General features: G+C 63.3%; 56 protein-coding genes (2 of these 56 only partly in view). 27 read left to right on the top strand and 29 right to left on the bottom strand.

All coding sequences use genetic code 11. The features are described 5' to 3' along the window. From HS961_RS07610 to serS, 3 genes are all read left to right on the top strand, one after another. A protein-coding gene (locus HS961_RS07610; RefSeq protein ID WP_238347829.1) for an FKBP-type peptidyl-prolyl cis-trans isomerase crosses the window boundary here: on the top strand, positions 1–240 show its 3' end. The gene continues 246 nt to the left of window position 1, outside the view; the window shows 240 of its 486 coding nt (coding positions 247–486); its start codon lies off the left edge, out of view; it ends in the stop codon at positions 238–240. Between the two features lie 2 nt (positions 241–242). After that, on the top strand, positions 243–1226 hold the full coding sequence (gene ispH / locus HS961_RS07615; protein WP_182327129.1) for a 4-hydroxy-3-methylbut-2-enyl diphosphate reductase: 984 nt from the start codon (positions 243–245) through the stop codon (positions 1224–1226). A 116-nt stretch (positions 1227–1342) separates the two neighbouring features. After that, positions 1343–2659: a serine--tRNA ligase gene (gene serS / locus HS961_RS07620; RefSeq protein WP_182327130.1), complete on the top strand. Its 1317-nt coding sequence runs from the start codon at positions 1343–1345 to the stop codon at positions 2657–2659. Positions 2660–2723: 64 nt separating this feature from the next. Here serS and HS961_RS07625 read toward each other — a convergent pair whose 3' ends face one another. Continuing rightward, complete coding sequence (locus tag HS961_RS07625; RefSeq protein ID WP_182327131.1) at positions 2724–3473, bottom strand: type 1 glutamine amidotransferase; 750 nt, start codon at positions 3471–3473, stop codon at positions 2724–2726. 263 nt (positions 3474–3736) lie between these two features. Here HS961_RS07625 and yghU point away from each other — a divergent pair, with 263 nt between their 5' ends. Continuing rightward, positions 3737–4573 (top strand): glutathione-dependent disulfide-bond oxidoreductase, encoded by an 837-nt coding sequence (yghU, locus tag HS961_RS07630; RefSeq protein WP_182327132.1) that lies wholly within the window; start codon positions 3737–3739, stop codon positions 4571–4573. A gap of 58 nt (positions 4574–4631) precedes the next feature. Here yghU and HS961_RS07635 read toward each other — a convergent pair whose 3' ends face one another. The 6 genes from HS961_RS07635 to HS961_RS07660 form a co-directional block, all read right to left on the bottom strand. Continuing rightward, positions 4632–5114, bottom strand: a complete 483-nt coding sequence (locus HS961_RS07635; protein ID WP_182327133.1) for a ribosomal protein L7/L12 — start codon at positions 5112–5114, stop codon at positions 4632–4634. A gap of 101 nt (positions 5115–5215) precedes the next feature. Further along, the gene (locus HS961_RS07640; protein WP_182327134.1) at positions 5216–6130 is read right to left on the bottom strand and encodes an NAD(P)-dependent oxidoreductase; all 915 of its coding nucleotides are present in this window, start codon (positions 6128–6130) and stop codon (positions 5216–5218) included. 70 nt (positions 6131–6200) lie between these two features. After that, a complete protein-coding gene (locus HS961_RS07645) occupies positions 6201–7094 on the bottom strand; it encodes a LysR family transcriptional regulator (RefSeq protein WP_182327135.1) in 894 nt (297 codons plus the stop codon). A 242-nt stretch (positions 7095–7336) separates the two neighbouring features. Beyond that, a complete protein-coding gene (locus HS961_RS07650) occupies positions 7337–8983 on the bottom strand; it encodes an ATP-binding cassette domain-containing protein (RefSeq protein ID WP_182327136.1) in 1647 nt (548 codons plus the stop codon). Between the two features lie 231 nt (positions 8984–9214). After that, a complete protein-coding gene (locus tag HS961_RS07655) occupies positions 9215–9829 on the bottom strand; it encodes a M17 family peptidase N-terminal domain-containing protein (RefSeq protein WP_182327137.1) in 615 nt (204 codons plus the stop codon). Positions 9830–9905: 76 nt separating this feature from the next. After that, complete coding sequence (locus tag HS961_RS07660) at positions 9906–10874, bottom strand: LysR family transcriptional regulator (protein ID WP_182327138.1); 969 nt, start codon at positions 10872–10874, stop codon at positions 9906–9908. Between the two features lie 81 nt (positions 10875–10955). Here HS961_RS07660 and HS961_RS07665 point away from each other — a divergent pair, with 81 nt between their 5' ends. The 14 genes from HS961_RS07665 (at position 10956) to HS961_RS07730 (ending at position 23528) form a co-directional block, all read left to right on the top strand. Continuing rightward, positions 10956–11591, top strand: coding sequence for a DsbA family protein (locus HS961_RS07665; protein WP_182327139.1), 636 nt, complete (start codon positions 10956–10958; stop codon positions 11589–11591). A 19-nt stretch (positions 11592–11610) separates the two neighbouring features. Next, positions 11611–12006, top strand: coding sequence for a nuclear transport factor 2 family protein (locus HS961_RS07670; RefSeq protein WP_182327140.1), 396 nt, complete (start codon positions 11611–11613; stop codon positions 12004–12006). 4 nt (positions 12007–12010) lie between these two features. Continuing rightward, entirely contained in the window at positions 12011–12304 is a 294-nt protein-coding gene (locus tag HS961_RS07675; RefSeq protein ID WP_182327141.1) for a hypothetical protein, read from the top strand. Between the two features lie 64 nt (positions 12305–12368). After that, positions 12369–13319: an MBL fold metallo-hydrolase gene (locus tag HS961_RS07680; RefSeq protein WP_182327142.1), complete on the top strand. Its 951-nt coding sequence runs from the start codon at positions 12369–12371 to the stop codon at positions 13317–13319. Positions 13320–13475: 156 nt separating this feature from the next. Then, a complete protein-coding gene (gene lepA, locus HS961_RS07685) occupies positions 13476–15284 on the top strand; it encodes a translation elongation factor 4 (RefSeq protein ID WP_182327143.1) in 1809 nt (602 codons plus the stop codon). 23 nt (positions 15285–15307) lie between these two features. Beyond that, complete coding sequence (lepB, locus tag HS961_RS07690; RefSeq protein WP_182327144.1) at positions 15308–16276, top strand: signal peptidase I; 969 nt, start codon at positions 15308–15310, stop codon at positions 16274–16276. Between the two features lie 25 nt (positions 16277–16301). Continuing rightward, the gene (locus tag HS961_RS07695) at positions 16302–16670 is read left to right on the top strand and encodes a DUF4845 domain-containing protein (protein ID WP_182327145.1); all 369 of its coding nucleotides are present in this window, start codon (positions 16302–16304) and stop codon (positions 16668–16670) included. After that, positions 16671–17354 carry a ribonuclease III gene (rnc, locus tag HS961_RS07700; protein WP_182327146.1) on the top strand — a complete coding sequence of 228 codons (684 nt, stop codon included), beginning with the start codon at positions 16671–16673 and terminating at the stop codon, positions 17352–17354. Positions 17355–17453: 99 nt separating this feature from the next. Then, positions 17454–18437, top strand: a complete 984-nt coding sequence (era, locus tag HS961_RS07705; RefSeq protein WP_182328172.1) for a GTPase Era — start codon at positions 17454–17456, stop codon at positions 18435–18437. A 151-nt stretch (positions 18438–18588) separates the two neighbouring features. Next, positions 18589–19350 (top strand): DNA repair protein RecO, encoded by a 762-nt coding sequence (gene recO / locus HS961_RS07710; RefSeq protein WP_182327147.1) that lies wholly within the window; start codon positions 18589–18591, stop codon positions 19348–19350. After that, complete coding sequence (locus tag HS961_RS07715; RefSeq protein WP_182327148.1) at positions 19347–20117, top strand: pyridoxine 5'-phosphate synthase; 771 nt, start codon at positions 19347–19349, stop codon at positions 20115–20117. The genes recO and HS961_RS07715 overlap by 4 nt, the downstream gene beginning before the upstream one ends. A gap of 24 nt (positions 20118–20141) precedes the next feature. After that, the gene (gene acpS, locus HS961_RS07720; protein WP_021026432.1) at positions 20142–20534 is read left to right on the top strand and encodes a holo-ACP synthase; all 393 of its coding nucleotides are present in this window, start codon (positions 20142–20144) and stop codon (positions 20532–20534) included. Between the two features lie 65 nt (positions 20535–20599). After that, positions 20600–21685, top strand: coding sequence for a beta-N-acetylhexosaminidase (gene nagZ, locus HS961_RS07725; RefSeq protein WP_182327149.1), 1086 nt, complete (start codon positions 20600–20602; stop codon positions 21683–21685). Positions 21686–21770: 85 nt separating this feature from the next. Further along, positions 21771–23528: an ABC transporter ATP-binding protein/permease gene (locus HS961_RS07730; RefSeq protein ID WP_182327150.1), complete on the top strand. Its 1758-nt coding sequence runs from the start codon at positions 21771–21773 to the stop codon at positions 23526–23528. Positions 23529–23598: 70 nt separating this feature from the next. Here the strand turns inward: HS961_RS07730 and HS961_RS07735 are convergent, their stop codons facing one another. The 4 genes from HS961_RS07735 to lysS all read right to left on the bottom strand — a co-directional run bounded on the left by HS961_RS07735 (position 23599) and on the right by lysS (position 27278). Next, positions 23599–23772 (bottom strand): DUF1328 domain-containing protein, encoded by a 174-nt coding sequence (locus HS961_RS07735; RefSeq protein ID WP_182327151.1) that lies wholly within the window; start codon positions 23770–23772, stop codon positions 23599–23601. Positions 23773–23898: 126 nt separating this feature from the next. Beyond that, positions 23899–24522 (bottom strand): mechanosensitive ion channel family protein, encoded by a 624-nt coding sequence (locus tag HS961_RS07740; RefSeq protein ID WP_182327152.1) that lies wholly within the window; start codon positions 24520–24522, stop codon positions 23899–23901. Between the two features lie 93 nt (positions 24523–24615). Then, the gene (locus HS961_RS07745; protein ID WP_182327153.1) at positions 24616–25629 is read right to left on the bottom strand and encodes a hypothetical protein; all 1014 of its coding nucleotides are present in this window, start codon (positions 25627–25629) and stop codon (positions 24616–24618) included. Positions 25630–25736: 107 nt separating this feature from the next. After that, positions 25737–27278, bottom strand: coding sequence for a lysine--tRNA ligase (gene lysS, locus HS961_RS07750; protein WP_182327154.1), 1542 nt, complete (start codon positions 27276–27278; stop codon positions 25737–25739). Positions 27279–27531: 253 nt separating this feature from the next. Here lysS and HS961_RS07755 point away from each other — a divergent pair, with 253 nt between their 5' ends. Continuing rightward, a complete protein-coding gene (locus HS961_RS07755) occupies positions 27532–28089 on the top strand; it encodes a YggT family protein (protein WP_182327155.1) in 558 nt (185 codons plus the stop codon). 96 nt (positions 28090–28185) lie between these two features. Here HS961_RS07755 and accD read toward each other — a convergent pair whose 3' ends face one another. From accD to HS961_RS07815, 12 genes are all read right to left on the bottom strand, one after another. Next, the gene (gene accD / locus HS961_RS07760) at positions 28186–29058 is read right to left on the bottom strand and encodes an acetyl-CoA carboxylase, carboxyltransferase subunit beta (RefSeq protein WP_182327156.1); all 873 of its coding nucleotides are present in this window, start codon (positions 29056–29058) and stop codon (positions 28186–28188) included. Positions 29059–29118: 60 nt separating this feature from the next. Beyond that, the gene (gene trpA / locus HS961_RS07765) at positions 29119–29928 is read right to left on the bottom strand and encodes a tryptophan synthase subunit alpha (RefSeq protein ID WP_182327157.1); all 810 of its coding nucleotides are present in this window, start codon (positions 29926–29928) and stop codon (positions 29119–29121) included. Continuing rightward, positions 29925–31193 carry a tryptophan synthase subunit beta gene (gene trpB, locus HS961_RS07770; protein WP_182327158.1) on the bottom strand — a complete coding sequence of 423 codons (1269 nt, stop codon included), beginning with the start codon at positions 31191–31193 and terminating at the stop codon, positions 29925–29927. Before trpB ends, trpA begins: the two co-directional genes overlap by 4 nt. Next, complete coding sequence (locus tag HS961_RS07775; RefSeq protein WP_238347830.1) at positions 31186–31917, bottom strand: phosphoribosylanthranilate isomerase; 732 nt, start codon at positions 31915–31917, stop codon at positions 31186–31188. The genes trpB and HS961_RS07775 overlap by 8 nt, the downstream gene beginning before the upstream one ends. Before the next feature lie 13 nt (positions 31918–31930). Beyond that, a complete protein-coding gene (truA, locus tag HS961_RS07780; protein ID WP_182327159.1) occupies positions 31931–32749 on the bottom strand; it encodes a tRNA pseudouridine(38-40) synthase TruA in 819 nt (272 codons plus the stop codon). Positions 32750–32830: 81 nt separating this feature from the next. Next, positions 32831–35602: a FimV/HubP family polar landmark protein gene (locus HS961_RS07785; protein WP_182327160.1), complete on the bottom strand. Its 2772-nt coding sequence runs from the start codon at positions 35600–35602 to the stop codon at positions 32831–32833. Between the two features lie 335 nt (positions 35603–35937). After that, positions 35938–37050 (bottom strand): aspartate-semialdehyde dehydrogenase, encoded by a 1113-nt coding sequence (gene asd, locus HS961_RS07790; protein WP_182327161.1) that lies wholly within the window; start codon positions 37048–37050, stop codon positions 35938–35940. Between the two features lie 485 nt (positions 37051–37535). Further along, complete coding sequence (leuB, locus tag HS961_RS07795; protein ID WP_182327162.1) at positions 37536–38603, bottom strand: 3-isopropylmalate dehydrogenase; 1068 nt, start codon at positions 38601–38603, stop codon at positions 37536–37538. A 72-nt stretch (positions 38604–38675) separates the two neighbouring features. Then, the gene (leuD, locus tag HS961_RS07800) at positions 38676–39338 is read right to left on the bottom strand and encodes a 3-isopropylmalate dehydratase small subunit (protein ID WP_182327163.1); all 663 of its coding nucleotides are present in this window, start codon (positions 39336–39338) and stop codon (positions 38676–38678) included. 65 nt (positions 39339–39403) lie between these two features. Continuing rightward, the gene (locus HS961_RS07805; protein WP_182327164.1) at positions 39404–39529 is read right to left on the bottom strand and encodes an entericidin A/B family lipoprotein; all 126 of its coding nucleotides are present in this window, start codon (positions 39527–39529) and stop codon (positions 39404–39406) included. Between the two features lie 16 nt (positions 39530–39545). After that, positions 39546–40970 carry a 3-isopropylmalate dehydratase large subunit gene (gene leuC, locus HS961_RS07810; protein ID WP_182327165.1) on the bottom strand — a complete coding sequence of 475 codons (1425 nt, stop codon included), beginning with the start codon at positions 40968–40970 and terminating at the stop codon, positions 39546–39548. 44 nt (positions 40971–41014) lie between these two features. After that, a complete protein-coding gene (locus tag HS961_RS07815; RefSeq protein WP_182327166.1) occupies positions 41015–42013 on the bottom strand; it encodes a LysR family transcriptional regulator in 999 nt (332 codons plus the stop codon). 243 nt (positions 42014–42256) lie between these two features. Here HS961_RS07815 and HS961_RS07820 point away from each other — a divergent pair, with 243 nt between their 5' ends. Next, positions 42257–43246, top strand: a complete 990-nt coding sequence (locus HS961_RS07820; protein ID WP_182327167.1) for a DUF4349 domain-containing protein — start codon at positions 42257–42259, stop codon at positions 43244–43246. Between the two features lie 88 nt (positions 43247–43334). Here the strand turns inward: HS961_RS07820 and dnaJ are convergent, their stop codons facing one another. The 4 genes from dnaJ to grpE all read right to left on the bottom strand — a co-directional run bounded on the left by dnaJ (position 43335) and on the right by grpE (position 47569). Further along, on the bottom strand, positions 43335–44465 hold the full coding sequence (gene dnaJ, locus HS961_RS07825) for a molecular chaperone DnaJ (RefSeq protein WP_182327168.1): 1131 nt from the start codon (positions 44463–44465) through the stop codon (positions 43335–43337). Positions 44466–44489: 24 nt separating this feature from the next. Further along, entirely contained in the window at positions 44490–44831 is a 342-nt protein-coding gene (locus tag HS961_RS07830) for a DUF7709 family protein (protein WP_182327169.1), read from the bottom strand. A 164-nt stretch (positions 44832–44995) separates the two neighbouring features. Continuing rightward, a complete protein-coding gene (gene dnaK, locus HS961_RS07835; protein ID WP_182327170.1) occupies positions 44996–46924 on the bottom strand; it encodes a molecular chaperone DnaK in 1929 nt (642 codons plus the stop codon). 108 nt (positions 46925–47032) lie between these two features. Further along, positions 47033–47569, bottom strand: coding sequence for a nucleotide exchange factor GrpE (gene grpE, locus HS961_RS07840; protein WP_182327171.1), 537 nt, complete (start codon positions 47567–47569; stop codon positions 47033–47035). Between the two features lie 247 nt (positions 47570–47816). On the opposite strand from grpE, the gene rpsF reads away from it, so the two are divergent. The 5 genes from rpsF to dnaB all read left to right on the top strand — a co-directional run bounded on the left by rpsF (position 47817) and on the right by dnaB (position 50833). Further along, the gene (rpsF, locus tag HS961_RS07845) at positions 47817–48191 is read left to right on the top strand and encodes a 30S ribosomal protein S6 (RefSeq protein ID WP_021028344.1); all 375 of its coding nucleotides are present in this window, start codon (positions 47817–47819) and stop codon (positions 48189–48191) included. Between the two features lie 11 nt (positions 48192–48202). After that, complete coding sequence (gene priB / locus HS961_RS07850) at positions 48203–48499, top strand: primosomal replication protein N (RefSeq protein ID WP_182327172.1); 297 nt, start codon at positions 48203–48205, stop codon at positions 48497–48499. An 11-nt stretch (positions 48500–48510) separates the two neighbouring features. Then, a complete protein-coding gene (gene rpsR / locus HS961_RS07855; RefSeq protein WP_021028346.1) occupies positions 48511–48792 on the top strand; it encodes a 30S ribosomal protein S18 in 282 nt (93 codons plus the stop codon). 11 nt (positions 48793–48803) lie between these two features. Further along, positions 48804–49256, top strand: a complete 453-nt coding sequence (gene rplI, locus HS961_RS07860) for a 50S ribosomal protein L9 (protein WP_182327173.1) — start codon at positions 48804–48806, stop codon at positions 49254–49256. A gap of 164 nt (positions 49257–49420) precedes the next feature. Next, positions 49421–50833 (top strand): replicative DNA helicase, encoded by a 1413-nt coding sequence (gene dnaB, locus HS961_RS07865; RefSeq protein WP_182327174.1) that lies wholly within the window; start codon positions 49421–49423, stop codon positions 50831–50833. Positions 50834–50854: 21 nt separating this feature from the next. On the opposite strand, the gene HS961_RS07870 is transcribed toward dnaB, so the two are convergent. Beyond that, positions 50855–51757 (bottom strand): LysR substrate-binding domain-containing protein, encoded by a 903-nt coding sequence (locus tag HS961_RS07870; protein ID WP_182327175.1) that lies wholly within the window; start codon positions 51755–51757, stop codon positions 50855–50857. Positions 51758–52017: 260 nt separating this feature from the next. Here HS961_RS07870 and HS961_RS07875 point away from each other — a divergent pair, with 260 nt between their 5' ends. Both HS961_RS07875 and HS961_RS07880 read left to right on the top strand, forming a co-directional pair. Further along, a complete protein-coding gene (locus HS961_RS07875) occupies positions 52018–53550 on the top strand; it encodes an aldehyde dehydrogenase family protein (RefSeq protein WP_182327176.1) in 1533 nt (510 codons plus the stop codon). A 362-nt stretch (positions 53551–53912) separates the two neighbouring features. Continuing rightward, positions 53913–55604, top strand: a complete 1692-nt coding sequence (locus HS961_RS07880) for a thiamine pyrophosphate-binding protein (protein ID WP_182327177.1) — start codon at positions 53913–53915, stop codon at positions 55602–55604. Positions 55605–55719: 115 nt separating this feature from the next. Here the strand turns inward: HS961_RS07880 and HS961_RS07885 are convergent, their stop codons facing one another. Next, positions 55720–56607: the 3' portion of a PhoH family protein gene (locus HS961_RS07885; RefSeq protein WP_182327178.1), read on the bottom strand. It continues 864 nt past the right edge of the window; only the last 888 of its 1752 coding nucleotides appear in the window; its start codon lies off the right edge, out of view; it ends in the stop codon at positions 55720–55722.

Here is a 56607-nt window from a genome sequence, read left to right on the forward strand (position 1 = left end):
GGCGAGCGGAACCCCGAGATGGTGCAGTGGGTGGCGCGCCGTTTGCTGAACGAGCTGGGCGATCCGCTGGAGCAGTACACGCTGGGCGATGTGGTGCAGTTTCCCACGCCTGATGGCAGCAATACCTATGCCGGCGTGGCGATGCAGGTGCGCGACGATGGCGCGGTGCAATTTGACTTCAACCACCCGCTGGCCAGCCAGCCGGTGACCTTTGAAGTCAAGCTGATCGGGGTGCTCTGAGCATGTTGCGGCCCCAGGAAATCGTCTTGGCCGAACCCCGTGGCTTTTGCGCGGGTGTGGACCGGGCCATCGAGATCGTCGAGCGGGCGATCGAGAAGTTTGGTGCACCAATCTATGTGCGCCATGAGATCGTGCACAACACCTATGTGGTCAACGACCTGAAGGCCAAGGGCGCGATCTTCATCGAAGAGCTGGACGATGTGCCGCCCGGCGCCACCTTGATCTTCTCGGCCCATGGCGTGAGCAAGGCCGTGCAGCGCGAGGCCGAGCGCCGTGGCTTCAGCATTTTTGATGCCACCTGCCCGCTGGTGACCAAGGTCCATGTGGAAGTGGCCAAGCTGGCCAAAGAGGGTTATGAGTTCATCATGATCGGTCACAAGGGACACCCCGAGGTCGAAGGCACGATGGGCCAGCTGTCCGAGGGCATCCACCTGGTCGAAGAGGTGGGCGATGTGGCCCATGTGAACCCCAGCCAGACGGAAAAACTGGCCGTGGTGACCCAGACCACGTTGAGCGTGGACGATGCCGCCGAGATCTCGGCCGCCGTCAAGCTGCGCTTTCCGCAGATCCGCGAGCCCAAGCAGCAAGACATTTGTTATGCGACGCAGAACCGCCAGGATGCCATCAAGGTGATGAGCCCCCAGGTGGATCTGGTGATCGTCGTGGGCAGCCCCACCAGCTCCAACAGCAACCGCCTGCGCGAGCTGGCCGTCAAGCTGGGTACGCCGGGCTATATGGTGGACAACGCCGATGAGCTGAAGCCCGAGTGGTTTGACGGCATCGCCCGCGTGGGCCTCACTGCCGGTGCCTCGGCCCCCGAGGTGCTGGTCAAACAGGTGATTGAGCGCATCAAGATGCTGGGCGCTACCTCGGTGCGCAAGATGGATGGCATCGAAGAGACCGTCAAGTTTCCGCTGCCCAAGGGCCTGAAAATCGATGTCGGCGGCCTGGAGATCTCTGCACGATCTCCGGAGACGGGTCGCTGAACAAGGCCTTGCGGCTGGCGGCCCGTCCCCTTTGCTGATCGCGGTGGGCAGGACCACCGCCTCCCCCAGATATTTTCGGCATCCCGCTGCGGATGCCCACCCCCAAGAGGTTATTCATGCTTGATATTTTGTTGCTTCGCAAAGACCTGGACTCGGTCATCGCCCGCCTGCAGACCCGCAAGAGCCCCCAGGCATTTCTGAATGTAGAAGCCTTCAAGGCGCTGGAAGCGGAACGCAAGACCATCCAGACCCGCACCGAAGAGCTGCAGAGCAAGCGCAACCAGCTGTCCAAGCAAATTGGCATGCTGATGGGCAAGGGCGAGAAAGACGCCGCCGAAGCCGCCAAGGGCGACGTGGCCGCGATGAAGACCGAGCTGGAGCAATCGGCCACCCGCTTGGACGAACTGCAGACCGAGCTGCATGCCATGCTGGTCGCCCTGCCCAACCTGCCGCACGAGAGCGTGCCGGTGGGCGAGGACGAGTCGGCCAATGTCGAAGTGCGCCGCTGGGGCACGGCCCGCAGCTTTGATTTCGAGATCAAGGACCATGTCGACGTCGGCACGCCCCTGGGCTTGGATTTTGAAGCTGGCGTCAAGCTGACGGGGTCGCGCTTCACCGTGATGAAGGGCCCTATCGCCCGCCTGCACCGCGCGCTGGCGCAGTTCATGATTGACCTGCAGACCGAGCAGCATGGCTACACCGAATGCTATGTGCCCTACATCGTCAACAGCGACTCGCTCAAGGGCACGGGCCAGCTGCCCAAGTTCGAAGGGGACCTGTTTGCCGCCAACAAGGGTGGCCAGGATGCCGAGCCGGTGCCCGACACCGCCGCGCTCTACCTGATCCCGACCTCGGAAGTGCCGCTGACCAACCTGGTGCGCGACGAGGTGCTGAGCGAAGACCAGCTGCCGATCAAGCTGACGGCGCACAGCCCTTGCTTCCGCTCGGAAGCGGGCTCGGCCGGCCGCGATACGCGCGGTCTGATCCGCCAGCATCAGTTCGACAAGGTCGAGATGGTGCAGGTGGTACACCCGGACAAGAGCTACGAAGCGCTGGAAGAGATGACCCGCCATGCCGAAGACGTGCTGCAACGCCTGGGCCTGCCGTACCGTGTGCTGTCGCTGTCGACCGGCGACATGGGCTTTGGCGCTGCCAAGACCTATGACCTGGAAGTCTGGCTGCCCGCGCAGAACACCTACCGCGAAATCAGCTCGGTCAGCAACTGCGAAGCCTTCCAGGCCCGCCGCATGCAGGCCCGCTTCAAGAATGCGCAAGGCAAGAACGAGCTGGTCCACACCTTGAACGGCTCGGGCCTGGCCGTGGGCCGCACCCTGGTCGCCGTGCTGGAGAACTACCAGAACGCCGATGGCACCGTGACCGTGCCTGATGCACTGCAGCCCTACATGGGTGGTGTGGCCGTGCTGAAAGTCTAAGCTTTCAGGCATGTATCTCCGCAAGCCGGTGCAGCGATGCACCGGCTTTTTTGTGGCTGCCGGCTCATGCCAGCGCCAGGCGCGCTTCTCCCCATACGGGCATGTAAAACAGTCGCGGGCGCGGCAACTGTGCCGTCCAGGCGCTGTAGGTGCGCGCGGCGATCTGGTGCAGCTGGCGGATGTACTGGGGCAACTGTGCCAGGATCTGCGCCTGGCTTTGCACGGCGGGGCCAGCGGCGCTGCGCAACTCGGGCGCGCCTTCCTCGCACCAGTCACGCACGCTCTGGGCGGTGACCTCCAGATGGCCTTGAAAAGCCCAGTGCGGCCCATGCACAAAGCCCTTGTTGAGGCAATGGGCGCCGTACATGCTGCGGCTGGCGCCTTGCGGAATCTCAAAGCTGTCGTAGTGCCAGTTGAAGAGGGTGGCCTCGGCGGGCAGGTCCATGCAGGCCTGCGCCTGCGGGGTGATCCAGACGCGGCTCCAGCCGATGTTGGCGCAGGGGTTGCGCCAGACGCGCGCGCCCATGGCCCGGGCCAGCATCTGCGCGCCAAAGCAGTGGCCGAGCACGGGCACCTCCGCAGCCAGGGCGTTTTGCAGCAGGCAGCGTTCCTGCTCGATCCAGCGCAGCTGCTCATTGGCGCAATGGTTGCTGCCAAGCACGACGATGCCTCGGTAATCACGCGCCCGCATCGCAGCGATGCCCTCGTCGCAGGGCGTGATCAAGGCATACGGGATGCCGTGCTGCTGCAAATGGTCGAGCAAGACGCCGGGGCCCTGCGAGTTTTCATGCTGGAGGATGGCGACAGGTTTCATAGAGGGTGGCTTGCGTTTCAAGCCCTGGGTGAAGAGGTCTCCACTGTAGAAAGCCTGGTGTTGAGCGCATATCTAGACTGGGCGGCCCGCCATCAAGATGGCATCAAGCTGCTGCGGCCTGCCTTGTGGTCTTTTTCGGCGCTGCTGCAGCGCGCCGGGCTCCTCTCTATGATCGGAAGCAGGTGGCCCCCAGCACTTGCGCCCGCACCCCCGCCCGGCCGCAGCGATGGGCCCCAGCCATGTACAGAAAGCTGAGGTTAAGCATGTCGGATCAACCCTACCAACCGCCCAAAGTCTGGACCTGGGACAAAGGCAACGGAGGCGCCTTCGCCCATATCAACCGCCCCGAAGCGGGTGCCACGCATGACAAGGTACTGCCCGTGGGCGAGCACCCCTTGCAGCTGTATTCGCTGGGAACGCCCAATGGCGTCAAGGTGACGATCCTGCTCGAAGAGCTGCTGGAGCTGGGCATTGCCGAGGCCGAGTACGACGCCTGGCTGATCAATATCGGCGAGGGCGATCAATTTGGCAGCGGCTTTGTCGAGGTCAATCCCAATTCCAAGATCCCCGCGCTGCTGGACCGCAGTGGCAGCACGCCTGTGCGGGTGTTCGAGTCAGGCTCCATCCTCATGCACCTGGCCGAAAAGTTTGGCCAGTTCCTGCCCAAGGAGGGCGCAGCCCGCACCGAGGTGCTGAACTGGCTGTTCTGGCAGGTCGGCAGTGCCGCCTTTTTGGGCGGTGGTTTTGGCCACTTCTATGCCTATGCGCCGGAGAAGATGGCCTACCCGATCAACCGCTATGCGATGGAGGTCAAGCGCCAGCTCGATGTGCTGAACCGCCAGCTGGCCGAGCAGCGCTTTATCGCCGGCAGCGACTACAGCATTGCCGACATGGCCGCATGGCCCTGGTATGGCGCGCTGATGAACAACGAGGTCTACAACGCGGCCGAGTTTTTGGATGTGGGCGCCTATGCGCATGTGCGCCGCTGGACCGATGAGATCGGGCAGCGTCCTGCCGTGCAACGCGGCCAGCGCGTGAACCGCATCCGGGGTGATGCACCGATGCCCGAGCGGCACAGCGCGGCGGACTTTGACCGCTAACGTTTAGGCGGTTGGGCTGCCAGGCGCTGACGTGTATGTCAGTCCGGCAGCGAGTCGATCAGGCGCGCAAGAAGTACCAGCCCGCCAGCACCAGTACCAGCACCACGACGAACGCTGCCGTCCAGGCGCCCGAGCTGCGCACCCGGCCGGGCTCGTGGCCGGGGGCCATCCAGGCAGCGGCGGCGGGTTCTGCTGGCGTGTTGGTGTTGGGCATGGCGGTGTTGGCCGGCACCAGCCACTGCTGCGGATCACCCGATTCGATGCGGTCCTTGGCTTCTTTCAGACCGATGCCGGTGGCATCCTTGAGCAGCTTGATGGCGACAATCTTGTCGCCCCGCGCCAGGGCGGCCTCGATGGCGGTACGCATGGCCTCACCATCGCGCGGCGGCTCCAGGCCATCGTCCCCATCGAGCTGCGATTCCAGCGCGTGCTTGGCCTCTGCCAGGCCCATGCCGCTTTCTTCGCGCAGCCGCTTGATGGCGGCAATCTTGTCGTTATTGCGCCAGAGGGAGGCGATATGGGCAGGGATGGGCGTGGACATGGCGGGTCTGTGGGGAAGGTGGAATAGCCGCCTTTGTACCCCTTTTGCGTCGCTGCGGCCATAGGACGGAGGCTGAGATCGCCGCCTCCTCGATCAGCCCCTTAACCCGGCGTCCAGCCCTTGGGCACGCGCGGCTTGTCGATGCCGGCCAGGCCGCAGAGCACATCGGCCATGCCCGAGAAATCGAGGCTACCATGATCGCTGGCGCGGGCCAGGCTGTAGGACTCGTGTACGGCAGCGGCCACCGGCATGGGCACCTTGCTGGCATGGGCGGCGGCGATGACCAACGACATGTCTTTGTGCGCCAGATCAATCGTGAAGCCGGGGCTGGTGTCGCCCAGCAGCACCTTGTTGGCAAAGTTCATGCGCAGCTGGCCATTGGTGGCCGAGGTGCCCAGCAGCACCTGCAAGGTCTTGGTGATGTCCAGGCCAAAGCGCTGCGACAGCGCCAGTGCCTCGGCATTCACCTGGGTGAGAGTGACGGCCAGGTAATTGTTGACCAGCTTGGTGCGGCCGCCCGTGCCCACTGGGCCGCAGTGGTGGGTAGTCGTGCCCATCGCGTTCAGCAAGGGCTGTACATGTGCCATGTCAGCATCGCTGGCACCCACCATAAAGAGCGATTCGCCCCGGTCCGCATGCTCGGCCAGGCGGCCAACGGGCGCATCCACCATCGTCAGGCCCTTGGCGGCGGCCTTTTGGGCCAAGCGGTCGGTCGCCAGCGGGTCGATGGTGCTCATGTCCATCAGGATGCTGCCGGGCTGGGCATGCGCAAAGATGCCGTTCTCGCCCAGCGCCGTCTGCTCCACCTCCACCGACGAGGGCAGCATGGTGACGATGATGCGGCAGTCGCGGGCCATGTCCGGCACGGAGGCGCTTTGCGCGCCCATCGCCACCAGGTCCTTGACTGCTGTCGGGTTCAGGTCATGGACGACCAGGCTAAACCCTTTTTTGACGAGGTTGGCGGCCATGGGCTTGCCCATCCGGCCCAGGCCGATAAAACCGATCTTGTCTGCCATGCATGTCTCCTGGTTGGTATCCATCCATGATGGCAGGCGCGGGGCCCCGGGCCCTGTCAACCACAGGACATCAGCGGGGCAGCGCAAAGGCGGCCAGCACCTCCAGCACCGCAGCAGCGGCCGGGTTGTGGCTGCCATCGCGGCGCTGGGCTACGGCCATCGGGCGCATCAGCCGGGGCCAGAGCTGGCGCACCTGCACGCCGGGCAGTTGCAGCTGGTCTTCGACCTCTTCCAGCGGCAGGATGACGGCGCTCTGGCTGGCAGCGGCCAGGCTTTTGAGCGCGCCTGGGTAGCTGAGCGTGAGAAACGGCCGGGGGTGGTGGCCCGCCTGGCCAAACCAGCCGGCAATCAGGCCATGCATCTGCGTGGCGGGTGCAAACGAGGCCCAGCGCTTGTCGGCCAGCCAGTCTGGCGTCACCCGCTTAGGCGCTTTCCAGGCGGCGGGTAGCAGCACCACCATCGGGTCATTGCGCCAGGGCGTCAGCACAATCTCGGCGCTGCTGGGCTGGGGGCTGGCCACAATCGCCACATCCAGCGAGCCCGCACGCAGGCGCTGCATCGCATCGGCCGAGCCCACCGCCTCGAGCTTGACCTCCACCCCCGGGCTGCGCTGGCTTAGTTGCTCCAGCATTATCGGCAGCAGCCGGGTGCTGACCCCTGCCGATACGCCCACCTTGACCAGGCCTTCGCGGCCGCTGGCGCGGCGCTGCACCAGGTCGATCAGCTCATCGCTGGCCTCGAGCAGCTTGCGGCCATGCGCTACCAGCACCTCGCCCGCCGCCGTGAGCACCGCCTGGCGCCGGCCGCGCAGCAGCAGGGCCGTGTCCATGCGCGTTTCCAGCTCTTTGATGTGCAGGCTGATCGCCGGTGGTGAGAGGTGCAGCGCCTGTGCAGCAGCGGCAAAGGTGCCCAGGTCGGCAATGGCGACCAAGGTTTGTACCTGGTCCAAGTTAAGGTTTCGCATCAGTTTTTCTGAAGTGAATGCATAGGAAATTCAACTTTACAGAAGTCTGGTCGGCGCCGAGCATCGGTGTCCATGCAAAACCCTCGACCACTCCCTGAATCCTTGCCGCATCCGCCCCCGACCACTCCGGTGGACACGCCGCCGCTTAGCTGGTTGGCCAGGCGCTGGCATGGGTGGCTTGCGCTCTGCCAGCGGGCTGAGCAGCGCATCACCGAGAGCTTTCGAGTGCCTCCGGGTGCGGGCTAAGTGGGTATATCGCTTCTCCAGGGGGCCAACTGCCAGCGGCCATCGTCCCACGCAAGCCGGTGCGTCAAGGCCAATGCATCGAGCAGCGCCTCGTCATGCGAGACGATGACCAGGCAACCCGGGTAGCTGCGCAGCATCTGCTCCAGCGCCTGCAGCGATGGGAGATCAAGGTGGTTGTCGGGCTCATCGAGCAGCAGCAATGGGGCGGGATCGTCGCGGTACAGCGCGCAGGCCATGGCGGCTTTGAGCCGCTCTCCTCCGCTCAGCTGGCCGCTGGGCTGCAGGGTATGCCGGGCGTCCAGCCCCAGCTGCGCCAGGCGCATGCGCAGCACGCCGTCTGGTGTCTGCGGGTTGTGCCGCTGCAGGTGGCTGAGTACGCTGCAGTCCGGCGGCAGCAGACTTTGCTGCTGGTCCAACATGGCGCAGCGCGCATGCACCTGCCGCTGTCCGGCGCTGGGGGCCAGTTGGCCGGCAAGGATCTGGAGCAGGCTGCTTTTGCCGCTGCCGTTGGGGCCCGTGATGGCCAGGCGCTGGCCGGCGCGCAGTTGCAGGTCCAGCGGTGCTGCGCCGGGCAGGCGGGGCGATTGCAGGGCTTGCAGCTCGGCGACGATGGCATCGTTGCTGCGCGCGGGTGCCAAAGCCGCTGGCGGCAGATGCCAGTGGATGGCGCTGGCTTGCCAGTCGATGGCCTGGGCGGCCTCGCTGACGCGCGCGTTCAGCGCTTGGCGGGCATCGGCATGCTGGGCCAGCAGCTTGCCGGTGGATGCCTCGGCGCGTTGCTTGGCGCGGCCCAGCAGAATCTTGGCTTGGTTGGCATGCTTGCCCTGCTTCTCGCCCCGGGCCTGTTTGCGTTCCTGGCGCTCTTGCTGGTCGCGCAGGGCGTGTTCGCTGCGCTTGCGCGCTTGCTTGCTGCGGGCCAGTTCATCCAGCGCCAGCTGTGCGCGCTGCTGCTGTGATTGTTGGTAGCCGCCGTAGGAGCCGCTGTACAGGCTCAGTCCATGGCTGCTCAGCTCAGCGATCACCTCCATCTGCGCGAGCAGGCGCCGGTCATGGCTGATCAGCAGCAGACCGCCAGGCCAGCACTGCAAGCGCTGCACCAGCGCGTGCCGGGCGGCGGCATCGAGGTGGTTGCTGGGCTCGTCCAGAATCAAAAAATCGGCCTGCGCCAACTCCGCGCCCAACAGCGCCACGCGCATGGCCTGGCCGCCGCTCAGTGTGTTGGCGGGGGTGTCGGCGGGAAGCGCAGGCAAACCGCTGTCTTGCAGCAGGGTCTGGAACTGCTGGCGCAGATCCCAGCGCTCAGCCAGCAAGGCAAAGTCCTGCGGGTCGATGCTGCCTTGCTCGATGCGCTGCAAGGCGGCCAGTGCCGGCGCCAGCCCGGCCAGCGCGGCAATGCTTTGTCCCGGCTGCTGCGCCAGCAAGTTCTGTGGCAGATAGTGGATGTGGCCCGCGCGGCTGATGCGGCCGCTGGTTGGTGCAAGCTGGCCAGCCAGCAGTCTGGCCAGCACGGTTTTGCCCACGCCATTGCGGCCCACCAGCGCGGTGTGCTGGCGGTCAAAGCGGGTGTGGAGATCTGAAAAGAGCGGCTGGCCTTGCGGCAGCGAATAGGAGACGCCGTGCAGCGTCAAATGCGTGTCTGTCATACCTGTGCGATGTCATGGATGCCGAACATCCCGCGCCATGGCTGGTACAAGCTTGCAGCATGGGCTGTCGGTGGACAGGGCATGGGCTGCGATCAAGGGGCGGGTGTGTGGCCGTCACTGAGACGGCGGCATCAATGGCGCATGGGTGTAAGACCTCGCAAAGGGAAGGAAGCGGCTTATTGTAGGCCGCGTGCAGCAGGCGTCAAGGCCTGGGCCGGCAGGCCTCCAGGGTCAGCGCATCATGGCGGCAAAGGCCTGCTGGTACTGCTGCAGCTTGTGCGGGAAGTGGGCGGCACCGGTGTCAAACACCCAGTGCTCGATCGCAGGCGCGGGCGCCAGCCCCAGGCTGTGCAACTGCTGCAAGGCATCGAGCTGGGTTTTAAAGCCATGCAGCATGGGGCCGTTGACGTCTTCATCGGAGTGGATGCCAGTGTCCAGAATGCTGGGCGCGATGGCGATGCTGCGGGCACCGCGCAGATGGCCCACGCGCAGCGCGCAGGCGACGGCTGCGGCACTGGTCGCTGGGCTCCAGTCTTCCGGGTGGCCCATGCCGATCACCAGGAGGGAGGGGGCTTGCGCGGCACCCGCAGGCGGGGTGATCAGCAAGGTCTCCAGTGGCTGGGCGCGGAAGGCGCCATCGCGCCGGGCCTGGGCCAGCTGGCCGCCCAGGGCTGCATCGAGGTTGGCCAGCCCGCCTGTCATGGGCTGGTGGTCCACTTCATGCGTGAACATACAGGCGCAGGACAGGTCCACCTGCGCGCCGGTGGCATCCACGGTCACCAGTTCCAGGCGCACACCACGGTACTGTCCGATATCGCCACGTTCTACTGCTACTGCTGCTGCCATTGGGGGGATCTCCTGTCAGAGGGGGTTGCGCTGCGGCGGGATGCTGCAGAGGGCTCGGCCTATGCTAACAAGCGCATCAACTGGGTGCTGTGGGAGGGCTTCCGACTTCCTCGCCTTGCTGCGCCAGCTGCTGTTGCAACAGCTCGACAAACGCCCGTACCTTGACGGGGCGAAAGCGCGCAGCCGGAAACACCGCATGGATGCCGCCGGACGGCAGCTTCCAGTCGGGCAGCACCTGGACCAGGCGGCCGCTGTGCAGGTCGTCGGCCACGGCGTAATCGGGCAGCACCGACAGCCCAGCGCCATGGCGCACTGCCTCGCGCACGGCCATCGTCGCATTGAGCGACAGCACCGAGGGCATGCTGACATTCTGGCGCTCCAGCGCATTGCGCGAAAAGCTCCAGTGCAGCGGATCGCGCAAGGCGGTGTTGGCGACAAAGGGCAGGACGCTCAGCTGCTGCGGTTCCTGCACATCCGCCAGTTGCGGGGACCAGCTGGGGGAGGCCACCAGCAACTGGCGAAAGCTGCCAATCTGACGGGCCTGCAGGTGCAGCTCGGTGAGCCAGCCTACACGTATGGCCAGCTCCACCTGGCCGTCCATCAGGTCAAGGGATTGGTCGCTGAGCGAGGCATCCACCTTGCACTGCGGGTAGCGGCGGCAGAAGGCGGTGATGGCGGGCACGATGGCGGCAATGCCATAGTCGAGCGGGGCGGTGAGCCGCAAGGTGCCCGATGGTGCCTGGGCCGACTGTGACAGCTCATCAAAGGCCTCTGCTGCCTCCTTCAGGATGAAGGCGCAGCGCTGGTAAAAGGCCTGGCCGGCTTCGGTAGGCACCACCTTGCGGGTGCTGCGGGTGAGCAGGCTGGTGCTGAAATCGGCCTCCAGCTTGGCCACCTGCTGGCTGACCACGGCCTTGGTGATGCCCAGGCGCTCGGCGGCTGCGGTAAAGCTGCCCGTCTCTACCACTGCACTGAAATAGGCCAGCCGCTTGAGGTGCGAGAAGTTGCCAAGGGCGGCCTCGTCAAGATTGTTTGCTTTTTGCATACGACATATCTATTTGATTGCTATTTATTTGTCAATCCATCTTGGCTACTATGGCGCCATTGCATCCGATATGGAATGAATATGAATCGTCTGTATTACCTCTTCGATCCCCTCTGCGGCTGGTGCTATGGCGCTGGGCCTGTCCTCGCGCTGCTGTCGCAACGCGGCGGCGACCAGCCGCAACTGCTGCCCAGCGGCCTGTTCGCGGGCGAAGGCGCAAGGCCCATGGACGACGCCTTTGCCGCCTACGCCTGGAGCAATGACCAGCGCATCGAGCGCTTGACGGGCCAGCCCTTCAGCGCGCTCTACCGCAGCCAGGTGCTGGACAACCACGAGCGCATGTTCGACAGTGGCCCTGCCACGGTCGCGCTGACCGCCGTGGCCTTGACGGCGCCGCAACGCGAGGCCGAGGCGCTCAAAGCCATCCAGCATGCGCGCTATGTCGATGGGCTGGACAACACCGCCATCCCGGTGCTGCTGGCCTTGCTGCGTGGCCTGGGGCTTGAAGAGGCCGCTGCCCGGCTGGCAGCCCCCGATGTGGCGCTGATGGAAGCCTACAGCGCAAGAACAGCCCAGGCCCAGCAGCTGATGCGCGCGCTGGGTGCGCAAGGTGTACCCAGCTTTGTGCTGGAGCACGATGGCCAGCGGCAGCTGCTGAATGCGAGCACGGCTTTTTCCAACCCCGAGGCCTTCGCCGACCAATGGCTGGCCGCCTGAATCAGCAAGGATTGACGGCATGACGACAAGCAACCTGGACACCATTCGCGCCACTTACGAAGGCAGCCCCGAGGACAACGCGCAGCACCTGATGGCGGCGCTGGCGCCTGACGCGCTGTGGATCGAGGCGGCAGGATCGCCCTATGCCGGCAGCTATGTGGGTGCTGCGCAAATCGTTGAAGGCGTGTTTGCGCGCCTGGGCAATGACTGGGCGACCTTTAGCGCCCAGGTACACAGCTACCTGGCCGATGGTGATCGGGTCGCTGTCTTTGGCCGTTACGCCGGCACTCACCGCGCCAGTGGCAAAGCGATGGAGGCGAGCTTTTCGCATCTCTACCAGCTGCGTGGTGGCCGGATCATTCGCATGGAGCAGGTGGTGGACAGCGCCCCCATGTTGCAGGCCATGCAGGCATAAGGCCATGTACAGCCCTGATGAACTGCGCCAGTTGCAGGCCCTGGTCGCCCAATGGCGAGCGGGCGACTGGCATGCCGCACACAACGGCGTGCAGCACTACCCCGGCCTGCTCGCGGCATGGCTGCACGGCATCCTGCATTTGCAGGAAGGCGATCTGGAAGATGCCGAGAACTGGTACGACCGCGCCGGCAAGCGTTTTCGCCAGCGCGAGACCTGGGAGCAGGAGCTGGCCCAGCTGGAAGAAGCCATGGCACAAGCCCTGGAACAAAGCACGGCAGCGGGCGCTGCCCATACCTAACACCCGGGGGCCGCAGGATGGCCTGCGCCCCTCTTTTTCTAACACTTTGAAAGCAAGCAAGACCATGAAGCAACGCTACTACACCCTGTCCGCCTGCGCGCTGGCCGCTGCCCTGTTGGTGGGCTGCGATCGCAACAGCACCGAATCGGCGCCTGCGGCACCTGCCGCCAGTGCCCCCGCAGCACCCGCACCAGCTGACACCCAGCAGGCGGCCTTGACCACCGAGGTCTTCAACCCAGGCGAGCAGGCGATCTTTGCGGTGTCCTCCGTGCTGGTGCAGGGCAAGACGGACGCGGTGCTGATCGATGCACAGTTCTCGGCGGAGCAGGCGCGCAAGCTGGCGGACAAGATCAAGGCCACGGGCAAGCGCCTGACGACGATCTACATCAGCCATGGCGACCCGGACTTCTACTTTGGCCTGGACACCCTGCAGGCGGCTTTCCCCGAGGCCAAGATTTTGGCCACGCCGCAGACCATTGCCCATATCAAGGAAACGAATGAAGCAAAGCTGAAGGTTTGGGGCCCCAAGCTGGGCGAGAACGCGCCCAAGCAGTTGGTGGTGCCTGAACCCCTGCAAGGCGACAGCCTGCAACTGGAGGGGCAGACCCTGCAGCTGATCGGCCTCGACAGCCCGGCGCCCGACCGCACGGTGCTGTGGATCCCATCGATCAAGACGGTGGCCGGCGGCATCCCGGTGATGGCCGGTGAGCATGTGTGGATGGCCGATACCCAGACGCCGCAGTCCCACACGGATTGGCTGGCGATGCTTGAGCGCATCAAGGCGCTGGGCCCCGAGGTGGTGATCCCCGGTCACTTTGTGGGCACCATGCCTGCAGGCACGGCGGCGGTGGACTTTACCGCCGATTACATCCGCGCTTTTGACGAAGAGACGGCCAAGGCCCAGGATGGCGCGGCGCTGGAAGCGGCGATGAAGCAGCGCTTCCCCAATCTGGGAGGGCTCGAAAGCCTGGCTCTGAGCGCCAAGGTGGCCAAGGGCGAGATGCAGTGGCATTGATCCAGCGCTGAGAAGGACCACGGCGCTGCACCCCCGCCGGGATCGGCCATCCCGGCGGGGGTGCATTGCTTTGTGCCTACAATGCGTGCTTTGGCTGGAATCTCCAGCCCCCTTGGCGTGCGCGCCAGATTCCAGGCCTTTATTCGTTGTTTGTTAATGCAGCACATTCGTAATTTTTCCATCATTGCCCATATTGACCATGGCAAATCGACCTTGGCAGACCGCCTGATCCAGTATTGCGGAGGTCTGGCCGATCGTGACATGGAGGCGCAGGTGCTGGACTCGATGGACATCGAGAAAGAGCGCGGCATCACCATCAAGGCACAAACCGCTGCTTTGAACTACAAGGCCAAGGATGGCAAGGTTTACAACCTCAACCTGATCGACACCCCCGGCCACGTGGACTTTTCCTATGAAGTCTCCCGCTCGCTGTCGGCCTGCGAAGGCGCGCTCCTGGTGGTGGATGCCTCGCAAGGCGTGGAAGCCCAGACGGTGGCCAACTGCTACACCGCGCTGGATTTGGGCGTCGAAGTGTTTGCCGTGCTCAACAAGATGGACCTGCCCAATGCAGATCCGGACAATGCCAAGGCTGAGATCGAGGATGTCATCGGCATCGATGCCACCGATGCGATTCCCTGCTCGGCCAAGACCGGCATGGGCATTGAAGAAATCCTGGAAGCCGTGGTGGCCAAGGTGCCGCCGCCCAAGGGCGATCCCGAGGCACCGCTGCGCGCGATGATCGTGGACAGCTGGTTCGACCCCTATGTGGGCGTCGTGATGCTGGTGCGCGTGGTCGATGGTCAGCTCAAGAAGAATGAGCGCTTCAAGATGATGGCCACCGGTGCCGCCTACGAAGCCAATACGCTGGGCGTTTTCACCCCCGCCAATGAACCGCGCAACAGCCTCAAGGCCGGCGAAGTGGGCTACATCATTGCCGGCATCAAGGAGCTGAAGGCGGCCAAGGTGGGTGACACCATCACCTTGGAAAAGAAGCTGCCCAACAACCTGGGCCCTGCCGCCGAGCCGCTGCCCGGCTTCAAGGAAGTCAAATCCCAGGTGTTTGCCGGGCTGTACCCGACCGAAGCCTCGGAGTATGACCAGCTGCGCGATGCGCTGGAAAAACTGCAGCTCAATGATGCGGCGCTGCAGTACGAGCCTGAAGTGTCGCAAGCGCTGGGCTTTGGCTTCCGCTGCGGCTTCCTGGGCCTGCTGCACATGGAGATCGTGCAAGAGCGCCTGGAGCGCGAGTTTGACCAGGACCTGATCACCACCGCCCCCAGCGTGGTCTACCAGGTGCTCAAGGCCGATGGCGAGATCATCGACGTCGAGAACCCGTCCAAGATGCCCGATGCCGGCCGTCTGGAAGAAGTGCGGGAACCGATCGTGACGGTGCACCTCTATATGCCACAGGAATACGTTGGCCCGGTGATGACCCTGGCCAACCAGAAGCGCGGTGTGCAGCTGGACATGGCCTACCACGGTCGCCAGGTGATGCTCACCTACGAGATGCCTCTGGGCGAAATCGTGCTGGACTTCTTTGACAAGCTCAAATCGGTCTCGCGCGGTTACGCGTCGATGGACTATGAATTCAAGGAGTACCGCCCCTCAGAGGTGGTCAAGGTTGATATCTTGCTGAATGGTGAAAAGGTGGACGCACTGTCCATCATCGTTCACCGCTCGCAGTCGGTGTACCGCGGCCGTGCCGTGGTGGCCAAGATGCGCGAGATCATCAGCCGCCAGATGTTCGATGTGGCGATCCAGGCGGCGATTGGCGCCAACATCATCGCCCGCGAAACCGTCAAGGCGATGCGCAAGAACGTGCTGGCCAAGTGCTATGGCGGCGACGTTTCGCGCAAGCGCAAGCTGCTGGAAAAACAGAAGGCCGGTAAGAAGCGCATGAAGCAGATCGGCTCGGTGGAAGTGCCACAAGAGGCCTTTCTGGCGATTTTGCAAGTGGACGATTAAGAAAAGCAGCCCAGAACAAAGTTATGCAAATCCTGACAACACTGATTCTGGCCGCCTTTGTGGCCTATATGGGCGCCTGGTACAGCGGCGCGATCGAGGGCAACTTTGCCCTGCTGCTGTTTTTGGCCACCGTCATCACCGGTGCCTACTGGCTGGCAGAGCGTTTTTACTTTTTCCCCCGCCGCAAGGCCGCTGCCGTTCAACTGGAGGCTTCGGCCCAAGAGCGCCGCCGGCAGCTCGATGCCCAAGGCATCCAGAAGGTCGATGGCGATGACCTGGAAGAGGGCAAGGCGCGCCTGCTGATGCAGCCCTGGTGGCTGGATTGGACCGCCGGTCTGTTCCCGGTGATCATCGTGGTCTTTATCCTGCGCTCTTTCCTGTTTGAGCCGTTCAAGATTCCGTCGGGCTCGATGATCCCGACCTTGCAGGTGGGCGACCTGATCTTGGTCAACAAGTTCACCTATGGCGTGCGCCTGCCGGTGATCAACAAGAAGATCAGCGATGGCACGCCGCCCAAGCGTGGCGATGTGATGGTGTTCCGCTATCCGCCGCAGCCCAGCATGGACTACATCAAGCGTGTGGTGGGCGTACCCGGTGACGAGGTGGCCTACATCAACAAGCGCCTGACCATCAATGGCCAGGCCGTGCCGACGACCAACCAGCCCGATTATTTCGAGCAGGATGCGATGCGCTACTTCAAGCAGATTGAAGAGCAGCTGGGCGACAAGCCCCACCGCTCGATCATCAACCCGGATGTGCCCAACTTTGTTCAGGGCGTGACCGACTTCAAGTACAAGGACAACTGCCGCTACAGCGTCGAAGGCGTGACCTGCAAGGTGCCCGAAGGCCACTACTTCATGATGGGCGACAACCGCGACAATTCGTTGGATTCCCGTTACTGGGGCTTTGTGCCGGATGCGAATATTGTGGGTCGGGCCTTCTTTGTCTGGATGAATTTCGGTAACATCAAGCGCATCGGACCATTTAACTAAAAAAGTTTTCTAAGAGGGATTGACTATGCAGGCTATGAAACAAGCACCCCGACACCGCCAACGCGGCATGTCGTTCATCGGTGTGGTGCTCTGGGGTTTCATCATTGTGGTTTTGGCCATTGTGGGCAGCAAAGCAGTCCCGATCGTGATCGAGAACATGAACATCAAGAAGGCAGCCGTCAAGGCTGCCCGCCAGGGCTCGACGGTGCAGGAAGTGCGCACCATCTATGAACGCTCGCAGGCGATTGATGACATGACATCGGTGAATGCCAAGGATTTGGAAGTGACCAAGGATACGGACGGCAAGATTGTGGTGTCGTACAGCTATGAGCGGGACATCCCCTTGTACGGACCGGCTTTCTTGGTCTTCCGTTTTAACGATAGTGTGAAGTAGGTGGAACCAGAACTCAGTCGATTGCAGGAACGCCTGCAGTATTCTTTTGCGAACGGTGCGTTGCTGCAGCGAGCGGTAACGCACCGTAGTTTTTGTGCGGATCACAATGAGCGCCTGGAGTTTCTCGGCGACTCGGTGTTGGGCCTGGCGGTATCGACGATGCTGTTCCAGCAGCTCAAGGGCACCCCGGAAGGTGAGCTCTCGCGCATGCGGGCCAACCTGGTCAAGCAAGACACCTTGCACCAGATTGCGCTGCGCCTGCAGCTGGCCAAGGTGCTGCGCCTGGGAGAGGGCGAGTCCAAATCGGGCGGACGCGAACGTCCCTCGATCCTCGCTGACGCGGTCGAGGCGATTATCGGAGCGGTTTACTTGGATGCTGGTTATACGCAGGCCGAGGCCATCGTGCATCATCTGTACGAGCGCGTAGAGATCTCGCAGCACATGTCTGCGGCCTCCAAGGATGCCAAGACGGCGCTGCAGGAATGGCTGCAGGCACGCAAGAAATCGGTGCCGGAGTATGTGGTGACCGGTACCACCGGCGCTGCGCATGCGCAGACCTTCCATGTCGACTGTGTGGTGCCGGCCTTCCAGGCCCGCAGCGAAGGTGCCGGCGCATCGCGCCGCGCAGCCGAGCAGGCGGCCGCCGCCATCATGTTGCAACAATTGCAGACCCAGCATCGCTAAGCTTTTATGACCTCCAAAAAATCCAATCCTCCAGAAGCCGCTGGGCAAGATGCTGCTTCGCTGCTGCCTTCGGGCCAGTCCGTGTCCGATCTCGATGCCATGCTGGCCGCGGCCAAGCCCGGCACGCCGGTTGCCCGTGTCACGCCGGCCGATGCGGCCCCGGCTGACGCGCCCGCTGTGCCTACCGGTCCCCAACGCTGCGGTTTGATCGCCATTGTCGGCAAGCCCAATGTAGGCAAGTCCACGTTGATGAATGCGCTGGTCGGCCAGAAGATCTCGATCACCTCGCGCAAGGCGCAGACCACGCGCCACCGCATCACGGGCATCCGTACGCAGGACAACACACAGTTTGTGTTTGTCGATACGCCCGGTTTCCAGACCCGCCATTCGCGCGCGCTGAACAAGTCGCTCAACAAGACGGTGATGGGCGCCATTGGCGATGTGGACCTGATCCTGTTTGTCGTCGAAGCAGGCAGCTTCACCCTGGCCGACGCCAAGGTGCTGTCGCTGTTCAAGCCGGGCATTCCCACCTTGCTGATTGCTAACAAGCTCGACACCATCCATCGCCGCCATGAAATCGCGCCCTGGCTGCGTGATATGCAAGAGCGCCACCCGTTTGCCGAGTTCGTGCCGATGTCGGCCAAAAACAAGGGCGATATCGATCGGATGTTTGGCATCTGCGAGAAATACCTGCCCGAGCAAGCCTGGTTCTATGGCCCCGAAGAGCTGACCGACCGCAGCGAGAAGTTTCTGGCCTCCGAGACGGTGCGCGAGAAGCTGTTCCGCTTCACCGGCGATGAGCTGCCCTACACCTCGACCGTCATCATCGACAAGTTCGAGGAAGAGCCCAGCAAGGCACATGGCCGCTTCATGCGCATTGCCGCAACCATCGTGGTTGAGCGTGATGGGCACAAGGCCATGGTCATTGGCGAGAAGGGCGAAAAGCTCAAGCGCATCAGCACTGAGGCGCGCCAGGAGCTGGAAAAGCTGCTGAACGCCAAGGTGTTCCTGGAAGTCTGGGTCAAGGTCAAGTCCGGCTGGGCCGATGACGAGGCCCGCGTCAAGTCCTTCGGCTACGAATAAGCCCCGCAAGCCTGGCTATCTGCCCGGCTTGTAGGCAGCAGTCTCTTAGCGCTGCAGGGGCTTGCCAGCCGCTGCAGCAGCGCCTGGCCTGGTGGGCTACCCTGTGATACCCCGGTGATCTCTGCGATCACGTACTGCAACGACCCCCGCCATGGCTGTCAAGCGCGTCAACGAAGAACCTGCCTATATCCTGCACCGCTATGACTGGAGCGAATCCAGCCTGGTGCTGGAGTGCTTTACCCGGCATCGGGGGCGGGTCGCCCTGGTCGCCAAGGGCGTCAAAAAACCGACGTCCAGCTTTCGGCCGGTGCTGCTGGCGCTGCAGCCGCTGCGCCTGTCCTGGGGCATTGCCGGCGAGGCGGCTTCGGACATCCACACCCTCAAAAGCGCCGAGTGGGTCGGCGGCCACACCATGCCCGTGGGCGGCGGTCTGCTGTCAGGCCTCTACCTCAACGAGCTGCTGATGCGCCTGCTGGCGCGCGAAGACCCGTTTGCCAACCTCTTCGACATCTATGCCGGTGTGGTGCGGGTGCTGGCTACCGACCACGGGGATGTGCTGGAGCCTGTGTTGCGCGCCTTTGAATTGCTGCTGCTGCGCGAGCTGGGACTGCTGCCTTCGCTGGCGGAACAGACCCTGTCGCTGCAGCCGCTCAAGGCCCAGGGCCGCTACGTGCTGGTGCCGGATGCCGGCTTGCGCGAGGCCCATGGGCAGGACAGGGCGGGGCTCTCAGGTGCACAATGGGAGGCCCTGGAAGAAGCGCTGTTGGCGGCAAACCCCTATCCCGCCGTCCTCAGGGCTTGCGTGATGTGTGCAGGCGAGCTAAAAGTTCAGTTGCGTACGCTGTTGCAGCACCATTGTGGTCAGCCGGTACTGCGTACGCGCCAGTTGATGATGGATATCCAATCACTATGACTACCCCCGTGAAAACTGCCCTGTCTATCAACCTCAACAAGGTGGCACTGGTGCGCAACACCCGCCATCTGGATATCCCCAGCGTGACGCGTGCGGCACGTCTGTGCCTGGAAGCAGGCGCGCAGGGGATCACCGTGCATCCCCGACCGGATGAACGCCATATCCGCCCCGGCGATGTGGAAAAGCTGGCCGGCGTGATCGCCACCTGGCCGGTCAAGCGTGAGTTCAACATCGAGGGCAACCCTTTTCACAACCTGATGGACTATGTGCGCCAGTACCGCCCGCACCAGGTGACCTTTGTGCCGGACGGCCAGGACCAGTTCACCAGTGACCATGGCTGGAGCTTTCCGCAGGATGCCGAGCGCCTGCAGCCGCTGATTGCGGAATGCAAGGCGCTGGGCGTGCGCGTGAGTTTGTTCATGGACCCGATCCCTGAGCAAATGGCCGCTGCCAAGGCGGTGGGTGCCGACCGGGTAGAGCTGTACACCGAGCCCTATGCCGCTGCCTTTGGTACTCCTGAGCAAAGTGTGCAACTGGCGCGCTACGCAGCAGCGGCCAAGGCCGCGCAGGCAGCGGGCCTGGGCGTCAATGCGGGCCATGACCTGAGCCTGCGCAACCTGACCCCTTTTGTGGCCAACGTTCCCCAGGTACTGGAGGTGTCGATCGGCCATGCCTTTGTGACCGATGCGCTGGAGATGGGCTATGCCGAAGCCGTGCGTGCCTACCGCCGCTCGCTCGATGCCCGCGCCGATGGCGTGTTGCTGTAACTCAAGCAGAGGCGTTGTGACAGCATGATCTACGGCATTGGCACCGACATCTGCGATATCCGCCGCATTCGCGCGACCCTGGAACGCCAAGGCGAGCGCTTTGCCCACAAGGTGCTGGCCGAGGGCGAGCTGGCCGTCTGGCGCCGCCGCAGCGAGCGCTGGCCCGACCGGGGCGTGCGCTACATGGCCACCCGCTTTTCGGCCAAGGAGGCCTTCAGCAAGGCCGTGGGCCTGGGCATGCGCATGCCGATGACCTGGCGCAACTGCGAGGTCATCAACCTGCCCAGCGGCAAGCCTGGCATACGCCTGCATGGCGAGCTGGCCACCTGGTTTGAGGCGCAGGGCCTGACAGCCCATATCACCGTGACCGATGAGGTCGACTATGCGGCGAGCTTTTGCGTCGTCGAGAAGCTCTGACCTCCGTTCCTCCGGGCCCTCGCAGGGCCCGTTTTTGAATCTTCCGCGCCCTTGCGCTCCCTTCCATGCACGCTCCTCTGATCATTGATATCGCCGGCAAGGCCCTGACCGATGCCGACCGCGCCCGCCTGTCGCACCCGCTGGTGGGGGGCATCATCTTGTTCGCCCGCAACTGGGACAACCGCTCGGCGCTGGTGCAGCTGTGCGCGCAGATCAAGGCCGTCAAGCCCGATCTGCTGATTTGTGTGGACCATGAGGGTGGACGCGTGCAGCGCTTTCGCAGCGATGGTTTTACCCACATCCCTCCGATGCGCCACTTTGGCCAGATGTGGATGGACGACGGCCAGGGCAGCAAGCACCGCCCGGGTAGCGGCGCAATGCGGGCGATGAATGCAGCCACCGCTGCCGGCTATGTGCTGGGCGCCGAGCTGCGCGCCTGCGCGGTGGATTTCAGCTTCACCCCGGTCCTGGATCTGGACTATGGCGAAAGCTCGGTCATCGGCGACCGCAGCTTTCACCGCGACCCGCGCGTGGTCGCGATGCTGGCCAAGAGCCTCATGCACGGGCTGCTGCAAGCGGGCATGGGCAATTGCGGCAAGCACTTCCCTGGCCATGGCTTTGTCAAGGCAGATTCGCATGTTGCCATTCCGGTCGATGCGCGCAGCCTGAGCGCCATCCTGGCCGAGGATGCCGCACCTTACCCCTGGCTGAGCAGTGTGCTGACCGCCGTGATGCCCGCCCACGTCATCTACCCCAAGGTGGACAAGCGCCCGGCCGGATTTAGCGAGAAATGGCTCAAGGATGTGCTGCGTACCCGTCTGCGCTATGACGGCGCGATCTTCAGCGATGACCTGAGCATGGAAGGCGCACGCCGCATCAACGGCGAGGTGATCAGCTACACCGATGCGGCGCTGGCGGCTTTGGCGGCCGGCTGCGACATGGTGCTGCTGTGCAACCAGAGCCTGGGCCTGGGTGCCCATGTGGATGAGCTGCTCGACGGCATGGACGAGGCCCTGCGCAGCGGCCGTTGGCAGCCGGACGAGGATTCGGAATCGCGCCGCCTGGCATTGCTGCCCGAGACGGTACCCCAACCCTGGGATGAGCTGATGCGCCAGCCCGCCTACCAGGACGCGCTGGACCTGCTGGCCTGAGCGAGTTGCTGACGGTGGTGATCTTTTAAGCCCCGCCTCAGCCCCGTCCTCTAGATTGCTCTCATCCCCTAGATGGCTGAGAGCGATGCCCCTACACAACCCCTTGCGCCGTGTGGCGCTGGCCTGCCGCGAAACCTTGGCGCTCGCGCGGCCCTATTTTGTCTCCGAGGACAAGCGCCGCGCCTGGGGCCTGCTAGCGGCCATCGTGGCGCTCAACCTGGCCGCCGTGTTCATGCTGGTGCAGATCAACAGCTGGAACCGGGTGTTCTACGATGCGCTGCAGAACAAGCAGGCGGATGTGTTCTGGCACCAGCTCTGGCGCTTTTTGTGGCTGGCGCTGGTCTACATCGTCATTGCGGTCTACAAGTTCTACCTGACCCAGCTGCTGCAATGGCACTGGCGCCGCTGGCTGACCGCGCACCTGCAAGGCCGTTGGCTCGCCCACAAGGCGTTCTACCGCATGGAGCTGGGGCGCTATGGCGGCGGGCCCAAGGCGCCGGACAACCCTGACCAGCGGATCCAGGAAGACATCAACCTGTTCAGCAGCTACAGCGTGGCGCTCAGCATGGGCCTGTTGAATGCGCTGGTCACCTTTGTCAGCTTTGTCGGCATTCTCTGGGGCTTGAGCGCGGCGATGGACCTGAGCCTGCCCGCCGCGCTGGGCGGCGGCAGCCTGCATATTCCCGGCTTTATGGTCTGGATGGCCGTGCTGTACTGCCTCGTGGGCAGTGCCATATCGCTGTGGCTGGGCAAGCCGCAGGTGCGGCTCAACAACCAGCAGCAGCGCCTGGAGGCCAACTACCGCCACCACATGGTCCGCGTGCGCGAGCATGCCGAAGCCATTGCGATGGACAGCGGCGAGCAGGTCGAGGGCGAGCAACTGCGCCTGCGCTTTGGCGATGTGATGGCCAACTACCTGCAGCTGGTCAAGCAGCAAAAGCGCATGGCCTGGTTCAGCAATTTCTTTGGCCAGGCCGCCGTGGTGTTTCCGTTCATCATTGCCGCGCCGCGCTTTTTCAGCGGTGCCATCCAGCTGGGCCAGCTGATGCAGATTGCCTCGGCCTTTAACCAGGTGCAGGATTCGCTCAGCTGGATCGTCAACAACTACAGCGATATTGCAGCTTGGCGGGCCACCAGCCAGCGTCTGGCAAGCTTTGAGGCAGGCCTGCGGGCGCAGGCCCAGCCGCAAGGCGCTGCGCTGGCAGCGGGCGACCAGCTGCAAACCCAGGGCTTGCAGGTGAGTCTGCCCGATGGCCGGGTCGTCATCGATGCCGCAGACTTGCAGATTGACCCGGGCCAGCAGCTGCTGATCAGCGGTCGGTCTGGCAGCGGCAAATCCACCTTGCTGCGCAGCTTGGCCGGCATCTGGCCCTTTGCGCAGGGGCGGGTACAGCGGCCGATGGATGGCATGTTTATCGCGCAGCGCCCTTACTTCCCCGATGGCAGCCTGCGCCAGGCACTGGCCTATCCGCAGGCCGCTGCTACCTATACTGATGCGCAGTTGCAAGCGGCGTTGGCAGCGGCGCAGCTGCCGCTGTTGGTGGCGCGCCTGGACGAGGTGGCTGCCTGGAATGCCGTGCTGTCTGGCGGTGAGCAACAGCGCCTGGCCATTGCGCGCGTGCTGCTCAAGCGGCCTGCCTGGGTGTTTGCCGATGAAGCCACCAGTGCACTCGACCAGGACACTGAAGCCGCCATCTATGGCCAGTTGCAGCGGCTGGTGCGCGAGCGCGGCGGTGCACTGGTATCGGTGGCGCACCGCGACAGCGTGCAGGCTTTCCATGACCTGCGTTGGCAACTGGACCCCGAACAGCGTGCACTACTGCAAATCGCTCTCAAGCAGTGATCGGCGGGTTCCCGCGCACCCATAAAAAATGCCTGCACGAGGCAGGCATTGGCTGTATGTGGCGCAGCGCTTAGGCGACGGCGCCGACACCCAGCAGAGCGATCACCAGGAACACCACGGCGATAGCTACAAAGATGAAGAAAAGGATCTTGGCAATACCTGCTGCACCCGACGCAATGCCGGTAAAGCCGAAGACACCGGCCAGCAACGAGATCACCGCAAAAATAATGGCCCACTTAAGCATCGAACACCTCCTGTTGTCATGTGATGGTTGATCTTAAGCAGGGGGCCCGAGCAACGCCGTGGGCCGAAGATGTAAGTAGAGGTAGGCTGGCGCTGACAGTTGCGGATCGGTTGACTTGCCCCTTCGTTATGGGACCGATGGGGTCTGCGCGGGCTCCGCCGGGCTGGCCTCGGGTGGCTGCTGCGGTGGTGGGTCATCGGTCCAGCGGCGCACCACTTTTTGGAAGATGTGGGTATTGGGGATCTGCAGCACCACACTTTGGCTGCGGTCAGCGACAAAGTCCTCGATGGTGGTGTAGAGCATGTTGATATCGACCACCCGGCCCTTGGCGCCGGGCTTGTCCAAGCCGTCGAGCACTTCGATGTAGTCGCCCAGGCGGTAGGGCCGCACGGTGAAGATCAGTACGGCGCAGAAGAAGTTGGAGAGCACGCTCCAGGCAGCAAAAAAGGCCACAGCGCCCACGGCGGCGAAGCCCGAGAAGGCGGTCCACAACACGGTGGCGCTGACCCCTAAACGCTCCAGAATCAGCAGGCAGGTGCCGCCGATGATGAGCCAGCGCACGAGGCCCTTGATGGGCACGGCCAGCTCCAGCGGCCAGTGGTAGTGCTGGGCCATGCGGGTGATGAGCTTGCGGGTGGCGTAGTTGAGGCTGACGGCGAGCAGCAGGACCAAGGTGATCTGCATGGCAGGCACGATGATGTCCACCCATTCGGCGGCCCATTCAGGGATCAGGAGTTTGAGTCGGTTCATGGCGGGGAGCAGAGCGCGCAGCGGGCACCCAGGGCGCCCGTGTTAGAGGATGTGTTGATTATCAGCGATGAGAGGGCGGCAAGAAGGCGGCATTCAGGCCAGCGGCAGCTGGCTTTCCTGCGCGCGGCAGGCCTCGTCATGCCAATCGACCAGGGCCTGGATGTCCATGGCCATGCGGGCCTGGCCCAGTTGTGCGATGAACTGGCAGGCGCTGTACTGCGCGGCTTGCTTGTCGTAGACATGCGTCCAGTCTGCCCGGGCCGCCAGCTGGTTGGCAGCGGCCGGCCAGCGCCGCACTTGGGGGCTGGGACCGGACAGGCCCATGCGCCAGGGCTTGCCGGTGACGCGGGCGCGGAAGCACTGCTGCTGCAGGCACAGGCGCTGGTAGATGGGATCGACCTGCAAGGCGGAGAACAGCGTCTGCACGGCGCTGTCTGTGGGCAGCATGGTCTCGTGGGTCACGATGATGCGCAACCCTTTGGGCGTGCTGTACACGCGCAGGCCCCAGTCGGGGTGCTGCTGGCTGAAGGCGGTTACCCGCTCCAGCGCCACCTGCCGGGGATCGGCGCTGCCGGCCAGCTTTTGCCGCGCATTCAGCCAGCGCCGCAGCCACAGTGCCAGCACCACCGCTGCGCCGGTCAGCGCCAGCATGGCGGGCACCACGCCGCCCAGCGCAAACACCACAAAGCACGCGGCCAGCGCAAAGAAGGCAGCAATCAACATGGTTGCCGCGCTGGGCGCCGGTGGGCGGCGGGGGAAGTCCATGTCGGCGATGGCGACATCGGGGGTGTTGAGGCAGTGCGCGCCATAGCTGTTGCGCGTCATCACGGTGCGGCCACGTTGCGCGAGGATCTCTTCCCGGATGGGGGTGTGGTCGTTCAGCCCGTATTCGCCCAGCCGTTCCATGCGCTGGAAGCTGGCATCCAGATGGCGCATCTGCGGGGCGCTGAGTACCTGGTCGAGGGCAGTCTGCGCGCGTTGCTGGGCATGGGCCTGCGCGGCGTCCAGGCTCTGGTCGGACCAGCCCCAGCGTTGCACGGTGGCGCCATGGCGGCGGCCGGTTTCATGGCGCAGGCGCGCTTGCGCCCAGTAGCGGGGTATTTGCATGCAGGCCAGTATATCGGCGACAGGCGGGCATGAAAAAGCGGCATAGGCCCCTTGGGAGAGCCTATGCCGCCTGGCGCTGCTGGCAGGCCGAGGGCCTGTAGGGGGCGTTATTGCTCGCGGCGCAGGGCCGGGAACAGGATGATGTCGCGGATGCTGGCGCTGTCGGTCAGCAGCATCATGAAGCGGTCGATACCGATGCCGCAGCCGCCGGTGGGGGGCATGCCGTACTCCAACGCGCGCACAAAGTCGTGGTCGTAGTACATGGCTTCGTCATCGCCGCCATCCTTGGCAGCGACCTGGGCGTTGAAGCGGGCGGCCTGGTCTTCGGCGTCGTTCAGCTCGGAGAAGCCGTTGCCGAACTCGCGGCCGGTGATGTAGAGCTCAAAGCGCTCGGTCACTTCGGGGCGGTCATCGTTGGCGCGGGCCAGCGGGCTGATCTCGGTCGGGTGCTCCATGATGAAGGTGGGGTTCCAGAGCTTGTCTTCGACCAGCTCCTCAAAGTAGAGCACCTGCAGGCTGGCGAGGGTGCGGCCCGCCAGCTTGTCCTTCTCTTCCTTCATGCCCAGTTTCTTCAGCGCATTGGTGAGCCATTCGCGGTTGCCCACGTTCTCGCCGGCGTCGGTGTACTTGACGATGGCTTCGGTGATGGTCAGGCGCTCGAAAGGCTGGGTCAGGTCCACCGGCTTGCCGCCATAGGTCAGCTCCAAGGTGCCCACGGCCTTCATCGCGGCGTCGCGGATCAGCGCTTCGGTGTAGTCCATCAGGTCGCGGTAGTTCCAGTAGGCCGCGTAGAACTCCATCATCGTGAACTCAGGGTTGTGGCGCACCGACACCCCTTCGTTGCGGAAGTTGCGGTTGATCTCGAACACGCGCTCAAAGCCGCCAACGATCAGGCGCTTGAGGTAGAGCTCAGGCGCAATGCGCAGGTACATCTCCTGGTCCAGCGCATTATGGTGGGTGATGAAGGGCTTGGCATTGGCACCGCCGGGGATGGGGTGCAGCATGGGGGTTTCGACTTCGAGGAAGCCGTGCTCGACCATGAACTCACGGATGCCCGACACCGCCTTGGAGCGGGCCACAAAGCGCTTGCGCGCCTCTTCGTCGGTCATCAGGTCGACATAGCGCTGGCGCACCTTCTGCTCCAGATCGGCCATGCCATGGAACTTGTCAGGCATGGGGCGCAGGCTCTTGGTGAGCATGCGAATCTTGCTGACCTTGATCGACAGCTCGCCGGTCTTGGTCTTCATCAGCAGGCCTTCGGCGCCGATGATGTCGCCCAGGTCCCACTTCTTGAAGTCGGCATAGACCTCTTCACCGACGGTATCGCGGGTGACGTAGAGCTGGATGCGGCCGGTGGCGTCTTGCACGGTGGCAAAGCTGGCCTTGCCCATGACACGCTTGAGCATCATGCGGCCGCCCACGCTGACCGTGATGGCAGCGGCTTCCAGGTCGGTGGCGTCCTGGTCCGCATGGGCCGCAATCAGGGCGGCAGCGCGGTCGGCGGGCTTGAAGTCATTGGGGAAAGCCACACCTTTGCCTTGGCGCTGTGCTTCGCGCAGGGCTTTGAGTTTTTCGCGGCGCTCAGCAATCAGTTGGTTTTCGTCGTGCGCAACCGGCGCGGTCTCGGGAGTGGTGTGGTTTTCAGACATGAAGAGGCCAGCATTGCGCTGGTGAACGGCCAAAACCTGCCATTTTAAGATTTTTCGCAGGGCCTGTGCCCGCAAAAGCCGTAGTGTCCGACTGCTGCGCCGCTTTTCGTCCCTGGCGCGCCGGGGGATTTGCTGGTGCTAGCCAGGGCGGCGGCCCTAGAATAACAGCTTCAAGCCCTTAGCTATTGGCCTGCCAGCTTCATTTTTAATAGCAAATTCGCATTCTCGGGATGGCTCCCGACTGGAAACACCGATGCTTTTTCAAATCCTGTCCCTGCTGCTCAATATTGCAGGTGGTCTGCTGACCGGTGCCTGCCTGCTGCGCTGGTACATGCAGTACCAGCGCGTGTCCTTCAACAACCCCTTGGGCCAGCTGGTGCTGGCGCTGACGAGCTGGATGGTGCTGCCGCTGCGCAAGTTCACCAAGCGCGTGCCAGGGGGCGATTGGGCCAGCATCCTGGGCGCCTGGCTGGTGCAGCTGCTGCAGTTTGTGCTGCTGTGGCTGCTGTCGGGCGGCCTGGCATCGCTGCTGTCGGTGGTGGTGGTTGCGACCATTGGCGTGGCCAATATCGCCATCTCCACGATGGTGGTCATCACCCTGGTGCATGCGGTGCTGTCCTGGCTGGCGTCGGGCAATGCAGTGATGAACGCCGTGTTCTACCAGCTCACCGCGCCGCTGCTGCGCCCTTTGCGCAAGGTCATCCCCTTGGTCGGTGGCGTGGATCTGTCGCCCATCGTGCTGCTGGTGGGCTTGCAGATCATCTCCATCATGCTGGCGCACCTGCAGTCGCGCTTGCTGATGGCGGTGTGATGCCGTAGTGGGGCCTGGGCCTAGACCTAGACGCAAAAAAACCGCCATAGGCGGTTTTTTTGTGGGGGTTAGCGGCCTAGAAGGCCACCACGCCGATCAGGAGACAGCGTCAGCCGGCAGGCGTTGCAGCATGGCCAGGCTGCTGGCAATGCGGTCGCGCAGCTCGCGGCGGTCCACGATCATGTCCACGCCACCCTTTTGCTGCAGGAACTCGGCGCGCTGGAAGCCTTCGGGCAGCTTCACACGCACGGTGTTCTCGATCACGCGCGGGCCGGCAAAGCCGATCAGCGCCTTGGGTTCGGCCATGACGATATCGCCCATAAACGCAAAACCGGCAGACACGCCGCCCATGGTCGGATCGGTCAGCACGCTGATGTAGGGCAGGCCCTTCTTGGCAAAGCGGGTCAGCGCGGCATTGGTCTTGGCCATCTGCATCAGGCTGAGCAGGCCTTCCTGCATGCGGGCACCGCCGGTGGCGGTGAAGCACACAAACGGCACTTTTTGCTCGATGGCGGTTTCGACGCCGCGCACAAAGCGCTCGCCAACGACCGAGCCCATCGAGCCGCCCATGAATTCAAACTCAAAGCAGGCCACCACCAGGTTGACGCTCTTGACCGAGCCGCCCATCACCACCAGTGCATCGGTCTCGCCGGTGTTCTCCAGCGCTTCCTTGAGGCGCTCGGGGTACTTGCGGCTGTCCTTGAACTTCAGCGCATCGACGGGCAGCACTTCCTGGCCAATCTCGTAGCGGCCTTCGGCGTCGAGAAACTGGTTCAGGCGCGCGCGCGCTGACATGCGGTGGTGGTGGCTGCACTTGGGGCAGACATTGAAGTTGTGCTCCAGGTCGGCCTTGTACAGCACGGCTTCGCATGCAGGGCACTTGATCCACAGACCTTCGGGCATCTGGCGGCGCTCGGCCGGGTCCGTATGCTGGATCTTGGCGGGTAACAGTTTCTCTAGCCAGGACATGGTTCTTTTCCTTTGCTCTCGCACTCGTTGGGCTGCGCGCTGCGCAGCCCAGGAGGCGCATTATGCGTCAAGCGCCTTGCGGATGCCACGCAGAAAATCGGCCACCAGCGCCACAACTTTCTCGTGCGGCTGGTTTTCGATCAGCTGGATGATGCGGGTGCCGATCACGACAGCATCGGCGACTTTGCCGATGGCCTGTGCCGTCTGCGCATCACGAATGCCAAAGCCCACGCCCACAGGGATGTGTACATGCTGGCGGATCTGCGGCAGCATGGCCTCGACCGCTGCGGTGTCCAGCGTGCCGGCACCGGTCACGCCCTTGAGCGAGACATAGTACACATAGCCACTGGCCACACGCGCGACTTGCTGCATGCGCTCGGGGGTCGAGGTGGGCGCCAGCAGGAAGATGAGGTCCATGCCATGCGCACGCAGATCGGCCGCGAAGGCTTCGCATTCTTCGGGCGGGTAGTCTACCACCAGCAGGCCATCCACTCCGGCGGCGGCGGCATCGCGCACAAAGGCGCCCTTGCCGTTGACCTGGTCATAGCGCTCGACCGGGTTGGCATAACCCATCAGCACCACCGGGGTGCTGTTGTCCTTCAAGCGGAACTCGGCCACCATGGCCAGCACCTGCTTCATGCCAATGCCCAGCGCCAGCGCTTTCTCGCCGGCCTTCTGGATGACGATGCCGTCAGCCATGGGATCGGAAAAGGGCACGCCCAGCTCAATGACATCAGCACCGGCATCGACCATGCCGTGCATCAGCGCGGGCGTGATGTCGGCAAACGGGAAGCCAGCGGTGACATAGGGGATCAAGGCCTTGCGGCCGGCCAGCTTGAGCTGGTCGAAAGTAGCGGCAATACGGCTCATTTTGTATAGCTTCCCTTGACAGCCACACCGCGGCTGGAAGGTTGGGCGTAGAAATCAACGCCCGAGAGATCGGCCACGGTGCCGATGTCCTTGTCGCCACGGCCCGAGAGGCTGACGAGAATGGACTGGTCGGCGCGCATGGTTTTGGCCAGCTTCATCGCGTAGGCCACCGCATGGCTGGATTCCAGCGCCGGGATGATGCCTTCGGTATGGCAGAGGTAGTGGAAGGCGTCGAGCGCCTCCTGGTCGGTGATGCCAACATACTGGGCGCGGCCCAGCTCCTGCAACCAGGCATGCTCGGGGCCCACGCCGGGGTAGTCCAGGCCGGCGCTGATCGAGTGGGTTTCGGTGATCTGGCCGTTGTCGTCCTGCAGGATATAGGTGCGGTTGCCATGCAGCACACCCGAGGAGCCGCGCTGCAGTGAGGCCGAGTGCTTGCCACTGTCCAGGCCTTCGCCCGCCGCTTCGACGCCGATCAGGCGCGTGTTCTCGTAAGGGATGTAGGGGTAGAAAATCCCCATCGCATTGCTGCCGCCACCCACGCAGGCAATGACGGCGTCAGGTTGTTCGGCAGCCATGTTCTGTTCCTTGAACAGCGCAGGCATCTGGGTCAGGCATTCGTTGCCGATGACGCTTTGGAAGTCACGCACCATCATCGGGTAGGGATGGGGGCCGGCCACGGTGCCGATGATGTAGAAGGTGTTGTCCACATTGGCCACCCAGTCGCGCATGGCTTCATTGAGCGCATCCTTGAGCGTTTTGCTGCCCGAGTCGACGGGCACCACGGTGGCACCCAGCAGCTTCATGCGGTAGACATTCGGGCTTTGGCGGCGCACATCTTCGCTGCCCATGTAGACCACGCATTCGAGGCCATAGCGGGCGCAGATGGTGGCGGTGGCCACGCCGTGCTGGCCGGCGCCCGTCTCGGCAATGATGCGCGGCTTGCCCATGCGCTTGGCGAGCATGGCCTGGCCGATCACATTGTTGATCTTGTGGGCGCCGGTGTGGTTGAGGTCCTCGCGCTTGAGGTAGATCTGCGCGCCACCCATCTCGCGCGACATGCGCGCTGCATGGTAGACGGGCGATGGCCGTCCGACATAGTGGGCCAGCTCGTAGTGGAATTCGCGCATGAACTCCGGATCGTTCTGGTACTTGGCATAGGCCTCACGCAGCTCGACGAGGGCGTGGGTCAGGGTTTCGCTGGCAAAGCTGCCGCCATAGGGGCCGAAATGGCCCGCGAGATCGGGTTGTTGGTATTCAAACATGGAAGGGATTCTTGGCAAGTAGGGTGTCGGCGGCGCGTACGGCTGCGACAAACTGTTGGATTTTTTCGGCGTCCTTGGTGCCCTTGATGGCTTTGCCATCGGCACCCGTCATCTCAACGCCGGAGCTGACATCCACCGCGAGCGAGATGCAGCGCGGTCTGACTTGCACAATGCCATCGGTCACGTTTGCAGGCGTGAGTCCACCAGACAAAACGAGATGAGAGGCTACGTTTGTTGGAAGCAGTGACCAATTGAATGCTTTGCCGCCGCCGCCGAATCCCTCGACATGGGCGTCGAGCAAGATGGCCTTGGCGTGTGAATAACGATGGGCATATTCTACGAGGTCGAACTGCAGTGCAGCGTCGCCAAGGGGTATGCGCGCTGCGCGCAGAAAACTGCGCTCGCCGCCACCGGTGGAGGCCAGGCACTGCTCGGGCGTCTCGTCACCATGGAACTGCGCAATCGCGCCGGGCACCTGGGCGCAGGCCGCCATCACCTGGGCAGAGGGTTCATTGACAAACAGCAGCACCGGCGTCACAAAGGCCGGCAGACGGCGTGCCAGCTCGGCGGCCCGCTGCATGGTCACCGCGCGGGGGCTGGCGGGGTAGAGCACAAAGCCGATGGCATCGGCCCCGGCGGCCACGGCCGCGTCCACGTCTTGCTCGCGGGTCAGCCCGCAGATCTTGATGCGGGTGCGTCCCGCGGTGGCTTGGAGGGCGGTCAATGGAACTCCTTGTTCAGGCAAACCAGTCAAAAGAGATGGCCTCGGTGGGCAAGCCCCAGCGCGGATCGTATTGGGGGCCGAGGAAATAGAGGCCATCCGGTGAGAACGTGGGGGCCGCGACCTTGCGGCTGCGGGCATTGAGAACCTCCAGCATCCACTCAGGCGGTTGGGCTCCCTGGCCAATCACGACCAAGCACCCCATGATGTTGCGGATCATGTGGTGCAAGAAGGCGCTGCCCTGGAAATCAAAACGCCAGTAGCAGGATGGCATCCCATCGCGCGAGGCGCTGGGCCGTTGCGTACTCCTGGCAATGTGGATGGCATACAAGGTTTTGACCGGCGACTTGGCCTGGCAGCCTGCCGCACGGAACGACGAAAAATCATGCTCGCCCAGCAGGTACTGCACGGCGCGCTGCATGGGCTCTAGGTCCAACGGCTGGTACACCCAGCCGACACGGCCAGCCTCGACGCTAGGGCGCACCGGTGACTGCAGCAGCGCATAGCCATAGCGCCGCGATGTGGCGCAAGCGCGGCTGTGGAAGTCATCAGGTACCGTGCGCACCCACTGGACAGCGATGTCCTTGGGCAAAAAAGTGTTGGTGCCTCGCACCCAGGATGCCTCAGCGCGCGCAACAGGCGAGTCAAAATGCACCACCTGCATGAGGCCGTGTACACCGGCATCGGTGCGTCCAGCGCAGTTGGTGGAGATAGGGGAGGCGGCAAAGCGGCTCAACGCCGCTTCAAGATGGTCTTGGACAGTGATGCCGCTGAGCTGGCTTTGCCAGCCTTGGTAGGCCTGTCCGTTGTAGGTGATGCCCATGGCGATTCGCATGGCGCCATCATAAAGGCGCCATGCCACCCGGCCATAGAAAAAGCCCCGCAGAGCGGGGCTTGTGTGAGAAGTGCGTGCTGATCAGCGGCTTTGGTCCAGCAGGCGCTGGGCCTGGGCCTTGACGGTGGCGCTGGACGATTCGGCCATGACCTCTTCGGCCAGCGAGCGGGCACCTTCCTTGTCGCCGATGGCCAGGAATTCCTGGGCCAGGGTCAGCTTGGTGGCCAGCGGGTCGCTGTCATCGATCTCCAGGCCGGCCATGTCGTCGGCCAGGGTCACCGGATGGGTGTGGTCTGGCTCGCCGGTGCTGGGCAGGTCCAGCGACAGCGAAGTCATGTCAAAGTCCATGGTCGGCAGGCCCTTGTCGCTGATGGGCATCTGCGCCGTGCTTTGGTTGTCAAAATCGCTCAGTTGGAAGTCCAGCGAACCGGGCTGGGTTTCCAGGCTCTGGGCGGCTTCGTGGGAAGTGCTGGGGGCCAGCTCCGAAGGAATGCTCAGTGCCTCGGCCAGTTGGCGGTCAAAGTCTTCCATCGACATGGCGGGCTTGCCTGCGGCAGGCGCCAAGGCCTCAAAGGCCAAGCCTGGATCGACGGCAGCTGCCGCTGGCGCAGCGACGGGCGCTGCAGGTGCGGGCGCCTGGTAGCGCGCGCTGGCATCCGGGGTGTCGGTCAACTGGCTGCTCATCGCAAAATCCAGGCCGGTGGAGGGGCTGAATGCGCTGGCAGGGTCTGCCGCTGCCAGCGTGGTGGGCGGCAGCGTGTTCTCGAAGGGGATCGGCTCGGCGCGGGCGGCAGCAGCGGCGGCGGCCAGCGCGGCAGGTGTAGCGATTTCGGTCGCGGAAGGTACCGCAGCGGTGTTGTTCTGGTAGATCGGGTTGGCGGCGTCCAGCTCCTGGCCCAGCGCGGCAATGCGCAGCCAGTCAGGACCGGTACCACCGGTGAGCTGGCGAGCATCCTTGGCAATGCTCTCCAGCGCCAGGCGGTCCTTGCGCTTGGCGTAGATCTCGGCCAGCTTGGCATGCAGCGCGCTGCGGGTCGGGCTGGTGCGCAGCGCTTCCTTGAGGATTTCCTCGGCCTGCAGGTCACGGCCATAGGCCAGGTAGACGTCGGCTTCGGCAACAGGGTCGACATCGCCGGCATCGAGCTGGCTGGGGGTGTAGGCCAGCGAGGAGTTGCCGGTGGTCATCGCGCTCACCGAGGTATCGATGTGCTGACCGCCGCTGGCGCCAAAGAACGAGTCTTGCGCCAGGCTGCTTTCGAGCACCGAGTCAGTGGCGGCGTCCACGCCTTCCTTGCGCTTTTTGTTGCGGTACCAGAGGCCACCCAGCAGGGCCAGGATGGCCATGCCGCCAGCGGCTGGCAGCAGGGGGTTCTCCATCAGTTCATCGACAAAGCTGGGCTCTTCGACGGGTGCTGGAGCCGGTGCGGGCTTGGGTTTGGCTGCCGGAGCAGGTGCCGGGGTAGGTGCCGGGGTAGGCGCTGCCACAGGTGCTGCAGCATCGCCAGTGCTTGCTGCGGGTGCTGCAGCAGGTGCTACCGCCGCAGGCGTTGCAGCGGTCACTGCCGCTGTGGCGGGTGCTGTGGCTGGAGCGGCGGCGGGCGGAGTCGCAGGTGCTGCGGCCGCTGGCGCATTGCCTGCAGCCGGCACGGTGGCCGTGGCAGCAGGCTTGCCGTCTGCCGGAGCCGCAGCGGATGCCGCCGTGGCCGCAGTGCCTGCAGCGGCTTGCTTGAGCTTGTTCAGCTCTTCAATGTTCTTGTTCAGTTCCGAGGTGCGGTCCTGCGTGGCATTGGCCTGCTGGGCGCTGGCAACGCTGGCTTCTGCGGACTTGCCGCCCTTGGCGGCTTCCTTGCTCAGTTTGAGCTGGTCCGGTGCCACGCTCTGGGGCTTCTTGTCGTCGACGGAGGCTTCGACCTTGCCGCTGGCGGCACGCGTGTCGGTCGCGACCTGGGCCGGCGCTGCCTTGGCGGCGAGCTGGCTGCGGTAGCTGTTGAAGTCGCGGCTTTGCGCGGCCACCATCTGGCGTGCCTGGCGTGGCGTAACCGCACGCGCTTGCTCAGCCGTCGGCATGGTCAGCGCTACGCCCGCCTTCATGCGGTTGACATTGCCACCCACAAAGGCGTGCGGGTTGCTCTGCACCACGGCGACGAGCATCTGGTCCAGCGAGATATCGGCGGGCTTGTTCTGCGCGGCGATGCGGCCCAAGGTGTCGCCACGTTGGGTGCGCACGGTGTCGCCGCCAGAGTTGTTGCTGGCGGTGGCCGGAATATTGGCACGTGGTGCTGGCGCAGGGCGGGGCGCGGCAGCACTGCGGGTGGCGGGCGCTGGTGCCGGCGTGGCCGAGGCCAGCGGCTCCTCGATCACGCGCACAGGCGGTGCTGGTGGGCGGATGGCTGGGGCAGCGGCTGCGCTGAGCTGCGGCGCCACGGTGACGGCCGGTTCTGGCTTGCGCAGGTTGGGCGGGTCGAACAGCATGGTGTAGCTGCGCACGACCTGGCCGGAATTCCAGTTGGCGTCGATCACATAGTCGACAAAGGGGTCGTTGACTGCGCGCTGGGTGGTCAGCACGATCACCGCGGTGCCATTGGCGCGGCGCTGCAGCTGGGCGCGCACGCCGCTGGCCGTACCTGAGTAGTCCATGCCCTGGGTGCGAAACACCGCAGACGAGGCGGTCTTGACCTGCAGAGTGTCAGCTTCCGCGTCGGTGATTTGTGGAACTTCGATTTCCGCGCGCAGGGGCTCGCCCAGCGCGGATTTCACATTGATCTTGCCCAGCGCGAGCGCCGATGCTTCCCCTGTGTACAGGCCAAAGGCTGCCATGGCGGCGGCAAGCGCAGTGATTTTCCAGCGATGCATAGTGCTATTTGATTGAATAGTAGAAGCGTGCGGGGTTGTTTTTGTACCCATGAGAAAGCCCTCCCCCTAAGACGCGAAATCGGTAATTATCAGTAAAAAGAACCTTAACAGTAATGTGTTGGGGTGACAAGTTAAGGAGCGGGCATCTCTTTTGTTAGGGTGCTTGGGCTCGCTCAGGGCTGTCCGATTGTTGTTCCGGAACAACTTTTCAGAGGGCGGGCACCCAGCGGGGTCCAGTCAGAACCTTTACCGAACTCACGATAGAAAACACCTTCCGGCCGCCTGCTGCAGATCCGGAAGGTGTAGTGTTTTGGTACCCGTTGGTCAGGCGTGCATCAAGCGGCGAGCAGGATGCGCAGCATGCGGCGCAGTGGCTCGGCAGCGCCCCAAAGCAGCTGGTCGCCAATCACGAAGGCCGAGACATACTCAGGGCCCATGTTCAGCTTGCGCACACGGCCCACAGCGACTTCCAGGCCACCGGTCACGGCAGCGGGGGTCAGTTCCTTGACGGTCACGGCGCGCTCGTTGGGCACCCACTTGACCCAGTCGTTGCCGCCCTTGATCAAGGCTTCGATCTCGGCCAGTGGCAGGTCCTTGTTCAGCTTCAGGGTCAGCGCCAGGCTGTGGCAGCGCATCGCGCCAATGCGCACGCACAGGCCGTCGACGGGGATGGTGGCGTCCGTGCCCAGGATCTTGTTGACCTCGGCCTGGCCCTTCCATTCTTCCTTGGACTGGCCGTTGTCCAGCTGTGCATCGATCCAGGGGATCAGGCCGCCAGCCAGAGGTGCGCCAAAGAACTCGGTGGACACATCGCTGCGGATGGTTTGGGCCACCTTGCGGTCGATCTCCAGAATGGCGGAAGCGGGCGTGGCCAGCTCATCGGCCACGGCGGCATGCACCACGCCCATGCCCTTGAGCAGTTCGCGCATGTGGTTGGCGCCGCCACCGGATGCGGCCTGGTAGGTCATCGACGAGACCCAGTCGACTAGGCCGGCGTTGAACAGGCCCGACAGGCCCATCAGCAAGATGGAGTTGGTGCAGTTGCCGCCAATCCAGTTCTTGCCGCCAGCGGCCAGCTTGCGCTGGATCAGTGCGTCGTTGACGGGATCCAGCACGATGACAGCGTCGTCTTGCATGCGCAGCGACGATGCCGCATCGATCCAGTGGCCCTTCCAGCCGGCAGCGCGGATCTGGGGGAAGACTTCCTTGGTGTAGTCGCCGCCTTGGCAGGTGATGATGATGTCGCACTTGGACAGCTCGGCGATGTCATTGGCATCCTTGAGCTGGGTGTGCACGGTGGCCATCGCCGGGGCCTTGCCGCCTGCGTTGGAGGTCGAGAAGAACACCGGCTCGATCAGCGCGAAGTCACCCTCGGCCTGCATACGGTCCATCAACACCGAGCCGACCATGCCGCGCCAGCCCACCAAACCTACCAATTGCTTGCTCATAAAACGCCCTTGTGTACCGAAAAAAATACCACGGGGGGCTGGGGCCTGGCTCGTCGGCCAGTGGAGAGGCGCACGACGAACCAGGCTGGATCAGCCGGTAATCTTCGTGGTGGTTGTGAATGTGTATGCGCGCGCAGCCACACCCGCCTCAATGGGGGTGATGGTGTTCAGCCAAGAAATAGGGCAGTGCGCAGACATAGGGAGCTATTCTAGCGCCAAAATTGGAAAGCTGTGCAAGCGTTTTTAAAAATTTCAAGTGTTGGCGCATCGAAGCGCATGAAAATACGACGTTAAAAACTATTTTTCGTCCATTTATGGTTTTTTAATTCGTCGAAATGACTAAGGCGGCGGGTGTCCTTGGCTTGCGTCGTCGTTTTGGTGCTCAAATGTGGGGGTGCTTGCGCGGTAGAGGCGGTACATCCATCCGCAGACGAAAAAAAGCGACCCGCAGGTCGCTCTTGGAGAAGCATCGTGAAGACGGCTGTTTACAGTGCGGCTACCACGGCGTCGCCCATTTGCTGGGTGCCCACCTTGGTCGTGCCTTCGCTGTAGATGTCGGGCGTGCGCAGGCCTTGGGCCAGCACCTTTTGCACGGCGGCTTCGATCTTCTGGGCAGCGGCTTCCTGGCCCAGGCTGAAGCGCAGCATCATCGCGGCCGACAGGATGGTGGCCAGCGGGTTGGCGACGCCCTTGCCGGCGATGTCTGGTGCCGAGCCATGGCTGGGCTCGTACAGGCCTTGCTTTTTGTCGTTCAGGCTGGCCGAAGGCAGCATGCCGATCGAGCCGGTCAGCATCGAGGCTTCGTCGCTCAGGATGTCGCCGAACATATTGCCGGTGACGACCACGTCAAAACGCTTGGGTTCCTTGACCAGCTGCATTGCGGCGTTGTCCACATACATGTGGTCCAGCTGCACATCGGGGTACTGCTTGCCCACTTCGGTCATCACGTCCTTCCACAGTTGGAAGGTTTCCAGCACATTGGCCTTGTCCACGCTGGTCACGCGCTTGCTGCGCTTTTGCGCGGCCTGGAAGGCCACATGGCCGATGCGCTCGATCTCCGGGCGGCTGTAGCGCATGGTGTCAAAGGCTTCTTCGGCGCCGGGGAAGTGGCCATCTGGCGCAGTGCGTCGGCCACGGGGCTGGCCAAAGTAGATGTCGCCGGTCAGCTCGCGGATGATCAGGATATCGAGGCCGGACACCAGCTCAGGCTTGAGGCTGGAGGCGTGGGTCAGCTCTTTGTAGCAGATGGCAGGGCGGAAGTTGGCGAACAGGCCCAGGGCCTTGCGCAGACCCAGAATGGCTTGCTCGGGGCGCAGTGCGCGCTCCAGGGTGTCGTACTTCCAGTCGCCCACGGCGCCGAACAGGATGGCGTCCGAAGCCTGTGCCAGCTCCAGGGTAGCCGGTGGCAGTGGGTGGCCGGAGGCCTCATAGGCGGCGCCGCCCACAGGCGCGCTTTGCAGCTGCAGGTCCAGCTTCAAGGCATCAAGCACCTTGACAGCTTCTGCAACGATTTCTGGGCCAATGCCGTCTCCGGGCAACACTGCAATTTTCATGGTTTTTCTCACTGAGGGATAGCGGCCTGCGCCCGGGCAAGGCGCGCAGGAGGGGAAGGTGTCTGTCTAGGGTCAGGCCTTGGCTTGCACCAGGCTGTGCGCCAGCCAGGGCTTGGTGGCCAGGCGATTGGCTTCATAGGCCTGGATCTTGTCCTTGTGGCGCAGGGTCAGGCCGATGTCGTCAAAGCCATTGAGCAGGCAGTACTTGCGAAAGGCGATGACATCAAAGGGTATGGCCTCGCCACCGGGGCGCAGGATCACTTGCTGCTCCAGGTCGATGGTCAGGCTGTAGCCGGGGTTGACGGCGACTTCGTTGAACAGCAGGTCCATCGTGGCCTCGGGCAGCACGATGGGCAGCAGACCGTTCTTGAAGCAGTTGTTGAAGAAAATATCGGCAAAGCTAGGTGCCAGGATGGCGCGGAAGCCGAACTGGTCCAGCGCCCAGGGCGCATGCTCACGGCTGGAGCCGCAGCCAAAGTTCTTGCGTGCGATCAGGATGCTGGCGCCTTGGTAGCGCTGCTGGTTGAGCACAAAGTCCGGGTTGGGCTTGCGGGCCGATTCGGGCACGCCGGGCTGGCCGGGCTGGTCCAGGTAGCGCCATTCGTCGAAGGCGTTAACGCCAAAGCCGGTCTTCTTGATCGACTTCAGAAACTGCTTGGGAATGATCGCGTCGGTGTCGACGTTCTCGCGGTCCATGGGAGCGACCAAGCCCTGGTGGATGGTGAATTTTTGCATGTGCAAGCCTTTGGGGCTGCCAGCGTCCAGTGAGAGGATGCTGGCAGCGGAGTAGGTGAGGGGTATTAACGTGCTGCGCGGGAGATGGCGTTGCCCGCGCCCTGCACATCCTGGCCAATACCGTGGACGGTGTTGCAGCCAGACAGCAGCGCGGCGAGCGCGATGGTGAGGAAGGCGAAACGGGTTTTCATCGCATAGCTCCTGGGGTCAGACAAAACGGCGAATGTCGACAAAGTGGCCGTGCACCGCTGCCGCTGCCGCCATCGCGGGGCTGACGAGGTGGGTGCGGCCACCGGCGCCCTGACGGCCTTCAAAGTTGCGGTTGCTGGTCGATGCGCAGCGCTCGCCCGGCTCCAGGCGGTCGGCGTTCATCGCCAGGCACATCGAGCAACCGGGCTCACGCCACTCAAAACCGGCGGCGGTGAAGATCTGGTCCAGGCCCTCGGCCTCGGCCTGGGCCTTGACCAGGCCGGAGCCAGGAACCACCATCGCCAGCTTCACGTTCTTGGCCACTTTCTGGCCCAGCTTCTTGACGACGGCCGCAGCCTCGCGCATGTCTTCGATGCGGCTGTTGGTGCAGCTGCCGATGAACACCTTGTCAATGAAGATGTCATTGATCGGCTTGCCGGGCTCCAGGTTCATATAGGTCAGCGCACGCTCGATGGCACCGCGCTTGTTCGGGTCCTTTTCCTTGTCCGGATCGGGCACGGTCGCATCGACGCCCAGCACCATCTCGGGGCTGGTGCCCCAGGTGACTTGGGGGACGATGTCTTCGGCGCGCAAGGTGACCACGGTGTCGAACTTGGCATCCACATCGGAATGCAAGGTCTTCCAGTAGTTGGCGGCCTGCTCCCATTCCACGCCGGTAGGGGCCAGCGGGCGGCCCTTGACGTAGTCGATGGTCTTGCTGTCCACAGCGACTAGGCCTGCGCGGGCGCCGGCTTCAATGGCCATGTTGCAGACGGTCATGCGGCCTTCGATGGACAGGTCGCGGATGGCAGAGCCGGCAAACTCGATGGTGTAGCCGGTGCCGCCTGCCGTGCCAATGCGGCCGATGATGGCCAGCACGATGTCCTTGGCCGTCACGCCAGGTGCCACCTTGCCGTCCACCTTGATCAGCATGTTCTTGGCCTTTTTGGCCAGCAGGGTCTGGGTGGCCATCACGTGCTCGACTTCGGAAGTGCCGATGCCGTGTGCCAGTGCGCCAAAGGCACCATGGGTGCTGGTGTGGCTGTCGCCGCAGACCACCGTCATGCCCGGCAAGGTGGCGCCTTGCTCGGGGCCCATCACGTGGACGATGCCCTGGCCCTTGTCCATGAAGGGGAAGAAGGCGGCAGCGCCGAATTCGCCAATGTTGTCGTTCAGGGTGACGATCTGCTCTTTGCTGATCGGGTCTTCAATACCGTCATAGCCGCGTTCCCAGCCGGTGGTCGGCGTGTTGTGGTCGGCCGTGGCCACCACCGAGCTGACCCGCCACAGCTTGCGGCCCGCTACGCGCAGGCCTTCAAAGGCCTGCGGGCTGGTCACCTCGTGGACCAGATGGCGGTCGATGTACAAAACAGCGGTGCCATCCTCTTCGGTGTGGATGGTGTGCTCGTCAAAAATCTTGTCGTAGAGGGTGCGTCCGGTCATCGTGGTTCTCTGTGGGTCAAGGGTTTCGTCAAGGGGGCGAAATATCAAAGGTGGGCAAAGGTCTGCAGGTTGACTGACAGCGCGGTGTCTGGGTGCTCAGCGGCGGCCGCCTCTACGGCAGGCCGGGGACTGAGGTGCTCCACCAGCAGGCGCGCTGTCACCGGCAGCGCATCAAAATCGCGGGCCATCAGCCGCAGTTCGCGGTGGGCCCAGGCATCTTCCAGGCGAATGCCGCGCAGGTTGCCCACGCCATGCATCAGCGCAAAGGCGCGGTCCGGCAGCAGGCCAATGCCCAGGCCGTTGTCGATCATGCGGCACATGGCATCGAGGCTGGTGACCTGGATGCGCTGGCGCAGCGGCCGGCGCAGCTGGGCCGATGCGGTGCGCATGGCCTGGCTGATGCTGCTGCCCGATTGCAGGCCAACGATGTCCCATTCCAGCGCTTCTTCAAAGCTGATGCTGTTGCGCTGGGCCAGGTCATGGTCCAGCGGCACCACCAGCATCAGGTGGTCGCTGCGGTAGGGGCGCGATTGCAGGTCCAGCTCGGCGGTGTTGGCCAGCGCATCGGGGTTGCAGATGCCCAGGTCAGCCGTGCCTTCATGCACGGCCTGGATGACCTCGGCGCTCAAATGCTCTTGCAGGTCAATCTTGATCTGGTTGTGTGCGCGCGCAAAACTGCCCAGGTCCTCGGGCAGAAACTGCACGATCGCAGAAATATTGGCATGGATGCGCACATGGCCGCGCACGCCATCGGCGTACTCGCTCAGCTCGCCTTGCATGCGCTCCAGGCCAAACAGCACATTGCGGGCATGGTGCAGCAGGCTCTCTCCTGCGGGTGTGAGGGTGACGCCACGGCTGTGGCGGTAGAGCAGCTGCGTGTCTACCGCCGTTTCCAGATCGGACAGGCGCTTGCTGACGGCCGATGCCGCAATGAACTCTCGCTCCGCCGCCCGGCCAATGCTGCCCAGCTCGCACACCGCTACAAACAGCTGGAGCGAGGTCAGGTCAATGCGGCGCGCAAAACTGCGCTCTGAGCTTTTCATGGCGGGGAGGTATCGTATTTTTAGAAATCAGCAGCTATTTTATCTATAAATAACGTGCCTGGTATCGTGGATGACGATGGCTGATGTGTCATTTGCATGAAAACGTAGCGGGGTGCTCGGGCAAGGAGGTTTGTCCGTCGGCGTTGAATGTGTTCGTTTTTGTAAAGCCTTGACCCCATTCGCTGGGCTCACCGCGATTGAGCAGACATCGCAAGCAGCGATGCTCTAGAAACGGAATCATCCATGTCTTCTCGCTCCCCTTCCTTCGGCCTGTTCAGCGCGTGTCCTGGTGGCCTGGCGGCCATTGCCATCGCGGTGGCCGCCTTGCTGGCCGGCTGCTCGCCAGATGCCGGGCAGAGCGCGCCGCCCGCTGAAGCGCAAATGGCCGCCCCGGCCGCACCCGCACCGGTAGCGCCGATGGCTGCGCGCTCCATGGCCAAGATGGCGACGAAGGAGATGGCGCCCGCCGCCGATATGGCCATGGGGCAGGGCGGTGCGGCCGCACCCAGCGAGCGCTTTCTGGCGATCAGCCACCGCATCCAGGTGGAGACGCCGGCGGCCGAGCTGGCCGGGCTGTGGGAAGAAGTCAAGGCGCGCTGCGAGCGGCTGGACTGCTATGTCGAGGGCTCGCAGCTGCGGCGCGAAACCCTGCAGTCGGCGGCCGAGGCCATGCTGGCGATGCGGGTCAGCCCCCAGGACTTTGCCGCGCTGACCTCGTCGCTGGGCGCTGGCGCCCGGGTGCTCAACCACCAGACCACGACCGAGGACAAGACCTACGAGGTCGTGGATGTGGAGGCGCAAATCAAGAACCGCACCGAATACCGTGACAGCCTGCGTGCGCTGATGCTGGAGAAGAATGTCAAACGCACTCTGCAGGACCTGATGGCGATCCGCGACACGCTCTCCCAGGTCCAGGCCGAGATCGATGCGGCCAACACCCACCGCGCGCTGTTGCAGCGCGATACCGCCAAGCAGTTTGTGCAGATGCGGTTCCAGCCCACGCGCGCCATCGTCAGTGGCACCTACAGCCCCTGGCAGCAGACCTGGCAGCACAGCTGGGATGGCCTGACCCGCAGCATGCAGTCGCTGATTCTGACGGCGGCCCAGTCACTGCCGTGGTTGCTGGCGCTGGCCTTGGTGGTTCTGCTGCCGCTGCGCTTCGCCATCAAACGCTGGCTGCGCCGCAGCGCTGCCCGGGCGCAAGTGGCACACCAGGCAGATACCAAGAGCTGAGAAGCGCAGTGGCCATGAAAAAAGCACCAGCAATGCTGGTGCTTGGCAGAGGGGGCGCCGCATCGGGCAGATGCGGCGGTTCTCTTTATCAGGTGAACAGGTTTTTCAGGCGGTCGGTCCAGGACTGGTTATTGGGCGTGTGCTTGGCGCCGCCTTTTTTCAGCGAGTCATCGAGCTCCTTGAGCAGCTTGCGCTGGTGCTCGGTGAGCTTGACGGGGGTCTCGACGACGATGTGCACGTACAAATCGCCGGGATAGCTGGCGCGCACGCCCTTGATGCCCTTGCCGCGCAGGCGGAACTGCTTGCCGGTCTGGGTGCCTTCGGGGATGTCGATGGCGGCCTTGCCGCTCAGGGTGGGCACCTCGATCTCGCCGCCCAAGGCAGCGGTCACCATGCTGACCGGCACTTCGCAGTGCAGGTCATCACCATCGCGCTCGAACACCTCGTGCTTGCGCACGCGGATTTCGATGTACAGATCGCCGGGCGGGCCTCCATTCTGGCCGGGCTCGCCATCGCCGGTGGAGCGGATGCGCATGCCGTCGTCGATACCGGCGGGTATGCTCACTTCCAAGGTCTTTTGCGACTTGGTGCGGCCCTGGCCATGGCAGGCGGTGCAGGGCTCGGGGATGATCTTGCCGGTGCCACGGCAGTGCGGGCAGGGCTGCTGCACGGCAAAAAAGCCTTGGCGCATCTGCACCTGGCCGCTGCCATGGCAGGTGCTGCAGGTCTTGACCTGGGTGCCGGGCTTGGCGCCGTTGCCGTGGCAGGTGTCGCACTCGTCCCACGACGGGATCTTGATCTGCGCGTTCTTGCCTGCGGCGGCCTCTTCAAGGCTGATGTCCATCGCATAGGACAGGTCACTGCCCCGGTAGACCTGGGGGCCACCGCCGCCACGGCGGGCACCGCCAAACATTTCGCCAAAGATATCGCCAAAGGATTCGGCAAAACCGCCAAAGCCTTCGCCGCCCATGCCCGAGCGCATATTGGGATCAACCCCGGCATGGCCGTACTGGTCGTAAGCGCCCCGCTTTTGGCTGTCGGAGAGCATTTCGTAGGCTTCTTTGCACTCCTTGAACTTCTCTTCCGCTTCCTTGGCGGTATCGCCCTGGTTACGGTCGGGGTGGTACTTCATGGCCATCTTGCGGTAGGCCGTCTTGATTTCGACCTCCGTGGCTGATTTGCTCAGGCCGAGGACTTCGTAGTAATCGCGTTTGGACATGGTGTTCTTGAATTCTGTGGGTGGTTAACCAGCGCGGTGCAGGTACGCACGGGCATGGATGCCCACAAAGCTGCGGCCGGGATTGTCGCCGTCAATCCATTGCTGCGGCGGAAAGAGCTCAAACAGGCCCACCTTGAACAAGGTGGGAATCGCCATCTTCAGCTCTTCTTCAACGGCGCCGCGCTCGCCGGCATTGTAGAGCGCGATGTTGAAGAGCATGGTGGCGACGGTGCCGGTCTGCACCCGGCTGCCATCTTTGAGCGTGACGGCGGGCAAGTCTGCCGCGCCGTCCGTGATCTTCTGGTTGACACGGCTGAGCTCTGCAACATGCAGTGCGTCGGTCGCAGGTGCTGTGGTGGAGGTCATCGTGTCCCTTTGGATGTTTGTGTGAGGAGGGCCTGCTGTCTGTGCCTGGCCCGAGGCCGCAACTACAGAAAAATAACGATTCTGTAGAAAAGCCATGCCGGAGTGCGGCGATGCGGACTCCGGCATGGGGTGTGACAGTCGGCTACAGGCCTGTCAGGAAGGGCTTAGTCCTTCTTGACTTCCTTGACTTCGGCATCGACGACATTGTCATCGGCTGCCGCAGCGCTGCCTGCGCCAGCTGCTGCACCGGCAGAGCCTGCCTGTGCGGCTTGGGCGTCGGCATACACCTTCTCGCCCAGCTTCTGGCTGGCGGTCATCAGGGCCGTGGTCTTGGCTTCGATGGCGTCCTTGTCTTCGGTCTTCAGCGCTTCTTCCAGCTCCTGGACGGCGGTGTCGATGGCCGTCTTTTCAGCGGCATCGAGCTTGTCGCCATGCTCGCCCAGGCTCTTCTTGACGCTGTGTACAGCGGCTTCGCCTTGGTTGCGGGCCTGCACCAGCTCCAGCTTCTTCTTGTCGTCAGCGGCGTTCAGCTCAGCATCCTTGACCATCTTCTGGATCTCGTCTTCCGACAGACCCGAGCTGGCCTTGATGGTGATCTTGTTTTCCTTGCCGGTGCCCTTGTCCTTGGCAGAGACGTTCAAGATACCGTTGGCATCGATGTCGAAGGCCACCTCGATCTGGGGCGTGCCACGGGGAGCGGCTGGAATGCCTTCCAGGTTGAACTCGCCCAGCAGCTTGTTGGCGCTGGCGATTTCACGCTCGCCCTGGAACACCTTGATGGTCACAGCAGGCTGGTTGTCCTCGGCGGTCGAGTAGGTCTGCGCGAACTTGGTCGGGATCGTGGTGTTCTTCGTGATCATCTTGGTCATCACGCCGCCCAGGGTTTCGATACCCAGGGACAGAGGCGTCACGTCCAGCAGCAGCACGTCAGAGCGGTCACCGCCCAGCACCTGGCCTTGGATGGCAGCGCCCACGGCCACGGCTTCGTCGGGGTTCACGTCCTTGCGTGGCTCCTTGCCGAAGAATTCCTTGACCTTCTCTTGCACCTTGGGCATACGGCTCATGCCGCCGACCAGGATCACGTCGTCAATGTCAGCCACTGCGATGCCTGCATCCTTGATGGCGGTGCGGCAAGGGGCAATGGTGCGCTCGATCAGCTCATCCACCAGGCTTTCGAGCTTGGCGCGGGTGAGGCGGATGTTCAGGTGCTTGGGACCCGATGCGTCTGCGGTGATGTAGGGCAGGTTGATATCGGTGGCGGCCGAGCTGGACAGCTCGATCTTGGCCTTTTCAGCGGCTTCCTTCAGGCGCTGCAGTGCCAGCACGTCCTTGGACAGGTCAACGCCCTGGTCCTTCTTGAACTCGGTGATGATGTACTCGATCACGCGCTGGTCAAAGTCTTCGCCGCCCAGAAAGGTGTCGCCATTGGTCGACAGCACTTCGAACTGCTTTTCGCCGTCCACATCGGCGATTTCGATGATGGACACGTCAAAGGTACCGCCGCCCAGGTCGTACACAGCGATCTTGCGGTCACCCTTGCCACCCTTGTCCAGGCCAAAGGCCAGGGCTGCAGCAGTGGGTTCATTGATGATGCGCTTGACTTCCAGGCCAGCGATACGGCCGGCGTCCTTGGTGGCCTGGCGCTGTGCGTCATTGAAGTACGCAGGCACGGTGATCACGGCCTCGGTCACCGGCTCGCCCAGGAAGTCCTCGGCGGTCTTCTTCATCTTGCGCAGCACTTCTGCGGAGATCTGTGGCGCAGCCAGCTTCTGGTCACGCACTTGCACCCAGGCGTCGCCGTTATCGGCCTTGACGATCTGGAAAGGCATCAGATCGATGTCTTTTTGCACTTCCTTCTCATCGAACTTGCGGCCGATCAGACGCTTGGCAGCGTAGATCGTGTTGCGGGGGTTGGTCACCGCCTGGCGCTTGGCAGAAGCACCGACCAGGATCTCACCGTCTTCCTGGTAGGCGACGATCGATGGCGTGGTGCGCGCACCTTCGCTGTTCTCGATCACGCGGGTGGTGTTACCTTCCATCACGGCCACGCAGCTGTTGGTGGTGCCCAAATCAATACCAATAATCTTTCCCATTTCTCTACTCCTGTATTTGTTGGGGCGGCTCAGCGCCCTGATTGACTGTTATCTATGGCATTTTTGGCGTTGTTCAAGTGCGCAACGCAAAAAAGCCGGGAGCTGTGTTTATTGCGCTGCGGCCACGGTCACCAAGGCCGGGCGCAGTACGCGGTCGGCAATGGCATAACCCTTTTGCAGCACCGCAACCACCGTGTTGGGGTCTTGCGCTGCGGGCACCGCAGAGATGGCCTGGTGGTGGTGAGGATCGAACTTATCGCCGGCGGCCGGGTTGATGGCCAGCACCTTGTTGCGCTCCAGTGCCGAGACGAGCTGGCGCAGGGTGGCATCGGAGCCTTCGCGCAGTTGCTCGGGGCTGGCGTTCTGGATGGACAAGGCGGCGTCCAGGCTGTCGATCACCGGCAGCAGGCTTTCAGCAAAGCTCTCGACGCCGAACTTGCGGGCCTTGGCAACTTCATCATCGGCGCGGCGGCGGGCGTTTTCGGCTTCGGCCTTGGCGCGCAGGTACTGGTCGGCCAGGTCGGCGTTCTTGGCCTTCAACTCCGCCAGCTCTGCTTCCAGTTGCGACTGGTTGGCAGCGGCAGCGGCTTCCAGCTCTTCGGCGGACATGGGGTTTTGGCCTTGGGGGTGGAGGTTGTCTGACATTGTGCTGTTCGTAGTTCGTTAACAAAAATGGCTCTTGAGGCCGCACATGGGGGCAAGTCCTTGCATTTCAAGGGGCTTATGGGTGGCGTGGTTTTTGCAGCCAAAACGGCATGCAAACGGGCTGGCCCAGCAACGCCATTTGACGGTTTTCACATTCGTTTGTATAATCTCGGGTTTCCCTTGCCACACCGTACCTGTCTTTTTATTGAAGGGCATCAGCGGGTGGCGAAATCCACAAGGAGTTTGCATGCGTCATTACGAGATCGTGCTGCTGATCCACCCCGATCAGAGCGAACAAGTTCCAGCTATGCTGGAGCGTTACAAGGGCATGATTACCGCCGGCGGCGGTAAGATCCACCGCGTTGAAGACTGGGGCCGCCGTCAACTGGCCTACATGATCAACAAGCTGGCCAAGGCCCACTATCTGTGCCTGAATATCGAAGCCGACCAAGCTGTGATGGCTGAACTGGAACACGCATTCAAGTTCAACGACGCTGTGCTGCGCCAACTGACTGTGCAGAAGAAGAAGGCTGACACCGCTCCTTCCGCCATGATGAAGACCGTGGAACGCGAAGAAGCGCGCAAGGCCAACCAGGCTGAGCACGCCGCTGCAGAGCGTTAATCACACAGGAGGTGGAGAACCGCGTACTTGTCACTGCCGTCATCGCTGAAATCAAGATTTTGCGATACACGCCGGCTGGGCTACCTGCTGTAGATGTTGTGCTGGAGCACCGCTCCACCCAAACGGAAGCAGACCAAGCCCGACAAGTGAATGCCGTGCTCAAGGCGATTGCCTTTGGTGCACTGGCAGAGCGAATCGCTCGGCAGGCTGTAGGAAGCACCTGGACATTTCAGGGCTTTTTGGCCACACCGCGCAACAGCAAATCGCTGGTTCTGCACATCCAGGATATTCAACAAGATACTTATTGAGAGGTCCGAAAATGGCCACGTTCAAGAAATTCAACAAAGACAAGCGCCCTAAGCGCAACACCCAGTCGCTGCTGTTCAAGCGCAAGCGCTTCTGCCGCTTCACCGTGGCTGGCGTCGAAGAAATCGACTACAAAGACGTCGACACCCTGCGTGACTTCGTTGCTGAAAACGGCAAGATCATCCCCGCACGCCTGACCGGCACGCGCGCCATTTACCAGCGTCAGCTGAACACTGCCATCAAGCGCGCTCGCTTCCTGGCCATGGTTCCGTACTCTGACCAGCACAAGATCTAAGGAGCACGAACATGCAAATTATTCTGCTCGACAAGGTCGTTAACCTGGGTAACCTGGGCGAAATCGTGAAGGTCAAGGACGGTTACGCACGTAACTTCCTGATCCCTTCGGGCCGTGCACGCCGCGCTACCGAAGCAGCCAAGGCTGAATTCGAAGCCAAGCGCGCTGAGCTGGAAAAGGCTGCTGCTGAAAAGCTGGCTGCTTCCCAAGCCCAAGGCGAGAAGCTGGCCGGCCAGACCGTGAAGCTGACCCAAAAGGCTGGCGTTGATGGCCGTCTGTTCGGTTCCGTCACCAACCAGGACATCGCTGATGAACTGGGCAAGATGGGCTTCCAAGTGGCCAAGTCGCAAGTGCGTCTGCCTAACGGTCCTATCAAGACCGTGAGCGAGACCGCTGTGGGCGTGGCGCTGCACACCGACGTGGTGGTGGAAGTGAATGTGTCCGTCTACGGCGAACACGTTTAAGTCTTACGCTTTGCGTTGACAAGCCGCCTTCGGGCGGCTTTTTCGTTGCTGGCCGCCAAAGGCCGGGTGCGGGCTTTGTACCCCCTCACCGGCAGGGTGCAGCAACTACGCTATTCTTGCGGATTGCTGCCAGCCAGGCCAGCGTTTGCCCATTTGGATTCCCCATGTCAGAGACCTTCCCCCCCTTGGATGACACCGCTTTCATCACGCCGGACAAGCAGGTGGCGCAGCTGCGCATACCGCCGCATTCGATTGAGTCGGAATCCAGCGTTTTGGGTGGTTTGCTGCTGGACAACAATGCCTGGGACCGGGTGGGCGATGTGCTGGCCGAGGACAACTTCTACCGCCATGAACACAAGCTGATCTTTGCCGCGATGGCGAGCATGATCAATGCCGGCAAACCGGCCGATGTGATCACCGTCTACGAGCACCTGCAAAGCATCGGCAAGGCCGAAGAGGTGGGCGGGCTGACCTACCTGAACCAGCTGGCCCAGTATGTGCCCAGCGCCACCAATATCCGCCGCTATGGCGAGATCGTGCGCGAGCGTTCGATCTTGCGCAAGCTGGTCACCGCCAGCGACGAGATCGCCACCAATGCCTTCAACCAACAGGGCAAGACGGTAGACCGCATCCTGGATGAGGCCGAGCAAAAGATCTTCGCGATTGGCGAAGAGGGCTCGCGCATGAAGCAGGGTTTCCAGTCGCTGGACAAGCTGGTGGTGGACCTGCTGGACCGCGTGCAGGAGATGGCAGACAACCCGGTCGATGTGACCGGTGTGCCCACCGGCTTTGCCGACCTGGACCGCATGACCAGCGGATTGCAAGCAGGTGACCTGGTGGTGCTCGCTGCCCGTCCCTCGATGGGCAAGACCTCGTTTGCGGTGAATATCGCCGAGCATGTGGCCCTCAACGAAGGCCTGCCGGTCGCCATCTTCTCGATGGAAATGGGTGCCGCCCAATTGGCGGTGCGTATCGTGGGCTCGATTGGCCGGGTGAACCAGGGCAATCTGCGTACCGGCAAGCTGACCGATGAGGAATGGCCGCGCCTGTCCGAAGCGATTGAACGGCTGCGCACGGTATCGCTGCACATCGATGAGAGCCCGGGCCTGACGCCGTCGGAGCTGCGCGCCAACTCGCGCCGCCTGGCCCGACAGTGCGGCAAGCTCGGCCTGATCGTGGTCGATTACCTGCAGCTGATGAGCGGTTCGGGCTCGGCCGCCAGCTCGGACAACCGGGCAACGGAACTGGGCGAAATCTCGCGGGGTTTGAAGATGCTGGCCAAGGAGCTGCAGTGCCCCGTGATTGCGCTGTCGCAGCTCAACCGCTCGGTCGAGCAGCGCACCGACAAGCGCCCGATGATGTCTGACTTGCGCGAATCCGGCGCCATTGAGCAGGATGCGGACATCATCATGTTCATCTACCGCGACGACTACTACAACAAAGAGAGCAGCGAGCCCAATGTGGCCGAGGTCATCATCGGCAAGCAGCGTAATGGCCCGACGGGTACCGTCAAGCTGTTCTTCCAGAAGAACCAGACCCGGTTTGAGAACCTCTCTATGGGTGCCGACGACTACTGATGCCGGGCCGAGCGCAGGGCCTCAGTCCTGCTGCTCCTGGCTTTGCTGGATGACCCACTGCTCAAAAGCCTGCAGCGCCGCGGAGGGCTCACGGTAGGTGGGATAGCTGAACCAGTAGCTCTGTGTGCCGGGCAGGGTCTGGCTGTGGGCGGGTACCACCTGGCCCGCATCCAGCGCGGGCTTTACCAGTACCTCAGGCACCAGGCCCACCCCCAGGCCTACCGCTGCTGCTGTGATGACCATCGAGAACAGTTCATAGCGCGGCCCACGCGAGGCCTGTACCGAGTAGTCCCAGCCCAGGCCGTTGTACCAGTCGCGCCAGGCGGCGGGCCGGCTTTCCAGGCCGATGTGGACCAGCTGCTGCCAGTCCTCTTGCGTGGCCAATGCATGCTGGGCGGCAAAGGCGGGGCTGCAGATGGGGATGCAGGCGCCATCGCGGGCAATGCGCTGGCCCTGGGTCTTGGTCCAGAGGCCGTCGCCGGAGTAGATGGCGCCGTCAAAACCGCTCTCTTCAAACGCAAAAGGCTCGGAGCGCACCGACAGGTGGACATGGATGTCCGGGTGCTGCTGGGCAAAGGCCGGCAGACGGGGCAGCAGCCACTGCGTGGCAAAACTGGAGACGACGGCCAGATGGATAGCATAGCCCTGGGCGCGGCTGTTGGCGATCTCTTGGGTATCGCGCTCCAGCCCATTGAGGTGAACACGCACCCGCTGCGCATATCGTTTACCCGCATCGGTCAGCATCACCCGGCGTTTGTGGCGTACGAAGAGGGGTACGCCGAGCCGGTCCTCCAGCGCCGCCACATGGCGGCTGACAGCGCTGGCCGTCAGCGCTAACTCATTGGCAGCGCGGGAGAAATTGCCATGTCTGGCCGAGGCTTCAAAAGCCATTAGCAGGCCGATATTGGGGATCGCGTTGCGCATGGGGTGGGGACTTTGTTCAAAAAACGCACTATGTCTCACCATTTTCTCATTTTGTTGTTCCTGATAGTTCACATAGTATTTTTAAGTTTGCCGCTGTCCTGCGGTGCTGCGCAGTCATGGAGGGGGTGTACAAAGGCCTGTACCTGCCCCTTGATGCGCTGAGAATTTTTGGGCTCCGCTGGAGCCGCACCCCTCATGGTCTGAGCCCGGATGACGGGCTGGACAGTTTCTGTTGTGCTAGTGATTAGGAAAGACGAGCGATGACGCAATCCACCCAACGTTTGAACGATATTTTGAAGGCGCTTGCGCTCGACCTGAAGCCTTTTGCAGGCCAGGACATCACCAGCCGCTCGCCTGCCGATGGCGTGACCTTGGCGGTTCTGAAGGCCCACAGCGCGCAACAAGCGCAAGACGCCATTGCGGCGGCCCACCAGGCCTACCTGCAGTGGCGTACCGTACCCGCACCGGTGCGTGGTGAGCTGGTGCGCCGTTTTGGCCAGACCCTGCGCCAGCACAAGGCAGCGCTGGGCGCGCTGGTGTCGGTAGAGGCCGGCAAGATCACCTCCGAAGGCCTGGGCGAAGTCCAGGAAATGATCGATATCTGCGACTTCGCCGTGGGCCTGTCGCGCCAGTTGCATGGCCTGACGATTGCCAGCGAGCGCCCCGGCCACCGCATGATGGAAACCTGGCACCCGATGGGCGTCGTGGGCATCATCTCGGCCTTTAACTTCCCGGTGGCCGTGTGGTGCTGGAACAGCGCGCTGGCGCTGGTGTGTGGCGATGCGGTGGTCTGGAAGCCTTCCGAAAAAACCCCGCTGACCGCCGTGGCCTGCCAGCATCTGCTGGAGCAAACCATTGCCGCCTTCAACCAAGAGCAGCCCGGTGCCGTGCCTGAAGGCCTGGCCCAGCTGCTGATTGGCGCCCGCGAAGTGGGCGAAGTACTGGTGGACAGCCCGCTGGTGCCCGTGGTGAGCGCCACCGGTTCGACCCGCATGGGCCGCCAGGTTGGCGTGAAGGTGGCTGAGCGCTTTGGCCGCTCCATCCTGGAGCTGGGTGGCAACAACGCGATGATCGTCACACCCTCGGCCGACCTGGAGCTGGCCGCCCGCGCCATCACTTTTGCGGCGGTGGGCACCGCCGGCCAGCGCTGCACCACCCTGCGCCGTTTGATCGTGCACAAATCGGTGGCCGAGCAGTTGGTGGCGCGTCTGGAGAAGATCTATGGCAGCGTAACCGTAGGCGATCCTCTGACCGACGGCACCTTGGTGGGCCCGCTGATCGACAAGGCATCGTTTGAAGGCATGCAGGCGGCATTGGCCCAGGCCAAGCAAGAAGGCGGCACCATCATTGGTGGCCAGCGCGAGCGCGAAGACCTCGGCCAGGACGCCTACTATGTGCGCCCCGCCTTGGTGAAGATGCCTGCCCAGACCAAGGTGATGGAGCATGAAACCTTTGCGCCCATCCTCTACATCGTCACCTACGAAGGCAGCGCTGAGGACGCGATTGCGGTGCAGAACGCCGTGCCCCAGGGCCTGTCGTCTGCCATCTTCACCAGCGATCTGCGGGATGCCGAGCGCTTTATGTCGCCCGCCGGCAGCGACTGCGGTATTGCCAACGTCAATATCGGCACCTCGGGCGCCGAAATCGGTGGCGCCTTTGGTGGCGAGAAGGAAACCGGCGGTGGCCGCGAATCCGGCTCGGACGCCTGGAAGGGCTATATGCGCCGCGCCACCAACACCATCAACTACAGTGGCGCGCTGCCACTGGCGCAAGGCGTGCGCTTTGACGTGTGATGAGGGAGCAGCCGCAGGCTGGTGCCGTGGACATGCTGCCCACTGCCCGGCCTTGCAGTGCTCCCAAACGGGGCGGCCGCTGCGCCGCCTGGTGTGTGCTGCCAGCGCAGGTCACTGATATGCCTCTGCCCTGTGCGGCCTCCCACGCGGGCAGGGGCTTTGCGCTCCTCTCTGCCACCCCACCAGCATCCACCAAGGGCTGGCCTGCCATCGTTGCAGGCCAGCCTTTTGTGCATGTACTGGTGCAGATTTTTACTGTGCTGCCCAGCCGCTTGCTGCGCTGGCGCAATGCGCAACCAGGCCAGATGGGGTCCAATCCCCCGCTTTTGGCGCATCGATGACAAATACAAAGGAGACAAGACATGGCAGACAACCAACCAACACGTACCGGTGGCCAACTGGTGGTAGACCAGCTGCTGATCCACGGCGTGCAGCAGATTTTTACCGTGCCGGGCGAGAGCTTTCTGGCGGTGCTCGATGCGCTGTATGACGCGCCGATCGAAACAACGATTTGCCGCCAGGAGGGCGGTGCCGCGATGATGGCCGAAGCCCAGGGCAAGCTGACCGGCCAACCCGGTATCTGCATGGTCACCCGGGGGCCGGGAGCGACCAATGCGTCGGCAGGCTTGCATATTGCGATGCAGGATTCGACCCCGATGATCCTCTTCGTCGGCCAGATCGAGCGCTCGGCCCGGGGCCGCGAGGCCTTCCAGGAGCTGGACTACCGCGCGGTGTTTGGCAGCATGGTCAAGTGGGCGACCGAGATTGATGATGCGGCGCGCATTCCTGAGACCATTGCCCGCGCCTTTGCGGTGGCCACCAGCGGCCGCCCCGGCCCGGTGGTGATCGCCTTGCCCGAAGACATGCTGCGCGATGCCGTCACCGTGCCCGATGCCCGCCGCTACCAGCCAGCGCCTGCCAACGCGGCGGATGCCGATGTGGCCGCAGTGGTGGCCCAACTGGCGGCCGCGAAAAACCCCATCATCATCGCCGGTGGCTCACGCTGGAACGCGCAGGCCCAGCAAGACATTGCCGCCTTTGCCGCTGCCCATGCGGTGCCGGTGGCCTGTTCCTTCCGCCGCCAGATGGTGTTCCCTGCCCACCATGCCAACTATGCGGGCGACGTGGGCCTGGGCGTGAACCCCAAGCTGATTGCCCGCATCAAGCAGGCCGACCTGGTGGTGCTGCTGGGTGGGCGCATGTCCGAGGTGCCGTCGCAGGGCTACAGCCTGCTGGGTATTCCGGCGAGCAGCGGCCAGCAGCTGATCCATATCCATCCTGATCCGGATGAGTTGGGCCGGGTCTACCAGGCCGACCAGGCGATTGTGGCCGCGCCTGATTCCTTCTGCGCCGCACTGGCGCGGCAGCCGGCCGCCGCAGCGCGCCCCGAGCGCCAGGCGCTGGTGCAGCAAGCCCATGCCGACTACCTGGCCTGGAGCGACCCTGCGCCCATCCAGGTGCCGGGTGCGCTGCAGATGGGCCAGCTGATGGCGCATGTGCGCGAAGTGCTGCCGGCCGACACGGTCTGGTGCAATGGCGCCGGCAACTTTGCCACCTGGGTGCACCGCTTCTGGCCGTTTAACCACTATGGCAGCCAGCTGGCCCCTACCAGCGGCAGCATGGGCTATGGCCTGCCGGCCGCCGTGGGTGCCAAGCGCCTGGACAAGCAGCGCAGCGTTGTCTGCATCGCTGGCGATGGCGACTTTTTGATGCATGGCCAGGAGTTTGCAACCGCCGTGCAGTACCAGCTGCCCATCATCGTGCTGCTGATCGACAACGGCATGTACGGCACCATCCGCATGCACCAGGAGCGCGACTACCCGAACCGGGTCAGCGCCACTGAGCTGCGCAACCCTGACTTTGTCGCCTACGCCAAGGCATTTGGCGGCAATGCCGCCCTGGTCGAGAAGACCGAAGACTTTGCGCCCGCGCTGGCTGCCATGCGCAGCTGGGCCGAACAGCACCAGCTGCCGGTGATCCTGCACTGCAAGCTCGACCCGCAGGCGATCACCCCGGCGCGTAGCCTGGACCAGATCCGAGGCACGGGCGTTTAAGCCTCCCGCTGCCCGATAGCGGCAGCGCAAAAAAAGGCACCGAGCAAAAACTCGGTGCCTTTGGTGTTTCGGCGTGGGCGGGATGCTGCAAAGCCCCGCCGCAGCCTAGAGCTGCTTAAAGCACATCGCTGGCAAAGTCGGCCAGGCGCGAGCGCTCGCCGCGTGCCAGGGTGATGTGGCCGCTGTGTGGCCAGCCCTTGAAGCGGTCCACCACATAGGTCAGGCCAGAGGAGCCTTCGGTCAGGTAGGGCGTGTCGATCTGGGCCAGGTTGCCCATGCAGATAATCTTGGTACCGGGGCCGGCACGGGTGATCAAGGTCTTCATCTGCTTGGGGGTCAGGTTCTGCGCCTCGTCGATGATCACGTACTTGTTCAGGAAGGTACGACCGCGCATGAAGTTCATGCTCTTGATCTTGATGCGGCTGCGGATCAGGTCATTGGTGGCAGAGCGCCCCCATTCACCGGGATTGCCGCCGTCGCCCTTGGCCAGGAACTCCAGGTTGTCGTCCAGTGCGCCCATCCAGGGCCCCATCTTCTCTTCTTCGGTGCCGGGCAGAAAGCCGATGTCCTCGCCCACGCTGACGGTGGCGCGGGTCATGATGATCTCGGTGTAGCGGCGCTCGTCGAGCACCTGGTTCAGACCAGCGGCCAGCGCCATCAAGGTCTTGCCGGTGCCGGCCGTGCCAGCCAGGGTGACAAAGTCCACATCCGGGTCCATCAGCAGGTTCATCGCGAAGTTCTGCTCACGGTTGCGGGTGGTCACGCCCCACACATTGTTCTTCTGGTGGCCGTAGTCCTTCAGTGTCTCCAGCACCGCCGTCTTGTCGCGGATCTCGATCACGCGGGCAAACAGACTGTTCTCGCCCGGTGCCTCATAGAAGACAAACTGGTTGATGTGCAACTGCTGGGTGATCGGGCCGCTGATGCGGTAGCAGGTGGAGGCGCCCGATTGCCAGCTCTCGACTTTCTTGCCGACCTTGGCCCAGAAATCCAGCGGCAGCTG

This window comes from Comamonas piscis (genome assembly GCF_014109725.1).
GTDB lineage: Bacteria > Pseudomonadota > Gammaproteobacteria > Burkholderiales > Burkholderiaceae_C > Comamonas > Comamonas piscis.

Bases quoted from the DNA above. Each gene is read 5' to 3' on its own strand.
- ispH (WP_182327129.1), top strand. From the start codon at position 243: ATGTTGCGGCCCCAGGAAATCGTCTTGGCCGAACCCCGTGGCTTTTGC.
- serS (WP_182327130.1), top strand. From the start codon at position 1,343: ATGCTTGATATTTTGTTGCTTCGCAAAGACCTGGACTCGGTCATCGCC.
- HS961_RS07625 (WP_182327131.1), bottom strand. From the start codon at position 3,473: ATGAAACCTGTCGCCATCCTCCAGCATGAAAACTCGCAGGGCCCCGGC.
- yghU (WP_182327132.1), top strand. From the start codon at position 3,737: ATGTCGGATCAACCCTACCAACCGCCCAAAGTCTGGACCTGGGACAAA.
- HS961_RS07635 (WP_182327133.1), bottom strand. From the start codon at position 5,114: ATGTCCACGCCCATCCCTGCCCATATCGCCTCCCTCTGGCGCAATAAC.
- HS961_RS07640 (WP_182327134.1), bottom strand. From the start codon at position 6,130: ATGGCAGACAAGATCGGTTTTATCGGCCTGGGCCGGATGGGCAAGCCC.
- HS961_RS07645 (WP_182327135.1), bottom strand. From the start codon at position 7,094: ATGCGAAACCTTAACTTGGACCAGGTACAAACCTTGGTCGCCATTGCC.
- HS961_RS07650 (WP_182327136.1), bottom strand. From the start codon at position 8,983: ATGACAGACACGCATTTGACGCTGCACGGCGTCTCCTATTCGCTGCCG.
- HS961_RS07655 (WP_182327137.1), bottom strand. From the start codon at position 9,829: ATGGCAGCAGCAGTAGCAGTAGAACGTGGCGATATCGGACAGTACCGT.
- HS961_RS07660 (WP_182327138.1), bottom strand. From the start codon at position 10,874: ATGCAAAAAGCAAACAATCTTGACGAGGCCGCCCTTGGCAACTTCTCG.
- HS961_RS07665 (WP_182327139.1), top strand. From the start codon at position 10,956: ATGAATCGTCTGTATTACCTCTTCGATCCCCTCTGCGGCTGGTGCTAT.
- HS961_RS07670 (WP_182327140.1), top strand. From the start codon at position 11,611: ATGACGACAAGCAACCTGGACACCATTCGCGCCACTTACGAAGGCAGC.
- HS961_RS07675 (WP_182327141.1), top strand. From the start codon at position 12,011: ATGTACAGCCCTGATGAACTGCGCCAGTTGCAGGCCCTGGTCGCCCAA.
- HS961_RS07680 (WP_182327142.1), top strand. From the start codon at position 12,369: ATGAAGCAACGCTACTACACCCTGTCCGCCTGCGCGCTGGCCGCTGCC.
- lepA (WP_182327143.1), top strand. From the start codon at position 13,476: ATGCAGCACATTCGTAATTTTTCCATCATTGCCCATATTGACCATGGC.
- lepB (WP_182327144.1), top strand. From the start codon at position 15,308: ATGCAAATCCTGACAACACTGATTCTGGCCGCCTTTGTGGCCTATATG.
- HS961_RS07695 (WP_182327145.1), top strand. From the start codon at position 16,302: ATGCAGGCTATGAAACAAGCACCCCGACACCGCCAACGCGGCATGTCG.
- era (WP_182328172.1), top strand. From the start codon at position 17,454: ATGCTGGCCGCGGCCAAGCCCGGCACGCCGGTTGCCCGTGTCACGCCG.
- recO (WP_182327147.1), top strand. From the start codon at position 18,589: ATGGCTGTCAAGCGCGTCAACGAAGAACCTGCCTATATCCTGCACCGC.
- HS961_RS07715 (WP_182327148.1), top strand. From the start codon at position 19,347: ATGACTACCCCCGTGAAAACTGCCCTGTCTATCAACCTCAACAAGGTG.
- acpS (WP_021026432.1), top strand. From the start codon at position 20,142: ATGATCTACGGCATTGGCACCGACATCTGCGATATCCGCCGCATTCGC.
- nagZ (WP_182327149.1), top strand. From the start codon at position 20,600: ATGCACGCTCCTCTGATCATTGATATCGCCGGCAAGGCCCTGACCGAT.
- HS961_RS07730 (WP_182327150.1), top strand. From the start codon at position 21,771: ATGCCCCTACACAACCCCTTGCGCCGTGTGGCGCTGGCCTGCCGCGAA.
- HS961_RS07735 (WP_182327151.1), bottom strand. From the start codon at position 23,772: ATGCTTAAGTGGGCCATTATTTTTGCGGTGATCTCGTTGCTGGCCGGT.
- HS961_RS07740 (WP_182327152.1), bottom strand. From the start codon at position 24,522: ATGAACCGACTCAAACTCCTGATCCCTGAATGGGCCGCCGAATGGGTG.
- HS961_RS07745 (WP_182327153.1), bottom strand. From the start codon at position 25,629: ATGCAAATACCCCGCTACTGGGCGCAAGCGCGCCTGCGCCATGAAACC.
- lysS (WP_182327154.1), bottom strand. From the start codon at position 27,278: ATGTCTGAAAACCACACCACTCCCGAGACCGCGCCGGTTGCGCACGAC.
- HS961_RS07755 (WP_182327155.1), top strand. From the start codon at position 27,532: ATGCTTTTTCAAATCCTGTCCCTGCTGCTCAATATTGCAGGTGGTCTG.
- accD (WP_182327156.1), bottom strand. From the start codon at position 29,058: ATGTCCTGGCTAGAGAAACTGTTACCCGCCAAGATCCAGCATACGGAC.
- trpA (WP_182327157.1), bottom strand. From the start codon at position 29,928: ATGAGCCGTATTGCCGCTACTTTCGACCAGCTCAAGCTGGCCGGCCGC.
- trpB (WP_182327158.1), bottom strand. From the start codon at position 31,193: ATGTTTGAATACCAACAACCCGATCTCGCGGGCCATTTCGGCCCCTAT.
- truA (WP_182327159.1), bottom strand. From the start codon at position 32,749: ATGCGAATCGCCATGGGCATCACCTACAACGGACAGGCCTACCAAGGC.
- HS961_RS07785 (WP_182327160.1), bottom strand. From the start codon at position 35,602: ATGCATCGCTGGAAAATCACTGCGCTTGCCGCCGCCATGGCAGCCTTT.
- asd (WP_182327161.1), bottom strand. From the start codon at position 37,050: ATGAGCAAGCAATTGGTAGGTTTGGTGGGCTGGCGCGGCATGGTCGGC.
- leuB (WP_182327162.1), bottom strand. From the start codon at position 38,603: ATGAAAATTGCAGTGTTGCCCGGAGACGGCATTGGCCCAGAAATCGTT.
- leuD (WP_182327163.1), bottom strand. From the start codon at position 39,338: ATGCAAAAATTCACCATCCACCAGGGCTTGGTCGCTCCCATGGACCGC.
- HS961_RS07805 (WP_182327164.1), bottom strand. From the start codon at position 39,529: ATGAAAACCCGTTTCGCCTTCCTCACCATCGCGCTCGCCGCGCTGCTG.
- leuC (WP_182327165.1), bottom strand. From the start codon at position 40,970: ATGACCGGACGCACCCTCTACGACAAGATTTTTGACGAGCACACCATC.
- HS961_RS07815 (WP_182327166.1), bottom strand. From the start codon at position 42,013: ATGAAAAGCTCAGAGCGCAGTTTTGCGCGCCGCATTGACCTGACCTCG.
- HS961_RS07820 (WP_182327167.1), top strand. From the start codon at position 42,257: ATGTCTTCTCGCTCCCCTTCCTTCGGCCTGTTCAGCGCGTGTCCTGGT.
- dnaJ (WP_182327168.1), bottom strand. From the start codon at position 44,465: ATGTCCAAACGCGATTACTACGAAGTCCTCGGCCTGAGCAAATCAGCC.
- HS961_RS07830 (WP_182327169.1), bottom strand. From the start codon at position 44,831: ATGACCTCCACCACAGCACCTGCGACCGACGCACTGCATGTTGCAGAG.
- dnaK (WP_182327170.1), bottom strand. From the start codon at position 46,924: ATGGGAAAGATTATTGGTATTGATTTGGGCACCACCAACAGCTGCGTG.
- grpE (WP_182327171.1), bottom strand. From the start codon at position 47,569: ATGTCAGACAACCTCCACCCCCAAGGCCAAAACCCCATGTCCGCCGAA.
- rpsF (WP_021028344.1), top strand. From the start codon at position 47,817: ATGCGTCATTACGAGATCGTGCTGCTGATCCACCCCGATCAGAGCGAA.
- rpsR (WP_021028346.1), top strand. From the start codon at position 48,511: ATGGCCACGTTCAAGAAATTCAACAAAGACAAGCGCCCTAAGCGCAAC.
- rplI (WP_182327173.1), top strand. From the start codon at position 48,804: ATGCAAATTATTCTGCTCGACAAGGTCGTTAACCTGGGTAACCTGGGC.
- dnaB (WP_182327174.1), top strand. From the start codon at position 49,421: ATGTCAGAGACCTTCCCCCCCTTGGATGACACCGCTTTCATCACGCCG.
- HS961_RS07870 (WP_182327175.1), bottom strand. From the start codon at position 51,757: ATGCGCAACGCGATCCCCAATATCGGCCTGCTAATGGCTTTTGAAGCC.
- HS961_RS07875 (WP_182327176.1), top strand. From the start codon at position 52,018: ATGACGCAATCCACCCAACGTTTGAACGATATTTTGAAGGCGCTTGCG.
- HS961_RS07880 (WP_182327177.1), top strand. From the start codon at position 53,913: ATGGCAGACAACCAACCAACACGTACCGGTGGCCAACTGGTGGTAGAC.